This window comes from Shewanella sp. UCD-FRSSP16_17, assembly GCF_001675935.1.
Taxonomy (GTDB): domain Bacteria; phylum Pseudomonadota; class Gammaproteobacteria; order Enterobacterales; family Shewanellaceae; genus Shewanella; species Shewanella japonica.
Genome location: NZ_LZFV01000046.1, coordinates 346,029 through 403,699, shown reverse-complemented (window position 1 = coordinate 403,699; position 57,671 = coordinate 346,029). Strand labels below are relative to the sequence as shown.

Sequence of the window (57,671 nt, the reverse complement as noted above, 5' to 3'; positions counted from 1 at the left end):
CTTAAATCAGTTAGCAGTGAGGTGCTGATTGCTAACCAGCCACCTTCTTTTAATAAGCTAGATAATAAAGCCCACTCTTTAGCGGGTTGTTGAAAATGCTCAAGTACTCGATAGCAACAAATGAAATCATATTGGCGATTAAATATATGCTGATCAATTTTTATAAATGGGTCGTATTGATAAAGACTATGTCCTGCATGTTCTATTTTATCTAAACTATTACTGTCCAATACTCGGCCAAAATTAAGGCCTGTTAATGGCCCATGTTGCTGAGCGCTAATTTGGGTGAGTAAAGGTTGGATGAATTGAACAAGCTGTTTTTGCTTTGAGGCTTTATTGGCTCTGCCATAGCGTTGTTTTAACGCTGCAGGCATTAGATATGATTGTGGGTTTGCAAAGACTAGATGGCAGTCAGAGCAGGTATAAAATGCTCTTTTTTTGTCTTGAATAAAAAACTCAGCAGCATTGCTGCACAACGGGCATTTAATCATTGATATAAGAAGTGACCCAACAAAGATGATAGATGATAATTATCAATCAATAGCAGATTTTTTGAAAATAAGAAATAAAAAAGGTGGCAGTAAACTGCCACCTTGAAAGATAGTGCTTATCGCACCAAATTTTGATTCCAAGTATCCATACTTGCTATGTGACTATCCCGGTCAGTATCCATCTTATTTTTAGAGCTTTCCGTGCATTTTTAGTTGTTATCGGTCTTCAATGACACTTTTTTTATATCCTGTTGCCGTCCTGACCACAGCTTCCGTAGATGGTCTTCAATGACTCATCAATATCCTTAGTTGTCTTCAATGACATGAGTAAACAATCCGTGTTTAAAAGTACCTTCCAGTGATAAACAAGCCTCCGCAAGTGCATCCTAAGCAAATTAGCTTCCTATGCTGCTACTTTAATCCTTAAAGTAGTGTCCTTATGGGGTTCTATCTCTGTTGCGTAAGGGAGTGCTATTTAAGCGTATCGACCAATAAGGTCTGTTCCTTACAAATTCTGTATGACCTGGATTTCAAGCTGAAATCACGACTCTTATTATTATTAGTGAGTGGTCTTATTTATATTATTGTTATTTATTAATTTTATTCTTATATCTTAAATGTAAACGTATCCGAAATCTGTGAAGTAGAATTAATATTTTTGTTCTCACAGTTGGGTTCATCTCGGTACGGGGCTATTTAACCCTAAAAGCGTGATCTCTGTCAAGCGTGAATATTGATAAGTTTACGTAAACGTAAACATTGAGTAATAAAAAAGGGTGAATAATCACCCTTTTAGCTTCATCAATTTATGAATAAAAAATTACTTAAGGCTTGAAATGTATTGAGATAAAACTTCAATGTCACTGTCAGATAACTTTTTAGACACATCCTGCATCATGCCATTTAAATCATTGTTACGACTTGTATCACGGAATTTGGTTAACTGAATCTTGATGTAATCAGCATGCTGACCACCAATCGCAGGGAAGCCTGCTAGCTCACCGCCTTTTCCGTCTGGTCCATGACAAGCCATACATGAAGTAATGCCACGAGCCATGTCTCCACCTTTATATAAAGCCTCACCTTCGGCTGGCACATTGGCCACATCAGCTACCGTTTGAGTTTGGCTTGCGTAATAAGCAGAAACATCTTTAATATCTTGTTCAGATAAAGGCAATGACATGCCAGTCATGGTAGGATCATTACGACCTTCTTTGCCGCCGCTTTTCGCTGCCGCTTGGAAATCATGTAATTGTTTTTCTAGATAAGATGCGTGCTGTCCGGCCAATTTAGGCCATATAGGAGCAATGCTGTTACCGTCAACACCGTGACAGGCAGAACACATAACTGATTTAGTTTTACCCGCTTCCACATCACCTTCAGCGATTGCAGGCGTTGATATAGCGGCAAATACAGACAGCGCAAGAGCTAACTTTTTCATGGCGTTCCAACTTCTTGTTTAATTTATTGTCCTGAGCTTACTAGGAAGACCCGCAAGCGTGGTAAAATCTACAAACTGTGATCAGGCTAATATTTTACACGAAAATGTGGAAAAGTAAGCAAATCTTACATAATTAAGGTATTACCTAAAAATTATTGGAGTAAATCGTGTCAGAAACGCGTATAGATTTTCGAAAAACCAAGTTTTTAATTAGTGCGCCAGACATTGCACATCTCGATCAGTACTTGCCTGGTGATACTGGAGTAGAAATTGCGTTTGCTGGCCGCTCAAATGCGGGTAAGTCTAGTGCTTTAAATGCACTTACTGAGCAAAAAAACTTAGCGAGAACCAGTAAAACCCCTGGGCGAACTCAACTTATTAACGTTTTTGAGTTAGATGAAAACCGTCGCTTAGTCGATTTACCTGGCTATGGTTTTGCTAAGGTACCTTTAGCGATGAAGAATAAATGGCAAAAAGCCTTAGGTGAATATTTGCAAGAGCGCGCCTGTCTAAGCGGTGTCGTTGTGTTGATGGATATTCGACATCCGTTAAAAGATTTAGATATGCAAATGATTGAGTGGGCGGTATTAAGTGAAATCCCCGTTTTAGCATTACTGACTAAATCCGATAAACTTGCTCAAAATGTCAAAATGAAAACGGTTAATGCCGTGCGCAAAGAGCTGGCTGAATTTGGTGACTGGGTAAAAGTTGAGCCTTTCTCATCATTAAAAGGCACTGGAAAACCTAAAGTCTTAGGTATTTTAAACGAGTGGTGCAATCCCAGCTGGTTGACTGAAGCTGAGCAGCAGGCAGAGCAAGATAAAGAATAACTGATAGCGTAAACCGCTTTAATGCAGCCGTTGAGTTAATTCACTCAGCGGCTTTTTTGTGCGTAAGGTTTGAATATAACGGTATATTGGCACTAGGCGGTGAATATTAAGCAAAAAAAAACCGACGACATAATGTCACCGGTTAAAAAAATTAGCTCTTTTGGGGAGAAGCTAAATTCAACAAGACTCAAGTGCCACCTACTCATCGATGACGCTCAATAACGATATAGTAATCGTTTTTCACACAGATTTAAAGTATTTACTCTAAAATAAATTTTTGGCAAAAAAAAGCTCCAGCACAAAAATGCTGGAGCGCCATAATTCGGCTTGTCACTATTTCTAGCGAATAAAAAAGGTCTGAAAGATGGAACATCTTAACCTCTGTACCCTACGCAGATGATAATACGTCATTAGCCTTAAAATGAAAAACTGTTTTTTATAAAAATGAACAATAATGTGAAGTTTGACACAAATATCGTTGAAAAAATCGCCTTGTCGATGAAATTAGCTTCAAAAAAAACAATCCCGCAGTGATAAAACTACGGGATTGTCGGGTTTTGTATTGAAGCTGTTGTGATTTTTATATGTTAGGACAACTTATATAAACCTAAATAACATATTCGATATGGCTAATGCGCTTCATCCCAGTTGTCACCGATACCAGCTTCAGCTAATAAGGTCACATCAAGGCTTGCTGCTTGAGCCATCAATTCACATACTTTTGCCTGTAGTGCATCTGCTTTTGATTCATCAATTTCGAATACCAACTCATCGTGTACTTGCATGATCATGGTTATTTCGCCGTTTGTCTCTGACTTAATCCATTGGTCGATGGTGATCATCGCCTTTTTAATGATGTCAGCTGCTGTACCTTGCATTGGGGCGTTAATTGCTGCCCGCTCAGCGGCTTGGCGTCGCATAGCATTACGGTCTTTAATATCTGGCAGATACAATCTTCTTCCATATAGGGTTTCAACATAGCCGACTTCGGCAGCAAGCGCGCGCGTGTCTTCCATGTATTTAAGCACTCCAGGATATCGAGCAAAGTAGGTATCGATATAGGTTTGAGCTTCTTTACGTGGAATATCCAATTGTTTAGCCAGTCCAAAGGCTGACATACCGTAGATTAGCCCGAAATTAACCGCTTTAGCGCGGCGGCGCTGCTCAGTGGTGACTTCTTCAAAGTGAACGCCAAAGACTTCAGCTGCGGTAGCTTTGTGAATATCTTTATTCTCAGCGAATGCGGTCAATAAACCTTTATCCTGAGATAAGTGAGCCATAATACGCAGTTCAATTTGAGAGTAATCAGCAGCCAGAACTTTACGACCTTCTGGTGCGATAAACGCTTGCCTAATCCGACGGCCTTCCTCTGTTCGGATAGGGATATTCTGTAGGTTGGGTTCGCTTGATGATAAACGACCTGTAGCGGCATTAGCTTGGTGGTAACTAGTATGTACTCGGCCCGTTTCAGCATTGACCATTAAAGGAAGCTTATCGGTATATGTGCTTTTCAGTTTGGATAAACTGCGGTGTTGTAAAATTAACTTAGGTAACGGGTAGTCTAATGCTAATTCAATCAATACATCTTCAGCTGTAGATGGTGCGCCTTTTGGCGTTTTTTTGATGATCGGGTATCCGAGCTTCTCAAAAAATAACGCTTGTAGTTGCTTTGGAGAGCTTAAATTAAACTTCTCGCCAGCAATGTCATAGGCCTTGGTTTCAAGCTCATCAATTTTCTGGGCTAACTCATCACTTTGCTGGCTCAGCAGCATGCTATCAATCAATACACCTTGGCGTTCAATGTCTGATAACACTTGAATAAGCGGCAGCTCTAGATCGTTAAATACCGAAGTTAGCTTGGCTTCTTTTTCTACTCTTGGCCATAAATGTTGGTGCAAACGTAAGGTAATATCAGCATCTTCTGCTGCATAAGGGCTGGCTACATCTAATTCGACTTGGTTAAAAGTCAGCTGCTTTGCACCTTTACCTGCAATTTCTTCAAAGCTAATATTTTTATGGCCTAAGTATTTAAGCGCTAATCCATCCATATCATGGCGTGAAGCAACAGAGTTAAATACGTAAGACTCAAGCATAGTATCAAACTGGACCCCTTTTAGGGTGATCCCAGCATTGGCAAAAATACTGATGTCGTACTTAAGGTTTTGCCCGACTTTTTTGATGCTGTCACTTTCAAGAATAGGTCTTAGTTGCTCTAAAGCATATTTCATAGGAAGTTGCTCAGGCGCATTTAAATAATCGTGTGCTAGTGGAAGGTAAGCGGCTTTGCCCGCTTCAATGGCAAACGAAATGCCAACTAGCTTAGCTTCCATATAATTTAAGCTGGTGGTTTCGGTATCAACTGCAATGAGTTCAGCTTTAGACAGTTTACTAATCCAATTAGCTAAATCAGTTTCGGTTAATATTGTCTCATATTCAACATCAATGGCAGGAGTGGCCTCTTGGACTTCGTTAGTCGTGGTGGCTGTAGCTGTAGAAAAGGCAGATTTGTTATCTAACACCTCAGCTAACCAGCGTTTAAACTCCATTTCCCCGAACAGTTTAATTAACTCATCGCGGTCTTGAGGTTTAATTTCTAACGGCGTCCAATCATCTTCCCATTCAACATCGGTTTTGATGGTGGCGAGATCGTAAGATAACTGCAGCATTTCTTTATTGTCTTCAATCTTCTTAGGCATGGTTTTTGAGCCGCGGAAGGTGACATCAAGTACGCTTTCAGGGTTAGCGATGAGTTTATCAACCCCGCCTACACCAGTAAGCATTGCTAAAGCTGTTTTTTCACCAACACCTGGTAAGCCTGGTATGTTATCGGCTTTATCACCCATCATGGCCAATAAGTCGATAATGAGCTCGGGTCCAACACCAAATTTTTCGGTTACTTCAGCTGGGCCCATAATGGTATCTGTCATGGTATTAATGAGTGTGACATTGTCATCAACTAATTGCGCCATATCTTTATCACCCGTGCTGATAAGGGTGGCGCGGCCTTCTTTGCTGGCTTTTAGTGCAATAGTACCGATGACATCATCAGCTTCGACACCTGGAATACAAATTAGGGGTAATCCCAGCGCATGAATAATGGCGTGAAGTGGGGCGATTTGTGAGCGTAAATCATCCGGCATAGGAGGACGCTGCGCTTTGTACTCACTATACATATCATTACGGAAGGTTTTTCCTTTAGCGTCGAAAACCACTGCAATATGGCTAGGGTTATAGCGACTCATTAAGCTGCGAAGCATATTGACTACACCATAAACAGCACCTGTTGCTTCGCCTTTTGAATTAGTCAAATGTGGTGGTGCATAAAACGCACGATAAAGATAAGAAGAACCATCCACAAGGACGAGTGGGTTATTGGGGATTGTTGGCATAGTCTGTTTTCATTTTCAGTATTCTGAGATGGCCTTAGAATGCCACATACAAGGATTTTCGGCCACGGAAAATTAACTCTCAGGCTGTGGATAACTCTGTGAGTGAATTAATTTATCTTATAAAGGTGTTTTAATTACGACTGGGAATAAAACGTTTAAATTATTGAAAATAAATGTTTTTTAATATTTTTGTGAGTTTAATTGTAGTTTTTAAAAATATTCCTAATTTGTGGACTTTTTTAATATCTTTCTTGATTTAGTCAATTATTTGGTACAGTTTTTAAACCATGAAATAATTTCGAGAAACTAAGTTAGCATGTTTTTTAATCAGATCAATAGATTTGTTTGAAAAAAGTTAAATTAAGCCACTTTATAGGGATCTAAAATGAAAAATATTGCTGTGTTACTGAGCGGTTGTGGTGTTTATGATGGCGCAGAAATACACGAGTCAGTGTTAACCTTGCTGGCGTTATCAAAAGCAGGGGCTAATTATCAATGCTTTGCACCTGATGTTGAACAAATGCATGTGGTGAATCATCTTAATGGCGAAATAAATGGTGCAGAAACTCGTAACGTTTTGCAAGAGTCTGCCAGAATTTGTCGCGGTGAAGTGCTAAACGTTCAGTCATTAGATATCACTGAATATGATGGTTTGATTGTGCCTGGCGGTTTTGGTGCGGCAAAAAACTTATGCGATTTCGCCGTCGCAGGAAGTGGCAGTACAGTTGAGCCTAGTGTCGAAGCGTTTATTCAAGAATTTGCTTTAGTGAAGAAACCTATCGGGTTTATGTGTATTGCGCCGGTTATGATCCCTAGCATTTTTAAAACCAACCCTATTGGCACGATCGGTAATGATAGTGGAACCGCCCAGGCCTTCACAGAAATGGGGGGTGACCACCGTGATGCTACCGTTGAAGATATTATCGTTGATACACACAATAACATCGTATCCACACCTGCTTACATGCTTGCGAATAGCATTGCAGAGGCAAATGTAGGTATTGAAAAGCTAGTGGCTAAAGTACTTGAAATGACGTGATTAAAAAATGTACGTGTCATACATTACTCTTAACGCTGAACTGGAATGAAGTGACATATTCGATTCTCGATAGCTTAACCTGTGAAGCTATCGAGACAGGAGTTACTGATCGACCCGAGTATTGCTTTGCCTTTGGCTATCAAAAAAGCCTTGCGCTAACCCGACTAACAAGCCTCCGATATGTGCGCCGTTGGCTATTGGCATTCCCAATAGATCGGTAAAGCCTAAAACTAACCAAATCAGCATAAAAGTCATATAACTATTGGGTAAGCCAATACCTGCATCTGGTTTTCGTTGACCCATAATCCAAGTATATCCAACAACGGCGTAAACGACGCCAGATAAACCACCAAAGTTAGGGCCTGTCATCATATATTGCACTAGGCTTGGCAAGGTGCCTGCAACGACCAGTAATATCAACAGTGGTCGTGTGCCAAGTTTTGTTTCTATTTTACCGCCTAAATACCACCACCAAAGTAAATTGAAGATAAGATGCATGGCTGAAAAGTGCATTAAGCTAGGGGTAAAGGCACGCCAAACTTGGCTAAAGTCGCTACCAGGAACTGCCCCAAAGAAGGACAAAGCGCTAAAAACGTGATTAGCAAAGCCGAGGTTCATCGCAGCAAAGACAACCATGCAGACAAAAAAAGTGATTAGGGTTAAAGGGCCTGCTCCGGTAATAAATTGTTGCACTAGGCCTAAAGAGGACGAGCCATAATCGAGCTTAGTTTGGGTTGAACCATTATCCCAAGAGGCTTCTAAATATTTCTTTTGATATGGGTTTTGTCTAAAAAGCTCAAATTCATGCTTGGCTTGTTCAGCTTTTGTTTCATCATACACGACCAGAGATACCCCGTTTGCAGTCACAACGGGTACACACTCAATATCTAACCCTTTCAAGTAGTCGATAAAGGCTTGAGCTGCGCGTGCGTGGGGTAACTGGCCGATTTCAATCATGCGTGCGCTGCGCTCCAAGCTGTAAAGCCACCGTCTAAGCTATATACGTCATCAAATCCTTGTTCAATTAAGTAACCTGCTGCACCTTGACTACTAATGCCGTGATAACAGACAACGACTAATGGCATATCCATGTCCGCTTCTGCTATTACATGAGCAATGTTTTCATTAGTGAGATGAATTGATCCTTCAATATGACCTGCTGCATAACTCGCAGCATCACGGATATCGACGATTTGGACATCACTTGAGTCTGCTGTCATATGGATTAATTCATTGATTGAAAGGTGCTTAAATGTGCTCATGCTATACCGCTGCTATGTGAAATGGGATAAAAGTAATAACTGAAGTATCTAATAAGGGGCTGTATTGATACAACCCCTTTATTATTGCGGTAATTTACGATGGGAATTAATCCCAGTTTAAAATGACCTTACCTGATTGACCTGAACGCATAGCATCGAAGCCTTGTTGGAAGTCATCAATTGAGAAGTGATGAGTAATGATAGGTGATAAATCTAAACCAGACTGGATTAGACTTGCCATTTTGTACCATGTCTCAAACATCTCACGACCGTAAATACCTTTAAGGATAAGCCCTTTAAAGATCACTTTACTCCAATCAATGGCCATGTCGCCACCAGGAATACCTAACATGGCAATTTTGCCACCGTGGTTCATGGTATCGAGCATAGAATGGAACGCAGAAGGAACGCCTGACATTTCTAACCCGACATCAAACCCTTCGGTCATGCCTAAGTCATTCATGACATCTTTTAAGTCTTCTTTAGCCACATTAACCGCACGAGTTGCGCCCATTTTTCTGGCTAAATCGAGACGATACTCATTGACGTCTGTAATGACCACATGACGAGCGCCAACGTGCTTACAAACCGCAGCAGCCATAATACCAATAGGGCCAGCACCAGTAATCAGTACATCTTCACCGACCACATCAAATGATAATGCGGTGTGGACAGCATTACCGAATGGGTCGAACACCGATGCTAAATCATCAGAAATATCATCCGGAATTTTGAATGCATTAAATGCAGGTATAACAAGATATTCAGCAAATGCGCCATCACGGTTTACACCCACACCTGAAGTGTTGCGGCATAAATGGGTACGGCCACCACGGCAGTTACGGCAATGACCACAGGTAATATGACCTTCACCTGAAACTCTGTCTCCGACAGTAAACCCACGGACTTCTTGGCCCATATCGACGACTTCACCGACATACTCATGGCCCACTACCATAGGCACAGGAATAGTATTTTGTGACCACTCGTCCCAGTTGTAGATATGCACATCTGTGCCACAAATAGCGGTCTTACGAATTTTAATTAATAGATCGTTATGGCCCATTTCAGGTTTAGGCGCATCAACCATCCAAATACCTTCTTCAGGCTTTAACTTGCTAAGTGCTTTCATTGTTTAGACCTTAAATAATGCCCATTTCTTTACCAATGCGGGTAAAGGCTTCAATCGCTTTATCGATTTGAGCACGAGAGTGTGCTGCTGACATTTGTGTGCGGATACGTGCTTGGCCTTTTGGTACAACAGGGAATGAGAATCCGACCACGTAAATATTTTCAGCTAAAAGGCGATTTGAAAAGTCGCTTGCCAATTTAGCATCACCAATCATGACTGGAATGATGGCATGATCTGCACCTGCTAAGGTAAAACCTGCTTTGGTCATTTCTTCACGGAAATAACGGCTGTTTTCCCATACTGCTTCACGAAGCGCATGGCCAGACTTCAGCATTTCAAGCACATGAATTGATGCGCTGACAATTGAAGGTGCTAAAGAGTTAGAAAATAAGTAAGGACGTGAGCGTTGACGTAACCAATCAATGACTTCTTTTTTGCCCGAAGTGAACCCACCAGATGCACCGCCTAACGCTTTACCTAGTGTGCCTGTGATAATGTCTACACGATCCATTACTTGGCAAAATTCGTGAGTTCCACGACCGTTATCACCGACAAAACCAACTGCATGAGAGTCATCAACCATAACCAGTGCGCCGTATTTATCAGCTAAATCGCAAACACCTTGAAGGTTGGCAATAACACCATCCATTGAAAACACACCGTCTGTCGCAATAAGAATATCGCGAGCACCCGCTTCTTTCGCTGCTTTTAATTGTGTTTCTAAATCGGTCATGTCGTTGTTGGCATAACGGAAACGCTTGGCTTTACATAAACGAACACCATCAATGATTGATGCATGGTTTAATGCATCAGATACGATAGCATCTTCAGGGCCTAGTAAGGTTTCAAATAGACCTGCGTTGGCATCGAAACAAGAAGAATACAAAATAGTATCTTCCATGCCTAAAAATTCACTGAGGCTATTTTCTAGTTGTTTATGGATATTTTGTGTTCCACAAATAAAACGAACAGATGCCATACCAAAACCATGAGTATTTAACCCGTTTTGAGCAGCATTAATTAATTCAGGGTGATTTGCTAGGCCTAAATAGTTGTTGGCACAGAAGTTAATGACTTCTTCACTATTTACATTAATCGCCGTTTGCTGGGCTGAAGTGATAACACGTTCACTTTTGTATAAGCCTTCAGCTTTAACGTCGACAAGTTGTTGATTTATGCGGTCGTAAAATGAGGTAGAGGCCACCTGATTTCTCCTAAATATAGTTTTAATATGGAAATCTTTGGCGGCATTCTAACCTTAATTTTACTGGCTCTACAGTGTTTTTTTTAACCTGCGTAGCGATATAAAAATGATTAGGGCTAGGGCTGTTTTCACATTAGATATACTAATCATTAACACCGTTTTGTTAAGTGCTGAATAATGAAGGGCTTATCATGTTAAAAGTCAGTGAGCCGCCAATTTACAGCTATATTTTAGTCGTAAAAAGGCGGTTTGTATGCGTATGTTTGCTGGGTTTTATGCTGCTGCGTCACGTTCTTGAGACGCTATATCAAGATAATGTTGTTCAAGGCGGGTGAATGTTGGCTCTGAACTTTGGGTTGAATAGGCTTTGAAGATCATCAGCACTCGTAACAAGCCCTCATATAGCGTGGCTTTAGTGATAGTAGATGTACTTGATTGTGTAAGTTGATAACTAATCCAAAAACTAACCATCATCTTTATCGTATCGGCTAAAGCAGTAACCTTGGCGTCTTCTATTTCAAGAAAACCATCACTAATTAACTTGCGTAATACATCGCTTGAACGACGTAATACCTGTTCTTGTGCGGTCAAATAGCGTGTTTTAAGTGCTTCATCACGGCTTAATATGTCTGCAAGATTGGCGTACATGAAACGGAACTGCCATAAGGTATAAAACATGGCGTCAAAATAGCCCATCAATAGCTCAATATCGACTGTTGTGTCTTCATATGGCTTAAAGCCAGACTCTAAGTGACTTTCGTACAGAGCAAAAATAGAGTTGATGATGTCCTCTTTATTGCGGAAGTGATAATAAAGATTTCCAGGGCTTATTCCGAGATGAGCGGCAATATGGTTGGTGGTAATATTACGTTCACCGTGTTCATTAAAGAGTTCAAGACTGGCAAAAACAATTTTATCGCGGGTTTTCATATCGGTTCCAATTATCAATTGCTAACTATAGGAGTCTTGGTGACCCAATAAGACGCTTAATGCATATCCTTATGAATCTTATATTAAAACACACTTACATCTGGTCAGTTCAGCCTTAATCACATTGAGAACTACGTCTTGATGCCCAATGGCAGTTTTGAAGGCGACATAAACAACAGCATTTAGGTTATACAACATAGCTCACTATACGAAGAATATGTTGCTGTAACACTTATTCATGTGGTTTTGGTTTATGTTAACATTGTGTTTATCTGACAAGCAAAATTGATTAAGACTCTTTTCATGACTCGTGGCCTATATTCTGTCCTCTTATACCTATTATCACCTTTAGTGGTGCTATATTTTGCTTTTCGTGGCATCAAAAGTCCTGCATATAGATTGCGTTGGGGAGAGCGGTTTGGGTTAACCTCGTTATCGAGTTCTGATGTGCTAATCCATAGCGTGTCTATGGGAGAAACCTTAGCGGCAATACCATTGATAAAGACATTAATGGCGCAACATCCGCAGCTGACTTTCACCATTACGACGACTAGCCCGACAGGCTCTGATGAGGTTATTAAAGCATTTAAAGCCGAACTCGGAAATCGAGTTCAGCATTGTTATCTTCCGCTGGATTTTAGTCTTTGCGTTAAACGTTTTTTAGCTCAAGTTAACCCTAAAATATGCATCATGATGGAAACTGAGCTATGGCCAAATTTAATTCACTTTGCTAAAGCGCGCCAATGTAAGTTGATATTAGCCAATGCACGCTTATCTGAAAAATCTGCGGCAAAATACCAAAAGCAAATCAAGCTGAGTCTACCTATGCTGACTAAGCTAGATGCTATTGCAGTGCAAACCCAAGCAGAAGCACTTAGGTTTGAAGCATTGGGTGTGAACTTAGATATTTTAAGGGTTTGTGGCAGCCTGAAATTTGATTTAAGTATTGATGAAAGCAAACAACTTCAAGCGCAATCTTTGCGTCAACAGTGGGGACGTGTTTCATCCCCTGTGTGGGTCGCTGGCAGTGTTCATCCTGGTGAATTTGAAATCATGCTTCAAGTGCATCAGCAGCTTTTAAAGCATCATCCTGATGCGCTGTTAATTATGGCGCCAAGGCATCCAGAGCAATTTAATGTAGCGGCAGTAGCCACGACTCAGCAAGGGCTAACCTTGGCAAGACGCAGCATGAATGAAACGGTTAATTCAGGTGTGAATGTTTTACTGGGCGACACTATGGGTGAGTTGTTAATGCTGTATGGCGCCGCCGACTTTGCGTTTATCGGTGGCACCTTGATAGAAAATGGCGGTCACAACCCGCTTGAACCTGCAGCAATGGGGTTACCTGTGAGCGTAGGGCCACACCATTGGGATTTTGCTGAGATTACCGCTTTATTACAACAAGCTGGTGGACTAGAGGTAGTGAAAGACAAAAATGAGCTAGTTGAGCATCTATTGGGCTTATTTGTCGATAAAGTGCAATATGACAATGCTGCTAAGGCTTGTTTAACCGTAGTTAGTCAAAACCGTGGGGCATTGGCTAAACAACTGCAGGTTATTGAGTCCTATTTACCGCCAGCGAATAAATAAAACTCGATACAGTTAATAATTTTTAGAGATAAGAGTTTGTAGGATTAAGATTTTTGACTCATAAACTGGTTGTAGCCTGATAAAAGTTGCTGCCAGTTTTCTTGCTCAAATTGTAATGCGGCTAGTTTGGCTTTCTCTTTATTAAATGAGCGTAATAAGCGACTTAAGTTGGCTTTCTGCCAAGCTGAATTCGGCGCTTTAAGTTCACCTCTATCAAAATCAATCAGATAAAACTGCTCTTTAGCGAATAAGATATTTTTGGCATTCAAATCGGCATGGTAAACACCGCGGACATGAAATTGAGCAATAGTTTTCCCCAGTTGTTGCCATTGCTCCGCAGTTAACTCTGATTTTGTCAGCAAGGCGACTAAATCATTCGCACCGTTCACTAATTCAATTAATAAATCTGCACGATACCAAATACCAAAGCGCTCAATATTGGCGGCAATAGGCCTAGGTACTGGGAAACCCTCTTGATAAAGGGTATTTAAAATCGCAAGTTCACCCATGGCGCGGGTGCGGTTAAATCCAGTAAATACATAAGCATCCTTACTGAATTTCTCAATTAAGCCACCACGCCAGTAATGCCTTAAAACCCACAGTTGGGTTTTATGCTCAACAAACCAAGTGGTATAGCGGCCTTTAGATTGGCCAATAACGGCGTTATTTTCATGCCAATACTCAGGAGTGAAGTTTGCTGGCGTAAGGTCTTTAGCGAGATCATCGCACCAAGCGATAACACCTTTGTTTGTTGATTTTATTTGCATAAATGAATTACAAAGCTTCGATTTGTCTGTGGCTATATCGCTTATTCTACATTAAGATCGAACTCTTGTACTTATCTGGTTAATGGCCCATGAAAGCTGACTTTGCATCAATGACATCCTTATGTTTACTTCGACTATCTGCAATTGGCGATGTTTGTCATGCCGTTGCCATGGTGCAAGCGATTCAGAAGCAATATCCACAGTTAAAGATCACCTGGGTGATTGGTAAAGTCGAATATCAACTACTCAAGCACCTTCCTGGGGTTGAGTTTGTTATTTTTGATAAATCCCAAGGATGGCGCAGTTATACAACTTTACGAAAAGCCTTATCCGGACAAGAGTTTGATGTTTTACTGCACATGCAAGTGGCATTAAGAGCCACAATTGCATCGTTAATGATTTCAGCAAAAGTCCGCATTGGATTTGATAAAGCGCGGGCTAAAGAAGGTCAATGGTTAGTGACTAATCACGCGGTAGAAGCGTTAGCAACCCCACATGTACTAGAAGGCTTTATGGGATTTGCAAAAGCCATAGGTGTTGAGGACCTCACACCTAATTGGCATATTCCTGTTCCTGCTGCTGATACTCAATTTGCTAATGAATTGATTGGTAAGGATGAAAAAGTCTTAGTGATTTGCCCTGCTGCCAGTAAAGCTGAACGCAACTGGTTACCAGAAAGGTATGCTGCAGTTGCTGATTATGCAGTGTCACAAGGGTATCGAGTTCTTATCTGTGGTGGACCGAGTCAACTTGAAGTTGAGCTAGCGAGTTCAATCACTGGTTTTGCTACTCAGTCGATTGAAAATATGGTGGCTAAAACCTCTTTAACACAGCTATTAGCTGTATTGAAAAATGCCTCTGTAGTGATTGCTCCTGATACCGGCCCTGCTCATATGGCCGTTACTCAAGGCACCCCAGTGATAGGGTTATACGCACACTCTAACCCTGGGCGAACTGGGCCATATATGTGCTTAATGCAAGTGGTGAGTGTGTATAATGAGGTGATTCGTCAGCAATTCCCTAACATGACTATCCCTTGGGGGAAACGGGCCAAAGGGGATGACTTGATGAGCTTGATAAGTGTGGAAAAAGTGATTCAGCAGTTTGATGCGCTGTTAGAAAAAAGCCCGCGTTAATGCGGGCTTTTAATTAATATTTATGTTGTGGGTGGAAGAGCCCAAAAACTGCGCTTAAAAGTGGAATGGGTAACTTCGTTTTACGCTGTTGCTTTAGCATGTACCAATGCCAAGCTTGTTGTTTGTATTCTAATACTTCACTTTGGCTTAATTGATCTTTATAAATGTCGCAATAATCTATGATGTATTTCATATCACGCATAGGTACTTTCTCTCTGTAACCTCTACCTGCGTAATGGATAAAGCTTGCTGCTTTATAATCATCATTTCCTAAGAGTGGCATCCGATTGAAGCTTTTATCAACACTCACATTTTTAATATTATCTCTTCTAATTAGATAGTTAATAAAAGTCTGGTCGTAAAATTTGACTTCGTTACAGATTTTTTGCATTTCTTCTGCACTATTATCATTAAATAATCCAGTTTCCTTAGAAACGAGTATCATGCCAGAGTTGAAATAAACCATCTTTTCTTGTTCTTTTGGCCAATGAACGTCCCCTAGAACTTTATTGATTTGCTCGGCTTGAGCTGAGCGGTCTTTATAAGCACCTTCATTAAACATGTATATAGTGTCTAGTAAGGGGTAATTTTCAAATATATCCTCTGCCCAAGGTGTGATTAACATATCTGCATCTAAGTATAATACGCGATCATATTCTTTCAGTATTTCAGCTATATACAGTTTTTCAGACCAGGCAGGGCTAGCATCAAACTTTTTATTATTTACATGAAGTTTATAGTGCAATGAGTCTGAAATGATTACATCTGCCCCTACCCTCTCACCATATTTATGGAAGGTTTCAATTGCAGCTTTGTACATTGGGTTATCCCCAATAGCGAGAGTGAATATCGCTTTTTTCATAATAAACCTTTTAATAAATTATCTGGCAATAGTTACTTTTTCATTGATAAATATTGCTCATAGACTGTTTCAACACTTATATCCGAAACGTGCATTTTGCCTTCTTGTGCATATAAAACTTTAGATGATGCGCTTGTTGGTGGAGCCCAATAACTTTTTTTAGGTCTCATTAATGATATTAATGGAGTCTGGCTTGCGGTAGCAAAGTGCATGATTGCTGTTTCGACAGTTATGACAAAATCGGATGCTGCAATGATAGAAGGTAATTCAAAGAAGTGTTTGTGTATCGTGAATACAGCAGTTTCTGGTGGTTGAGGCATATCATTGAATGCCACCTGAAGAATGCTTTGAATCTTATCAAAGTTTTCTTTGGTAACATTGATAATGAATTTTGTTGATGAGTCTAGAGTATGCAGTTTATTGATTAAATCAATCACTTGCTCAATTTTCCAATCACGCTTTGAGCTTGTTGATAGGTGATTGATTAATATTGTTTTTCCGCTTTTATTTTTGGGGAAGTTATCTTTTAACCACTGTTGTGAAAGCTGAGTAATCTCAAGTGGAATAGTCAGACTAGGCATTTTTTTATCAGATGGTAATATCAACCCAAATATTGCATTTGCAACCATATAAAAACGATCGGTTATATGGTGGTTATTGCCAAGTAATTTTGTATCTAATATATAGATTGCGTTAGTACGTCTAAATAAAAATTTATTCAAAAAACCTTTATAAGGGACTTTAGTCATACTTGAAACAATATAACCTTTAGGCGATATTGTTCTGGCAATATCTGAAAATTGCTTCGCTTTGTTGCCTGGAGAATGACATATCACAATGTCATATTGTTTTGTTTGTGCCTCTTTTAATTGAGCGTCTCTGCTTTTTATGGAGTCCGTGCAACCATAACAGCACCCAAAACACCCTTCAGCTTGTATCCATTGTTGTAAGGTTTTACTGCGAGATAAACGCCAAGCATCATTATTGCATCGGTTATCATCTAGCCAAATATCGATTTCAATATGTGGGTGTTGTTGTTTAAGCGCAATTAGAAATGTCTTAAAGTAAAGAAAATCGCCTAGTGCAAAAGGCGATATGATAAGTAGTCGATTGCAGTTTATTAACTGTTGTGGCGAAATGATAGACATAAGGCAGTTTGCTGTTTATAGATAATAAATAAAGGATAACCTGAATAGATCTTGATTAATATTGGTTATTCGAATATTCAATTGTTAATCGAAATATCATCATTTTTCAGAACTATTTATTATGTTTGATTATAGAATAAATTAACGATTATCTTCTAAATAATTCACAATTCGTACAGATGCCAAACCATCTGTGGGGCCCACATGTTCATCCGTATATATTTGCCTATTGGCAGCGTATTGTTCAGGATTAGATAATTGTTGTGGAACAGCAGAAATCAACTCAGAATATTTGTTTACATGTAACCCTATATCGCTATAAAGCACATTATCTTTACCGAAGCGCTTTACAAAACGAAAGTGAAAAATGCCGCGATATGACCATTTGAGTTTAAAAAAATTGCATACGATAACCGGTTTTGCCAATGCGGAAAACTCGAATAAGGTACTGGATGCTTCACTGAGTAAAATATCTGCATTCTGCATAAAAGGGAGCAGTGAAATATCTTCAGCAGAGGCAACATATACATTACTAAATGCTGACCATTTCTTTAATTTTAGCTGTTGATTTTTGAATTTATCTCTCATCTGGGTTAACGAATGAGGTTTAATAAGAATATTGTAATCTGCAAAATCTTTCGGCCAATTATCAGGAAAACATTCTAAGGAGCTCGGATTAAATGTCGGAGCGTACAGAATCGTTTTCTTATTACTATCTAGACCTATTTTGTCTAAATCTAACCCAGGCTCTTGATGATTAATGATTGGGTCTAATTTTGAAAATCCGACCTGAACAAAGTTATCGTCAGGGTAAAATTCTTTGATTTTGGCTAACCGCAACGACCCTTCAATAAATCTTACTGTCATCGGAGTGATAGATTTATGGTAATAAGAAGGTTTAGGTCCTATACCATGGCCAAGTTGAGCCGTTTTTGAGTACTGATGGATACTGTCGAGATAAGTACATTTATTACCGAAGAAAATCCAGTCAGGTTTTTGAGCGAGGTAGAGTGTTTCTGCTTCACTATCATCATTAACCCAAAGACACTCTAAATCTAATTTATTAAAAATTTGCTGAACGACATCCTTCTCATTGCGCTCATGATAACAAACGAGTTTAACAGAATGACCTTGTTTTTTTAATTCTTGAATAATAGGAACGTACTGGGGAAGATAATACACATTGAGAGTATCGAAAAAAATTAGCATGATATTCCTATTAATTATGCTTCAAAGATGTTTACAGTGTTTAATTATATGTTAGTTAATCTTAAGCAATCAAATTCCAACTACCGATTTGTTACATTGGTACTTTCAAACAGACTAACTCGTAGACGGCTTTACAATATTGAACTAAAATGTTTCCCACAATTCTACTGTGTACTGAATTCATGCCTCAAGTAACGCTTAAAAAATTTGCCTACCCTGAAAGTCTTATTAAATCTTATCAGCACTGGGATTTATTACTCAGACCTGAACAACCAACATTAGGTTCAATGGTGTTGATATGTAAAGAGAGTGTGCATCAATATTCTTCGATTTCAAAAGAAGCTGCTGACGAACAGTCACTAATCATCTCTGATATCGAAAGAGTGCTAAAAAAGCGTTTTGATTATACAAAAATTAACTATTTGATGCTGATGATGGTCGATCCTGACGTACATTTTCATGTGATACCGCGTTATGAGTCACCTGTTGAATTCTGTGACAAAGTGTTTACTGATAAACAATGGCCGAACCAGCCGAGTCTTGCCAATGAATTGCAACTTGATGACATTTATCAGCAAGAGTTATTAAAAACCCTCAAAAGTGACTTCATTTCTCTTGAGTCAAAAGAGACAACGAAGAAATATCGACGAATGTATACATCTGGGTGTTTCGATATTTTTCATCAAGGTCATTTGAATATTCTAAAGAAAACCAAAGAGCTGTGCGATTATCTTATCGTGGGAGTGTCTACCGATGAGGTGATAATTAATTCCAAAGGTCGTCCTCCTATTATTCCATTTGAAGAACGGATTTCGATTCTGGAAGCCAACCGCTACGTTGACGAAGTGATCCCTCAGGTTGATAAGAATAAGCAGGCAGTAGTTGATCAATATAATATTGATGCAATTTCAGTTGGTTCAGATTGGAAAGGGAAATACCCACCAGTTACGTGTGAAATGGTTTATTTTGATTACACGCCTAATGTTAGTTCAACCGTGTTAAAGCAAAAATTAAATATCACGCCAAAGTAGAGTATTACAGACAAAATGAAGAACCATCAATGAGTCGCTTTTTGACTGTGTAGAATATTATATAGATAAGCCCAAGGATGGTAGAAGAGACATTATGCAGTTTAAAGTGTTTGTAATAAATCTTGATAAAAGCACCGAAAGAATGGCTTTTATGCGTCAACAGCTAGAACTACTCAATATAGACTATGAAAGAGTACCGGCTGTATATGGCAAAGACCTAGATGATGCTGAAATCCACGCTGTCTTCAATGAAAAAGCGAATCTTGTAAAGTACGATAAAGTGCTTAACGTGGGTGAAATTGGCTGTTATCTGAGCCATATAAACTGCTGGAACATGATGGTGTCGCAAGGGTTAGATTTTGCGCTTATTCTAGAGGATGACTCAGTGCTTAACCCTGAGTTACTCTCACTAATACAGAGCATCAGCCAATTACCTTCTTCATGGGATTACATTAAGTTATGTCATGGACGAAAGCAGAAAAAAGTCATTGATAGTATTGAGTTAACAGAGCTATTTTCATTGTCGACTTGTTTAAAGTTACCGTCTTCGACTCGCGGGCAATTTGTATCGTTATCAGGGGCCCAAAAGTTATTAGCTAGCGCCACTCCGATTACGAGGCCAATTGATATCGATATACAGTATTGGTATGAAAAATCATTAGCTTGCTATGTCGTTAAACCTTTTCCGGTATTAGAGGCTGATTTTGAAAGTGAAATCTGCACTTTAGAAAATAGAAATAATGCTAAAAAACATCCAGTGAGACGTATTTGGCAAAAGGTGTGTTTTGAAGCGAACGTGCGGATAAATAGAAATAAGCTACCTGATATTAATCAGTTAAAGCGTTAAATATTAATGTTTTTACATTAAAAGCGACAATAGCAATATTGTCGCTTTTTTTGATTCTTGTGGCTGTGATTTTTAGTTGATAAACAAGATTTAATGACAAGCTTTAGAAGGTAAGCTGTTTATGACATCAACCCAAGCCCGAGACCATTGCGCTTGCGAGCAGACGTGTTTAATTGACTCATATCCATTGATTGCCAACTGTTGAGTTTGGTGTATATCATTAATTGCTTGGTAAATAACCCGTTCAAACTCATTGGCATTAGGCATAACCAAATGGCCGTTATAGCCGTCGATAATTAAGTTTGAAAGGCCACCTACATTGCTACTTATCACCAAACATCCCGCTGCCATGGCTTCAATCATGGACAATGATGTGCCTTCTGAGCCTAAGGTTGGAATAACCGCTATATGATGTTGCTGGTGGATGTGAAAACTTTCTTGAGCTTGATACTGAGTGATTGTAACTCGAGGATGTTTTGCAAAGGCTTTTTCGAGTAAAGGCTGAAGTGGCCCCTCTCCAGCGAATGTGACCTCGAGGTGTTCAAATTGATTTAACAGTTTTTTAATCACTGGCGCAATCATCGCAATACCTCGGTAGTCAACGAACCGTCTTGCTATGATGAGTTTGAGAGTTTGCGGCGATTGAGTCCATTTCTGTAGCAACTGGTCTGTGGCTAATCGTTGTTGATAAAAATTATAGATGACTTTGATTTGTTGAGCTTGGGGGCTGCACCAAGTGCGATACCAGTTTACAAAGTTATGATCGACGCAAATGAGTGTATCGCTTTTTCTAGCAAATTTTAGATACTTATAATGATTTAGCAGTGATGACAAAAATTGTTTTGAAAATGACGTATTGGATTGTGGCTTATCCCATGAAACGCCATGTTGAATACCGACTGTGGCGAGTCCAGGTATTTTGACTGCATAAGAATCAGTGGCGAAGATAACCACATCGCCTTCTTTAGCATGCTGTTTAACCCATTGCGCTAACGCAAATTTTTTACTATTTCCCCGATATATGCCTGTTGTGACTCCATTGATAATCACGTCTTCTCTTTCAAGACAAAAAGACGTTTTCGCAGGTTGAACAATTTGAGTTCGCCATTGCTGAGTCTTAAATGTCTCAATGAGGCTCATAATATAGTTTTCAATACCGCCAATGGTGTGTATCTCACCTTGTGGGGTAAACATTGAGCGATAGATGATAAAAATATTTTTCATGGACTAGCCTGCATTAAATGAGTTGGTAATGGCGCAATATTTGCGTTTGAATTAGTTGACAGGCTTGTCCGTCGCCATAAGGGTTACTAGGTTTTGTATTTTGTTCTTGTTGCTCAAGTAAGGTCGTGACAGCGTTAATGATACGATCAGTATCGGTTCCTACAAGGTTGACGGTTCCGGCTTCAAGCGCCTCAATACGTTCGGTTTTATCTCTAAGCACTAATACGGGTTTGTGAAGTGCTGGTGCTTCCTCTTGGACGCCTCCTGAGTCGGTTAAAATAATATCTGCACGATCCATGAGATAAACAAAAGAAGGGTAATCTTGTGGCGCAATGAGATGAACGTTATCAATATTACCAAGGTATTGATTCACAGGGGCTTGCACCTGTGGATTTAAATGTACTGGATAGATGATAGCGACATTAGGATATGTAGTGGCTATCTTTTGTAATGCCAAACAAATGTTCTCAAAACCTGTGCCAAAATTTTCCCGTCTGTGGACTGTAACCAGTATCACTTTTTGATAGCTTACGCTGTTAAGTAGCTCAGTTAATGCCGTTGGCTGAAATCCATTTTCATGATTTGAAGCAACTGTTTGCAGTAACGCATCAATCACGGTATTGCCTGTGATATGGATATTATCAGGTTGATGCCCCTCAGCGAGTAAGTTATTTGCAGCCGTTTGAGTGGGCGCGAAATGGTGTTTAGCGAGTGTGGCTGTCAGTTTTCGATTGGCCTCTTCTGGCCAAGGTGATTGTAAATCGCCGGTTCTGAGGCCTGCTTCAACATGACCCACATCGACTTTTTTATAGAAGGCGGCAAGTGCAGCCGCAAATGAAGTAGTTGTATCTCCATGAACTAACACCAGTTGAGGTTGAAAGTCGTTAATAACCTGGCTTGTTCCCTCAATAATGGCGGAAGTTAACCATTCAAGAGATTGTTGCGACTTCATCAAGTTCAGGTCGTAATCAGGGGTAATATTAAATAAGCCTAATACTTGGTCTAGCATTTCTCGGTGTTGACCTGTAACGCAAACTCGCACCTCTAAACTAGGGTGCTGAGCAAGTAGTTTTGCCAGTGGGCTCATTTTAATTGCTTCTGGGCGGGTGCCGAAAACCAGTAAAACTTTAAAAGGGAGTAAGTTCAATTGAATAGCTATACAGGTCGAAATAGGATTAATGCTGATTTTACCTGTTATTTTTTATGATAACCATGCACTGAAAGTATTTGATTTACGTTATCGAGCCATTTTATCGATATTAATTTTGCTGTCATTGTCGGCCTTGTAGTATTATTTGGCGGCTTAATTGACCGATAATGAACCTTGTTTAGTTCTGAATGATATACTCTTCAACGGACTGAATTCACTGATATAGCGAATACTTACATGCATAGACGTGCAATATATCCAGGAACGTTTGACCCTGTTACCAATGGCCATGCTGATCTGATAGAACGTGCTGCGAGACTTTTCCGTCACGTTATCATTGGTATTGCCTCAAACCCGTCCAAAAAGCCTATGTTCACGCTTGAAGAAAGAGTGGAGCAAGTGAACCTTGTGACGGCACATTTAGACAACGTAGAAGTTGTCGGCTTTACTGGATTGTTGGTTGATTTTGCTAAAGAACAACAAGCCAGTGTACTTGTGCGTGGTTTAAGAGCTGTGTCGGACTTTGAATATGAATTTCAATTGGCCAACATGAATCGTCGATTAAGCCCTGATTTAGAAAGTGTGTTTTTAACACCTGCCGAAGAAAACTCTTTTATCTCTTCAACTTTAGTTAAAGAGGTTGCTTTGCACGGCGGCGATGTGAGTCAATTTGTGCACCAAGATGTGGCGATTTCCTTGTTGGATAAAATTGCCTCGACCAAGTCTTAGCAACGTAACGTGAAATGGACTTTTCAAATACGTTAATCTTTTTAATTACCTATTAAGCACAGCATGAAACTATCTCAGTCGTTATCTCAAAAGTGTACGTTATCAAAACGATTTATTAGAAAACATCTCACCACACTGAGCCTAGCAGGGTGTTGTTTAAGTTCTTCTGTTGTGGCTGCCCCATGGGTCGATACTTCTGATATTTATCTTCGTGCCGACATTCAAGCGCTTGCCGATGCAGGTGTGATTACCGTCCCCATTAATACTTTTCCGCTCATGTGGTCAGGTATCGGTAATGATTTGAGAAAAGCTGAGCCATCAATTATGTCTCCGGCGCTAGTTGATGCTTTTGCGAGGGTTAACTTTTACTACCAAAATGCAATTGAAAATAGAGGTAATACGACAATTGCCGCAACGGCAGCAACTGATGAAGCTCGCTTTCAGCATTTTGGCTCAGATTATCGTGAAAAAGGTGAACTCACCGCTTCCCATGAATATCTTGGCGAGCGATTCGCTTATAAGGTTACAGCGTCAGCAAATTACGACCCACAAGATGATAAGACATTTCGATTAGATGATTCATATATGGCCGTGGTGTTAGGCAACTGGATTATTACGGCTGGCACCATAGAGCAATGGTGGGGGCCGGGGTTTGATTCTGGTTTACATAAATCAAATAATGCCCGTCCAATGCCTTCGTTAATGGTATCTCGTAACAGTGCAGAAGCTTTTGAGACACCTTGGTTATCATGGTTAGGTACGTGGACACTAACTGGTGGCATCAGCATGATGGAAGAAGAAAGGTATGCTCCTCATGCGTTGTTATGGAACTTACGAGCTTCTATTAAACCGTTAAGACAGCTTGAAATTGGCCTCTCTTGGACCACACAATTTTGCGGTGAAGGTCAGGAGTGTGATTTAGATAGTGCATGGAAGTCTATTACAGGGCAGCGTGATTGTCGCGGCTTTGAAGATGGTGACTGTTCTAACTATGGCAACCAAATGGCAGGCTTCGATGTACGCTATTCAGAAACCTTCTGGGATGTCCCTGTGGGGATCTTTTTAGAGCGTACCTGTGAAGACTCTAAAGGCGACCCATGGGAAATTGTCGATTGTGGAAAAATGTACGGCGTAGATACTCGCTTTAGTTTCGACTCTCAACAGTACAAATTGTTTTTTGAGTACACAGACACCATGGTTTTTTGTGGTGAAGACTCGACCAAGTTTAATTGTTTTTATGAGCATAGTACCTATAAAAGTGGCTCACGTTATCATGGCCGAGCCTTTGGCAGTACTTATGACAGCGATGCGCAGGTATATGCTTTAGGGTTAGTAGGGCAATTTAAAAACAGCCATGCATTTACCTCAATATTTAGGTATGCACAGTTAAATAAAGATGGAGAAAGCCCAAGCCATGGCTGGGCGCCGCAGCCGCCTAAAGAAGATTTGTTGATGTTAGAGCTGTCTTACAGAATGCCACTGATGAGCGGTATGATGACCTTTGGCGGCACCGTGTCACAATCTGAATTTGAAGTGGAAGATTCTGAAACCGACGGTACTTTATTTACGCGCTACGAGTACAAGTTCTAAGATGATTTGCTAAAAAAGCCTCAACATTGTTTGAGGCTTTTTAATAGCGTTATTCCATTAAATTACTTTCTGAAAAATTCCACAGGCTAATGTCTAGTGAGCTTAATAGCTTTGGCACACACCACAAAAAACCGTAGTCCGCTGCCCCAGTTTTATTTCACTGAGTAAGTTACCGCATACGCTGCAAGTTTCACCGCCGCGTCCATAAACATGGAGCTTTTGTGCAAAATAGCCTGGTTTACCGTCAGCATTTGTAAAGTCCTTTAAGGTCGTTCCACCTTGTTTAATGGCTTGAGCAAGGATTTGTTTTACTTCAGCGACCAATATTGTCAGCCTGTCTATATCAATGTTGCCTGCAGCCGCTTGTGGATGAATACCTGCTGCAAAAAGAGCTTCGTTAGCGTAAATGTTTCCTACGCCCACCACGATATGGTTGTCCATTAAACACAGTTTGATGGCTTTCTTTTTATTGGTTAATGCCTGTTGTAACTGTTGTGGGTTAAAGCCGTCACTAAGAGGCTCTGGACCCAATTTTGACAATAGCGGATGTCCATCTTCTGGCAGCTCATACCAAAGCCAAGCCCCAAATCGCCGAGGGTCGTTGTATCTCAGAACTCGGCCATTTTCTAATACGAGGTCGATATGATCATGTTTCTCGACGGGAGTATTCGCTGGCAGGATGCGTAAGCTGCCAGACATACCAAGGTGGACAATGGTAATCCCCGCATCGGTGTCGATTAATAAGTATTTGGCTCGGCGGCGAACCTGCTTAATCGTTTGCCCTATGATGTTTTTACAAATATCAGGTACAGGCCAACGCAAAGAGGCGTTTCTAATGACTAAATCGCGTACGGTTTGATCAACAAGATGCGGTGATACACCTTGCTTAGTGACTTCTACTTCTGGTAACTCAGGCATATGAATCCATTTATTGTCTATTAGCTAAGTTTGACGCTGGTGGCGTTTACTTGGTCTTTATCGTTACTCACTAGATGATGATAATTATTGGGTTGAGATAATCGGTGCTAACTCACTGCGTAAGCTTGGTGGTATTTGATACCAATTGCTTGATGCCGATTGTAAAAGCCCTTCAGCAGGATAGTACTGCCAATGCTGCGCTTGTTGTTGATGATTAATGGCAATGGTCAATGTTACGGGGGCGGTAAGCAATTGGATCTCATTCGCAGGCATTTGAACTGCTGAAACCATTAGTTTTGACCAAGCAGTAGCAAGGGGTTGGCAATTGAGTACGCTATCGTCACAACGCCATTGAGAGGCTGATTTATTAAGCCAAATACCATTAAATTGCAATTGGGTTAATTGGTTGCTTTCATCAAATAATGCATGAGCATCATCTGGCACTTTATTGGTTTTGGAGTCGATAAAGGTTAACACTGCAACCATAAAGACACAGGCAATGATGAGAATGTTGTTCCATTTTTTACGAGATAAAGCCATAAACTAATGCATTACTGCTTGTGAGTCCGATCGTGTCCCTAAGTGTATAGCAAAATACTGGTGAGCAAAAAGTGAATAGTTATCGTTAGTTGAAAATGGCGTTGACTGAGTCATCCAAAAAAAGGTGATGCATTATTTAGCATCACCTTTCGTTAACTGAAGTTGATGTTCACTAGCCGCCTGTTGAATTCATAAAACGTAAGATTTGCACGTCATCATCGGTGCCAAAGTAATGTTCTTTTGGCTTGTGTTGAATTCCTTCTAATATGGCCTCTTTGAGTTTGCCGATATCCCCGGGAAATTCACGCACAATCGATTTTAAATCTACCGAATTCTCGTTGCCCAAACATAACAATAAACGACCTTCTACCGTCACGCGAACACGATTACATTCGTGGCAGAAATTATTACTGTGAGGTGAAATGAAACCGATATGAATATTGCTGTCGGCCATTTTGTAATAGCGAGCAGGCCCGCCAGTACGTTTACTTGATGGAATTAATGGATAAGCTTCTTCAATTAGTCCTCTGACTTCTTCACTTGAGCAGTGACGACTACGTTTGCGCTCATCCATTACACCTAATGGCATTTCTTCAATGAAAGCAATATCTAACTCACGGTCACGGCAAAAATTGATTAAATCAATCACTTCGTGATCGTTTTTGCCACGCAAAATCACCGCATTGATTTTGATGTGTTTAAAGCCTGCGGCTTTTGCTGCATCAATTCCCGCAATCACTCGTTCTACTTTGCCATTGCGAGTCATTTCGGTAAAGAGATCAGGGTTTAAGGTATCTAAACTGATGTTTAGACGCTTAAGGCCTGCATCATGCATTGGCTGAGCAAGCTTACTTAAGCGCGAACCATTAGTGGTCATCGACAAGTCATCTAAGCCCGGTAGTTGACCGAGTAACTCAATTAACTTGTCACAGTCGGTTCTAACTAAAGGCTCACCGCCAGTTAAGCGAATTTTCTTTACACCTAATTCGGTAAAAGCTTGTGCAATCCATGCCAGTTCTTCAAGGCTTAATACCTGTTCTCTTGGTAAAAAGCTGGGATCTTCACTCATGCAATATACACAGCGAAAATCACAACGGTCAGTGACCGATAAACGTAAGTATTCTACTTTTCGGTTAAACTTGTCGACTATTAAACTCATGAATTAGCACATCTTTTGGTTAGTTATAACAGTTCAGCAAAAGGCTGAATGTAGACTTGTTGGCCTGGCATAACTGAATCTTCGGCTTCGCCGATAACAATCAGACAGTTTGCTTTGACCATTGAGTTCAACATCCCTGAACCTTGCGCCCCAGTAGAGGCAACATGTAAACGTCCATCATTGCTTAAATGATACTGACCACGAACAAATTCAGTTCGTCCTGTTCTACTGCGCAACATAGTATCGGTAATAGCTGGTAAATACTGTGGTGTAAAATTGATTTCGCCAGCGAGTTTTCGAATAGCAGGTTGAACAAACTGTAAAAATGACACCATTACAGCCACAGGGTTACCCGGTAAACCAAAGAACAAACTCTCATTCACTTTTCCGAATGCGAGAGGGCGACCTGGACGCATGTTAATACGCCAGAAGTTAATTTCGCCAATTTTAGCGAGGACAGTCTTAATATAATCTGCATTTCCTACAGATACGCCGCCTGAACTGATAACAATATCCGCATCAACTGAAGCCTTTGACAATGCGGTTGTTAATGCTTCTTCGCTATCTTCGATAATGCCTAAATCAATGACATGGCAACCTAACTTTTGCGCCATTGATTTGATGGTGTAGCGGTTTGAATCATAAATGCAGTTGGCTTTTAGTGGCTCACCTGGTTGGCTGACTTCATCGCCTGTAGAAAATACGGCAATAGTAGGCTGTTTGACCACTTCGGCAGTGGCTAAACCCAATGAGGCTAATAACCCCTGTTCAGCGGCATGTATGCGGTGACCTTTTGCTAATGCTAAGGCATCTTTAGCAATATCTTCACCTGCTAAGCGTACATGTTGCCCCGCAATAACTGGCCCTTGTAGCTGTACTTGTCCATCTTGCTCGACGACTAATTCTCGAGCTTCAACGGTATCAGCGCCTTGGGGTACGGTTGCACCCGTCATAATGCGCACAGCTTCACCTGCTGCTAAGGTGCCTGGGTACTCGTGGCCTGCCAGCACTTCACCCATTAATGTAAGTGGTGCAGCTGGGTGTTCAGGGCTGTTATCTTGACTATAAGCAAAGGCATAACCGTCCATTGCTGAGTTTGTTTGTTGTGGTACGTTTACGGGAGAAATCGCATCGCTTGCCAGTACACGGTTAGCGGCATCATCAATCGCAACTTGCTCACTGTCAGTGAGTGGCTTCACCATCGCCATTAATTGTTCTAAGCCTTGAGCAACAGATAAGAACTTTTGCTCGTCTGATACTGGTGTTGCTTCAGCGGGAATCGGCAGTTCGATGTCTGGTGCTTGCCAGTTTGTTTGGTATTCAATTACAAAGTCAGCAATTTGGCCGACATTATTTAAATCTAAACGAGTTAGCTCTGCTGGCGTTTCAGTTTCGTCACAACAGGCAATAGCCACAATGTTGTCATCATGAGTATGAATGAGGGGCTTGCCGTGCGCTGCGCGGTGTAATTCAATTTTTGGTAGCTCGAGCTTTTTAAAGCCTTCAACTAAAACGATATCGACTTTATCCGCTTCAATTTGCGCTAATAAGTGCGGTAATTGCGGATCACCCTCAACGGCATCTTCGGTCATTAAAGCCCAACGAACATGTGAAGCGACCAACATTTGTTTAGCGCCTGCTTTGCGCATTTCGTAGCTGTCTTTACCTGGAATATCGACATCAAAATTATGGTGGGCGTGTTTTATTACCGCTAGACGCACCCCGCGGCGGTTAAGCTCAGGAATAAGTTGTTTTAATAAGGTGGTTTTACCGGTGCCGCTATAGGCACAGAATCCGAGAACGGGAATATTAAGCGGATTGGAAAACGGTATACTCATATAGACCTCATTGTTGACTTATCATGGCGTTTAGCCACAAATTATTTGGCATTCTCGATGACAAGTTTTTGTTCAAGTGTATTCACATTCACAAATGCATTTGGTTGGTCAGCAAAGCTTGTGACCACATATTTGTGTTGTTCATACCAAAGGAAAATTTTACGATCGCCTGCATCTAAAAATGCCTGCATAGAATCTTTTAAGTGTGGTTTGAGCAGTAAAACCACTGGCTGATGATGTTCACCGTCACTGGCGACCACAATATCGGCATCGGCTTCTTTAAGCGATGCATACATACGTTCACACAAATCAGTCGGGAGCATCGGACTATCACAAGGCACCACTAGCAATAAGTCAGCATCGGTATTGTTCATGGCTGTGACCATTCCGGCTAATGGGCCTAAATAACCGCTTTCTTGATCGCTTAATACATCAAAGCCTAACTCAGCATATTGCGCTTGGCTGCGATTAGCATTAATCATTATACGATCAACTTGTGGCTGAACCCGAGCGATAGTATGAGCAATCATTGGCTTACCGCTAAGTTCAACTAAGCCTTTATCAATACCGCCCATTCTTCTGGCCATACCGCCAGCTAAAATCACCGCATCAATTTGCACTGACATAGTGAAACTCCTGAGATTGTTCAAAGCGAGGTATATGGTTACTTTCAACAACTTTGTGCTCTGATATATGCCAGTGTTTTTGGCATAAAGCTGTTAAACCGCAAGTTTGATGGCTACTAATTAGCAATCCTGTACCATCTTGTTTGAGCTGATTTATCATCGCAAGTACTAATTTTTGCGATTGCTTATCCATATTAGAAATTGGTTCGTCGAGCATGAGCAATTTGGGCTGAGTGATCCAGGCTCTAGCAACAGCCAAACGTTGCCGCTCACCGCCAGATAAATCTGTTGCATCGCTTTTTAATAATGCGCCCAGTTGTGCCATGTTAATTGCTTGCTCAACTCGCTCTTGTTGTTGCTGAGGTGATAACTGACTTTTTGGTAAAGCATAACGAATATTATACTCTACAGAGCCATCAAATAAATAAGCATGCTGATGTAAGTATACCGCCTTGCCAAGCAATGAATTTTTGCGCCACCATTTTGTTGGCTCAAAACCTTCAGCTGTAACTGTGCCAGCTGAAGGTTTAATAATGCCAGCAATCAATTTCATCAATGTTGATTTGCCAGAGCCATTGTCGCCTTGAAGGTAAATAACATCCCCTTGGCAAAATGTGAGTTGCTCAAATTCAAATAACAGTCTGTCTTTAAAGTTTTTACGTATATTTTTTGCAACTAATTTGACTGTCATTATTGGCTCCTAGGCATGGCTTTACCACGCAATGAACCGATAGCGAAATTAATCACAATCGCCAAGATTAATAAAACCAGTCCTAGTGCAATAGCTTGGGCAAAATCACCCTTACTGGTTTCAAGCGCAATGGCAGTGGGAATATTACGAGTATGATGCAGAATATTGCCACCGACCATCATCGAACAACCAACCTCAGTTAAAATACGGCTAAATGCGGCAATCACTGCCAATAATAATGGCACGCGGAGTTCGCGGCAAACCGTCCAAATAGCTCTAGACCAAGATGCACCTAAGGTACGTGAGGTTTCGTAAGCACGTTTATCAATACTGCTAAAGGCTGCTTGAGATAATGCAATCAGTACTGGCGCACAAATCATCATTTGACCGAGGATCATACCTTGTTGAGTAAACAACCAGCGTAAATCGCCCAAAGGACCGTTTCGAGTTAGCAGTAAGTAAGCAAGTAAGCCTATGACAACAGTAGGAATTGATTGCAAGGTTTGAACTATGTTAGTGACAAACCAGCGACCAGGAAATTGGTATGATGCAAGCAGAAAGCCAAGCATGATTGACGGGATTAATGTGATGATTAATGCCGCAAAAGAAACTGAAAAAGATACACTTATGATAGACCATACGTCTGGGTCTAAAGAAAGCAGCAAGCTAAAAGCTTGCTGCGTTAGGGCTAACCAGCCATCATTCATTACTTATATGTTGCCTTAAACAATTGTTCTCCCTGAACTTTAAAATCATTAATCATCTGTTGTGCTTGAGGGCTAATAAACCAGTCGCTCAAAGCTTTTGCTCCTTGATGATTTAAATCAGGATATTTTTCTGCACTAATTAGCATGATTTGATAAGGGTTGGCTAATGCAGCGCCACCTTCAAAAGTGATTGCTAAATCTAATTTAGATTTATAAGCAACAAACGTACCACGATCAGTTAATGTGTAAGCTTGTTTCTCATCAGCCATTAATAATGTTTTGCCCATGCCTTGGCCAATTGAAGTATAGCCTGAAAAATCTGGGGTAACAGCAGCTTCTTTCCAAATTGCGAGCTCTTTCATATTGGTGCCTGAATTGTCACCACGAGAGATAAAGGTGCTCTTGCTTTCTGCTACTTTTTTGAACGCTTCAACAACATCTTTGCTGCCGTTCATTTTGGCTGGATCGTTTTTAGGTCCAAGCACTACGAAGTCATTTTCCATAATGCCACGAGGGGTTGTGCCATAACCTTCATTGATAAATTTTGCTTCCGCAGCTGGAGCGTGAGTCATGACTACGTCTACATCTCCTTGACGTGCAAGCTTTAATGCTTTGCCCGTTCCGGTCGCAATCACTTGTACTTTGTAACCAGATTCAGCTTCAAATGTCGGTAAAATTGCGCGTAATAAACCTGAGTTATCTGTGCTGGTTGTGGTTGCTAACTTAATCGTTTCTGTCGCTTCAACTGAATCACTGACCATTGCACTACTGATTAGTGCCATACCTAAAAAAGCAGTTAAACCTGACTTTAAATTAAACATTTTATCTCCTTGATAAAAAAGTAACCTGCTATACAACGTGATTGTGTTGCTGATGGTTTTTAATGAACTCGGGCAACGTTGCCCGTAACAAAACTCACAGAGCAAGAGGTATGCCAAAAGTAACAAAAAAAATATGGATCACGACTAAAATAAAACTGTGATCACCCTCACATCGCAAGTTTCGGTTTTATAGACAAATTGTCTCAAAACGAGGATTCTGCAGGGCAAACTGACCCATTTATGGGTTTTTAGTGATACGATAATGATTAATATAGTCAAAATGTCCAAAGTAGAAGCCATATGAATAATAATGAATCAAACTCAAAACCACTTCCGACAGCGGTATCTGTTTTGATTGTTGACGATGAGCCAGGCATGCGCAGTTTTTTAAAAAAAGCGCTTTCCAAGAAGTTCGCATTAGTTGAAACCGCTTCTACCATTGCAGAGGCTGAAAAGCTTCGTAGTCGTGGCCATTTTGATTTATTAATTGTTGATATTCGCTTACCAGATCGTTCAGGTATTGAGTGGCATGAAGCACTCAATGAAAAAGAGCGCCGTTCAGATATTATTTTTATGACCGGTTATGCTGATATGGACGTAGCGATAAAAGCACTGCGTGCTGGCGCATCCGACTTCATCATGAAGCCGTTTCACTTAGAACAAATGATGACATCAGTTGACCGCTGTATTGAGCGCCGTTTATTAAAGCGTGAAAACTTCATGTTACGTCGTGAGTTATCAAGTGGTCACTCAACCACCATGATTGGTAATAGCGACGCCATGATGGAGGTGAAACAAGTTATTGAACGAGTTGCGCCAACCAATGCCGTGGTATTGATTGAAGGTGAATCTGGTACAGGTAAAGAGCTCGTTGCAAGGCAATTACATCAACTTAGCGGACGTACAGGCCCGTTTGTACCCGTTAACTGTGGTGCTATTGCGCCAGAATTGTTAGGTAGTGAGCTGTTTGGTCACACCGCTGGCGCCTTTACTGGAGCTAAAGGTAATCGAGAAGGATTATTTAATTTTGCCACCGGCGGAACGATTTTCTTAGATGAAATTGGTGAAATGCCAATGAAAATGCAAACCGCACTACTACGTGTGCTTGAGCAAAAAGCGATTCGCCCTGTGGGCAGCGAAAAAGAAGTGGCGATTGATGTCAGAGTTGTGGCTGCAACCAACCGAAAATTATCCGAAGAAGTGGCAGAAGGAAATTTCCGTAGCGACTTATATTACCGCCTTAATGTGCTTAATATTCTTATTCCTCCATTACGCACTCGCCCTGAAGATGTCATTGAATTAACGCATCATTTTACTTGGCAACTTGCACGTGAGTTAGGCGTAAAAGAAGTTGTATGGAGCCATGAAGATTTGTTAGTGCTGCAACAACATGAATGGCCAGGTAATATTCGAGAATTACGTAATATGATTGAGCGATGCATTTTATTGGGCAAGCCGCCTGCAGAATATTGGAAAAAATCTCAAGAGACAGAAGTAGTGACTCAAGCGGGTTATCCACTAAGCTGGCCATTAAAAGAAGTTGAAAAACAGCATGTCATGAGTGTGGTTGATGCCCATAATGGCAATAAATCTGCTGCTGCACGTGATCTAGGGGTTTCTCGTAAAACGTTAGATCGAAAATACAAAGAATGGTTCGAAATCGAATCGGATAAGGAAGACTAAATCGTGTCTGTTTTTCGTCAGTTCTTCGGTGTTAGTTGGCAGCAAATGCAAGCCAAGGTGCGTTATCGTATTTTGATTCTAACCTTGCTTCCTATTTTGCTGACGTTAATTAGCCTCGTGTTTATTACGATTTATTGGAATATTAGTTATACAGGTAAGCAGTTGTTTATGAAGGTTAAGGCGGACTTGACCGTTGCCATAAACACCTTAGAACAAGTGCAAAAGCAGCAAGAAATACAGTTGCACAATGTCAGTCAATCTTGGGATTTTCAGCAAGCATTTAAACGAATTCAGCAGGGTGACAAAGAGCCTATAGCGATAATTGACGGCTATTTAGCACAACAAAAAAAGATTCTTGATCTAGATGTATTGCGACTCATTAGAATTGAAGAAGCCAATGCTGATCCGGACTTGAGGCAGCTATTACCCAAAATCAGTAATAATCAGGCTTATTCTGGGCTAATGGTGTTATCTGCTAAAAGGTTAGATCGGCTTGACCCCAATTTAGCCGATCTTGCTAGAGTGCCTTTGTCTGCGACTTTGCGAGCACAAGAACCGCAAAAGTCAGAAGAGACTCGTGGCATGCTCAGCCGGACATTATTACCGATAGTTGATCAAGATGGGCAAGTGAGCTGGTACCTTGATGGGGCCACGTTATTTAACCGTGATACGGCTATTGTCGATCATATTCGAGATTTAGTGTACGACCAAGGTACACTGCCAGAGCGCTCGATTGGTACTGTGACGATTTTCTTAGATAATGCCCGTGTCAGTACCAATGTGCCGATGGATTTGTTTTCAACTAAGCAAGCCGCGCAATCACGTGCTTTAGGGACACTGGTATCTGATGAAGTACGACAGAAAGTCTTGGTTGAAGGCACGCCGTGGGTAGACCGAGCATTTGTACTAAACGACTGGTTTATTTCTGGTTATTCGCCGTTAGAAGATGTACGTGGTAATCGAATTGGCATGATTTACACAGGCTTCTCTGAAGCGCCTTTTATTCATACTTATATTCTCAATATTATCGAACTCGGCACGATATTAATGTTAGTGCTTTTAGTCTCTGGTTTTTTAGTATACCGAGGTGCTAACAGTTTATTAGAGCCTATTGAGCGCATCCATCATGTTGTAAAAGCAGTACAGTCCGGTCGAGATCTTCGCATTGGTGAACTTGGCTTAGACAGAGATAATGAACTGTCTAATTTGGCAGAGCAGTTTGATCATATGCTGGATTTATTGCAGAGACGTAATCTTCAAATTCAAGCCGCAGCAGAACAATTAGAAGTGAAAGTAGAAGAACGTACTCGCAGCTTACAAGACAAGACAGAAGAGCTACAACGTAACGTTGCTTTACTCAATGAGACTCGTCAACAACTTGTCACCAATGAGAAATTAACAGCTCTTGGTGAGTTAACCGCTGGTATTGCTCATGAGATTAATAACCCAACAGCGGTGATCCTTGGCAATATGGAGCTAATGAAATATGAACTTGGATCCAATGCGAATGTGGTTGAAGAAGAGATAGAGCTAGTCATTCAGCAAGTCGGACGGATCAGCACTATTATTCGAAGCTTGTTGCAATACAGTCGTCCAGGTGAATTTAATGCTCCGCTTGAAATGCATCAAGTTCAATCCATGATTGAAGAAGTATTAGTATTGGTTCGCCACTCGATTGAAAAACAAGAAGTTGAGTTGATTCAAGAGATTAATACCACTGCAGATGTTCAAGTCAATCGCCCTCAAGTTATTCAAGTCTTGATTAATCTAGTGGTCAACGCAGCCCATGCAATTGAAAGTAAAGGCCGCATTTGGATAAGAGCCAATGATTGGGTTGAGCAAGGACAAGTCGTGGGTGTAAAAGTTGAAGTGGAAGATGAAGGTGTCGGGATTGCGCCAGAAAGATTAAGTCGTATTTTTGATCCGTTTTATACCACACGCAAAGATGGTACTGGTTTAGGTTTGTCACTGAGCTACGGCATTATTAAGCGCATAGGCGGCACAATTGAAGTGAAGTCGACCTTAGGTAAAGGAACCGTATTTACCATTGGTATGTATCACAAAGCTAAAGAAGAACAAGGTGATAACCCTTATGAAGGGCTACATTTTGGAGATACTAAGCGATTAGATGACTAATTAAGGCTAAATGACGTCGACTGAATTTATCGTCAATAATAATAGCTAAAGTTGAGCGTTAACTTAGACGATAAAAAATAGACAAAAAAAAGCCGGATGATGAGTCCGGCCACAAAGAGTGTGTGAGCAATGTCGTGCTTGCATACTCAGAGGGGATTAATAGGAGATGAAGCTATTAATTTGATTACTGAGTTTTGGAACGCACATAAATAATAATCATTCTCATTATCGTTTGCAAATATTAATTGGGCTTTTTCACTTACTTTACATTCCCTTTACATCCAGTTTTTTTACAATGGCAAATTCAGCCCGTTACAGTGGCATTCACTTCCTTGATTTACACATAAGCATAAGAAGTTCGCGCCTAAAATATTGAAAGGTACTTGTGTGGGGACAATGAGTGATTTTAAGCTTTAGAGCTGTCAGTATCTGAAAAACAGGCAAAGAAAAGCCAGGTGATGAGCCTGGCTATAAAGAGTGTTGGAGCAATGTCGTGCTTGCATACTCAGAAAAATTAATAGGAGATGAAGCTATTAATTTGATAACTGAGTTTTGGAACGCGAATAAATAATAATCATTCTCATTATCGTTGGCAAGTTTTTATTATATATTGTTATCGGCTTTACATAGTGTTTACATTGGGGGCTGGTTTAATCATTGTGTGAATTGCAGGCAAGAAAAAGCCAGGTGATGAGCCTGGCTAAAAGAGTGTTGGAGCAATGTTGTGCTTGCAGACTCAGTTAGATTAATAGGAGATGAAGCTATTAATGTTGATAACTGAGTTTTGGAACGCAAGTTAATAATAATCATTATCATTTGCGTTTGCAAGGTAATTGCTCAATTTTTTTCCAAATATATGTCTACATTAGGCGCTAACCTTAATCGTTAACCGGTTAGCACTAACAATAGGGAACATAACTCTTTGTTCAAATGTTTGTTTTATAGCACTTTTTGAAGGTGAAGTTTGTTTTTGTCGATGCTAGGGTGGCTTTCAACTTGCGTAATTTGGTACTGATTAGCTACCAACATATTTAGCATGGCTTGAAACTGATTACGGGTTTTCACTTTTAGGCGAGTATAGCCTTGTGCTTTTGCCCATTTTTCTTGATATTCAAGCATAGACTTTGCTAAACCAAGTTGACGAAAATCTGCATCAACACCCCCTAGCCAGCTATAAAAGCAATCTTCTTCAGACTGATAACCTAATTTAAAGCCCGCTAATTCGCCTTCAACATAAGCAAATAGAATTAAACTAGGCTTATCACCTATGCGTTCAACAAGCGACTCGGCACTTTGAGTGCGATCGAGCTCACTAATACGAGACGTTAATAAAGCCAGTTTTTCTGACACTTCAGCTGAAAGCTCTGTATGAGCTTCGATTTGGATATTTAACATTTTATCTTCCGCAGGGCTGAGAACCTTAATACAGCAAGTTACTTCAAGGTGAGTAGACTTGTTATTAAAGAGACCTTCACGTGCTTTCAATTTATCTTTTGCGATGTATTAGCAAATGATTGAAAACTATGAAAGTCTTTCTGAATCTTGGTTAGCAGCGAATAAACACTGGATTATTATATCTCATCGTACCAGTTGGCGGGCAGGATTGAATGAAAAATGCTGCATTGATCAATTAATCGACAGCTAAGTGATGTTTACGACTTAGTTTCGTTAGTCAAAATCAAATTTTCAGCCGGTGTCTCGATAAGTTTATCACTCAGCACTTTTAACAAAACACCATAAGCAGGCAAAAATAGCCCTAAGCTAACGATTAGCTTGAAGCCATAATCGACCATCGCAATTTCAGGCCAATGTTGAGCCATAAATGCGTCGGTTGAAGCGTAAAAGGCGACGCTGAAAAAGACGATAGTATCAACGAGGTTACCAAAAAGGGTCGAGGATGCTGGTGCTATCCACCACGCTTTTGCTTTACGTAATTGAGCAAATACTGTGATGTCCATGAGTTGTCCTACGAGATAGGCCACAAAGCTTGCAAAAGCAATTCGGAACACAAATTGATTCCACTCAACTAATGATGCAGCGCCCTGAAATGCGCCTTGATGAAAGATAACTCCCATCACATAGGAAATCAGCAACGCAGGTAGCATCGCTTTAAAAATAATACTCCGCGCGGCTTTCTGGCCAAATATACGTACCGTTAGGTCGGTTGCTAGGTATACAAAAGGAAAGCTAAATGCGCCCCAAGTTGTATGGTAACCAAATATTTGAAATGGAAGCTGCACCAAGTAGTTGCTTGCGCAAATAATGATGATATGAAAACTGACTAGAAACATCAGTGCACGGCGACATTGCGCCTGAGATAGTTTTAACATCTTGTAGCCTTTTTATTGGGTTAGACGGGGTGAGGGAACCCGTATTGAATTAAGGATGGCAGTATTATTGTTAGAAAGCTGATTAGTGATATGCCATAAACTGGCTTAATCATAGCCTATCGGCTGTTGCCAAGGAGGACGCATTATAGTGATCGAAAAATAAGATGCAACTCTCAAGTTCATAAAATGGAGTTAGCCTAAATGAATTGGCAACAACAAAGGTAAATGTCAGCGATGATATGGGAGGTTAGAGCTCCACTAATATGGATAAAATAGTCGCGAGTTTATTTTCTAGTTCTTGCCACTCAGCTAAGGGATCTGAGCCAGCAACAATGCCTGCTCCTGCAAACAAATTAATGCGCCCAGGTTCAATTAAAGCACTGCGTATCGCCACGGAAAATTCACTTTCGTATTTGTTGAGATAACCGCAAGCACCAGCGTACCATCCACGGTTATACCCTTCACGTTGACGAATAAAGCTTAGTGCTGACTGTTTTGGCAGTCCGCCGACAGCTGGTGTTGGGTGTAAGCCTTGCAGCAGCTGAAAATCATTGACGCCCGCTTTTAATTCAGCACGAATAGAGCGGTGTAAATGCTGAATATGAGTCAGTTTAAAAATTTTAGCTGATTCGTCTGCGCCAATGTAGTTACTGAGTGGCGTAAGCACATCAACAATTTGCTGCCTGACTAATTGGTTCTCATAACTGTTTTTGGTGTCTTCGAGTAATTGCTTAGCCAGAAAATCATCTTCTTCCTGATTGAGCCCACGCACAGTTGTGCCAGCTAGTGCTTCAGTAAATAATTCTTTTTGCCTGCGTAAGTACAAGCGTTCAGGAGAACAAGAAATAAACGTTCTATCTGGGCTAAACTGAAACCCAAACTGAAAACTATTCGGGTTACGCCCTTGCCAACAGGCCAACACCATCCAAGGGTCGACCGCATCGTTAATCTCAAGCTGAGTTTGTCGAGATAACACGACTTTGGGTGTCGTTTGATTAAACTTGGGATGAGTGACTTGCTCTACAAGTTCTTTCCAGCGTTGATAGTTTGGCAAATCACTGCGGCCCATTAGGGGCAGTTTATTGGGTGGCGATAATGGCTTTGCTGGTTGAAGTTGTTTAATCGCATCAATCGCGGCATCGCACTCATCAACTTGCGAGTTGTTTTCAAAATCTAAGTTAATGAGTAATTTTACAATCGTACCGTGACGACGTAACTCAATACGCGGTAAGACAAAACGCGTTCTGCCAAAGTCTGGCCAGCACTCTACGGTACGATCAAATGCAACGCCACCATAATAGCGGATATCTTGATTGCTGCTTTTACCTCGTTGAGATTGGTATAAGCTTGAGAGTAACTCATCATCAATCTCTTGCTCTTGTTTGAAATCTTTACAGGCGCCAATGGCGGCAATTTCTTCCTGCTTTTCTCGCCCGTGCCAATAAATACGTGGATATTGGGTTTGTGCGCCCAACCATGACAGTAACGGGATCGACTTCGCTTCGACAGATATTTGCACAATAGGTTCTTTGGCAACGGCCAACTTCATAGCGTTTAGCTTTTCGATTAACTGACTAAATTGCTCAGAAAAAATTTGGCTAGGCAACAAAGACTCCAAAGGTTGATATCTCAAACAGGTGAAATGATAAAGAGAGGTATTCGTTTTAGTAAATTATGCCTTAAGTTAATGAAGGGTTCAAAAACTGTCAATGCCAAGCCGCTCATGCTGTGATCTGAAATGCTAATATAATCATAGTATCGGCGGTTTTTAAAAAGAGCAGCCTGCTAAGCGACTGTATTTGAAGGGGGTTACAAAATATAACATTTAATTTGGAGTATTTAGTCGAGACAAGATAAAATGTCATTAACATTGTTACATTGTCACTAAATTCCATCATAAGTATTATCATTCTTGTCGGTGTTTTGGTTGTCGTTTGGAGAGTTAATCGTTAATGTCCTCCGTTGAAGAATCTAAAGACGTTATCCGTATTCCCGTTAGCCGTTTAGGGCTCGGGATGTTTGTCGTTGCTATTGATCGCAAAGAGAGCAAAGTGGCTATCAGTAATGCCGGCCAGATAAAACATAAAGATTCGATTGCGAAATTAGTAAAAGCCGGCATTAAAAGTGTGTGGGTAGACGTTGAGCGCTCATCGGATAGCTGTGGCTTGAAGAAAAAGGCTCCTCCGTTAAAGGCGCGTAAACCGGTTATCACCAGAGCTACCAAACAAGCACAAGCTAAAAATATCCTGACCGAAGCAAAGACCCTTGTTCGCAAAGTGCTTTCAGAAACCTATGAAGGCAAAGCGGTTGAAGTTGCCCCCTTTGAAGACATTGCCGATAACATGATTGAATCGGTGATGGATGATGCCGATGCTCTTAAATGTGTGTCAGCGCTTAGAACTAAAGATGCTTACTTACTGGAGCATTCCGTGAATGTCGCATTTTTACTGGTGACTTTCGGTAAACACTTGAACTTAGATAAGTCATTGTTGAAAGAAATGGCTATCGGCGGCATTTTGCATGATATAGGCAAAATTCAAGTTGATAATAAAATCTTGCATAAACCTGGGAAATTGACCGAAGCAGAGTTCGAAGAAATCAAAAAGCATCAAACCTATGCAATTGATATCATGAATGAAACCGTTGGCCTTTCGCAGGTGAGCAAAGATGTGTGCTTGATGCATCATGAAAAGCTAGATGGCAAGGGTTACCCTAAGGGCCTTAAAGGTGATGAAATTCCTCAACATGGCCGCATGAGTTGTATTGTGGATATTTTTGATGCGTTAACGGCTACTCGTTGTTACAAAGAGGCGATGAGCCCAGCGGCAGCGTTTAAAATTTTAATGAGTTTGACGCCTTTTCATCTGGACCAAACATTAGTTTACGAGTTCATTCGTTGCGTAGGGATTTACCCTGTAGGTTCTTTAGTTCAGTTATCTGATGAGCGGGTTGGCATTGTCTGGGAGTCAAAAGGTCGGGATGCGTTAAACCCTGTCGTTAAGTGTTTTTATTCATTAAAACATCGACGCTATACCGAAGTGACCTTTGTGGATTTGAAAAAGTCAGATTTACATATTGAACGAGGTATTTCACCACGTTCACTTGATGTTGATCCAAGTCCTTTCTACTAATTACCTTTCCTAAACAGGATACGACTTTGTAAAGTGCGGTGTCGCCACTGGACTTAATGTTGCGATCCGTTATTTTATGGCGTTTAACGTACTATTTTCCCCTCATTTAATGTGATTGGCTTTGATTTTACATGGAGTACCTATGAAACCCTTATTTAGCTCATTGGTCATTATATTGTCATTGGTGTTACTGCTCCCTGGAGTCACTCAACCCATTTTGACGATACAAGGCAGTATTGAAAAAGCTGAATTGGTAGAAACTGGCGTGACGATGTTTACCGAGAGTTTATCTGAAGGAGCACGTGGTAATGCCCGCAGCATGCTCGACATGGCGGTGAGTATGTTTGGTTTTGATAACCTCGAAGGCGAAGTGGAAGTGTTTTACAAAACCCGCAGTATTGTTGATACCGTAAAAGAACTTTACCTATCTAATAACGTGCTGGTGGCTGGGCTGGTTGGCTTATTTAGTGTGGTCATTCCCGCCACTAAATTATTACTGCTGTTGACGATGTGTATTCCTGCTACGGCAAGGTATCAGTCAGCGGTGAACCGGTTTATCGGTGCAATCGGTAAATGGTCGATGGCTGATGTGTTTGTTGTGGCATTAATTATTGTCTACATGGCTGGAAATGCCTCCGCTGGAATGGGAGAGATGTTAAAAACCACAGCTTCATTCGAAATTGGTTTTTATTATTTTACAGCTTATTGCGTGTTTTCTATTGTAAGTCATAGGCTTGTGTCAGCTTGGATAGCCACAGACAAAAAGACTTAATGCGTTATCTAGCCTGGTAACAGTGGGCAAAAGTGATTATGTGAATAACATAGTCATATTTGATATTGGCAGCGAAATACTGGGATTTAGATAATGGTCTACTTAATTGGAGACTATGATGATGTCCTTGATACAAAGTAAGACATTTAAAGCTGTTGCGATAATATGCCTTTGCATTATTGCGGTAGTGGCATCTGTGCAAACCTCTGGGCTTACTCGTGCGGTAATTGAACTATTAGCTTTTGGTGGGTTAATCGCCCTGGCTTTGGCAAAACCTTATATACAGCAAGAGATAAACGAAGAAGAGTGATTAATATTTGTTGTCAGCAATAGTCGGCTTAGTGCTGAAGAGACCAATTTAACTAGCCTAACTTAATTTACTTTTCAATGAACAACTAAAAAGCGATTAACTCTGCCAGAGAATCACTCCCAACGATATTCCACCAATTGCAATCCACAATAGCACGCCCAATAGCAGTGGCTTAGGCCCATTCGCTCGCATTTTACTGACGGTGATACCTGCACCAATTAAAAATAAGCACACGATAAGTAATTGCTTCGAAACGCTAAAGAGCACCTGATAAACAGCTTGCCCCTGAGGAAATAAATAGGCCGTAATTATGGCGAGACAATAAAAGCCAATAAAATATGGAATAGATATTTTTGACTTGTCGCCACCGAAGATAATCGCACTGAGCAGTGCAATAGGAATAATCCACAGTGCACGAGCCAGTTTAATTGTGGTGGCCGTTTTTAACGCTTCGTCACCGTAAGCTGACGCTGCGCCCACAACGGACGAGGTATCGTGAATCGCAATCGCACTCCACACACCAAAGTCATATTGGCTTAATGATAATGCATGACCAATTGTCGGAAATAAGAATAACGCGGCTGAGTTTAATAAGAAAATGCAGGCAAGCGATACCGCAATTTGATCGTTCTTAGCATTAATTGCTGGTGCAACGGCGGCAATAGCGCTACCGCCACAAATTGCGGTGCCGCAACTGATTAAATGACCCGTTTTATCATCAAGTTTCAATAGTATCGTTAATCCAAAACCTAATACTAGGGTTAAAAATATCGAACCGACAATTAGCCCTAAATTGTTGCTACTTGCTGCAATTGCTTCAGGTAAGTTGATTCCGAAACCTAAACCAACAATTGAGTATGCCAATAGTTTTTTAGTGAGCTTATTTAAGTCGATATGAGTCGGTACCATACCTAAACTCGCCAATGTAAAGCCCATCAGCAAGGCGATAGGAGAAGAAATTATGGGTGTTAAACAAATCAAACCCATGGCGATAAATAGCCATAGTTTAAATGTGGAAGAGATTTGCATGCTGATGGTGATCGCCTAAATACAGATGCCTTATTGTAGCAAGATGCAGGCTGATGAACGATATTTGATAGTGAAAATTGGTCAACAACTGTATCTATCGAGCTATCTTTTGAATTAGAGCCCATTTATGTAACGAAATATCGTGATCTAATGTAATATGCTAGATATCACGAAAGTTGAGGCCATCAGCGATGAATTCAAAAGCCAGTGTCACCACCAGTCACTTTTTACCTGAAAATACCCTTCTCCTGAATGCCATCACGGAAGGGGTATACGGCTTTGACCTTAACGGTAATGCGGTATTTATCAACCCAGCTGCAGAACAGATGACTGGCTGGAAAAGTGCAGAGTTGATTGGCAAAAATATTCATGATTGTCATCATCATAGCCATGCCGATGGTMGCCCATATCCACAACATGACTGTCCAATCTATYGAACATTGCATGATGGTATTGCGCGGCAGGTTTCAGAGGATGTGTTTTGGCGCAAAGATGGCAGTTGTTTTCCAGTGTATTACAGCTCAACTCCCGTTTATGACCAAGATAAATTGATTGGTGTGGTAGCGATATTTCGTGATGTCAGTGTACAAAAACACACTGAAACATCGCTGAGAGAAGCGCTTGCGCAAGTACAGGCATTATCAGAGAAGCTCGCCTCAGAAAATCAATATTTACTAACCGAGTTGCAGGGCAAGCAAGGTGCAATGGGCTTATCAGGGCATAGTGACGCTATTAACCATTTAACTCAGCAAATTAATTTGGTTGCTAATACTGATAGTACGGTGCTTATTTGTGGTGAAAATGGCACAGGTAAAGAACTTGTCGCAAGAAGCTTACATCAATTAAGTCGCCGTAATGAGCAACCCATGGTGAGTGTCAATTGCGCTGCATTTTCAGCATCGATACTGGAAAGTGAATTATTCGGTCATGAAAAGGGAGCCTTTACGGGAGCGACAAGTCGCCGGAAAGGCCGCTTTGAGTTGGCGCATAATGGCACCTTATTTCTTGATGAAATTGCAGAGTTAAGTTTAGAAGCACAATCCAAGTTACTGAGAGTGATTCAAGAGCAGTCTTTTGAGCGGGTTGGCAGTAGCGAAACCATTAAAGTGAACATTAGACTCATTGCTGCCACCCATCATGACTTGCAGGCAAGGGTTGAGCAGGGCTTGTTTAGAATGGATTTGTATTATCGTCTAAATGTGTTTCCAATTGTGGTGCCGCCACTTCGTGAACGCCCTGAGGATATCCCGTCCTTAGTTAGTGACTTAGTCACATCGTTAAGTCAAAAGCTCGGAAAAAAAGTGACTCGAGTCAGTGCTAAAGGGTTAAAAAAGCTGCAGCAATATACTTGGCCTGGCAATGTGCGTGAATTACAAAATCTCATCGAAAGAGAGATTATTTTATCGCAAAATCAAGTACTAGAATTTAATAGCCTATTGCTTAGCGGTTCGCAACATGCCGATGAAACCAAGCTTAAACAACCGCTAACGATGGCTGAAGCAGAAGCAGAACATATACAGCAGACCCTAGAACATACTCAGTGGCGTATTTCAGGGCCACAAGGTGCTGCAGCAGTGTTGAATATGCCGCCAAGTACGCTGCGCTCAAGAATGAAAAAGCTTGGCATACAGCGTTAAGTTACTGTCGATACGATAAAGTCACGATATTTCACGGAAACGTGATATATCGTGACTTTTTTGTTTGATGAAAATTGATAAGTGTCTATTAATCAGTGTTTTAGGTTTTATTTTGGGTTGGCTCAGGTTTTGCTCTATTAGCTTTGCGAATGAAAGCAAGTTACTAGAGCAGTAGGATCTTAGATATGTCAGAGCCAATAGCGAGTCAGCAAACACCCTCACTATCACAAGTACCATCACAAGTACCATCACAAGCCACGTCTGCGGTGCAGCAGCAACGTATTCCTGTTATCAATATTAGCGATTCGGGGAAGATTCATGTGCGAGAGCAGCAAGGAATATTTCAGCGTCTTAGGTTGCACACTAATACGGTGTTGATTACGTTATTTTTCCTTATTCCATTTATCAATTTCCAGGGCCGTCAGGCCATTCTATTCGATGTAACAGAGCAGCAATTTTTCTTTTTTAATGTCACCTTATGGCCGCAAGACTTTACCGTGCTTGCTTGGTTTTTTATGGCCTCAGCATTTGCATTGTTTTTTATTACTGTTTATTTCGGCAGAGTCTGGTGTGGTTTTATGTGCCCTCAAACCGCTTGGACAGCTGCGTTTATGTGGGTAGAGGCAAAAGTTGAAGGTAACCATCATCACCGTGCCGCCCTTGATAAAGCGCCAATGTCAGTGAATAAAGTGACTAAAAGAGTCACGAAGCACAGTGTTTGGGCGTTAATGGCATTGGTGACTGGCTGTGGTTTTATGGCTTACTTTATGCCTGCAAGGGCGCTTTATGTGGATATTTTTAGTTTTAGTAGCGGCTTTTGGACAGGAGTTTGGGTTTGGTTTTTTGCACTATGTACTTACCTTAATGCTGGATGGATGCGAGAAATGATGTGTTTGCATTGTTGCCCTTATTCGCGTTTCCAAGCAGTGATGTTCGATGCGAATACTAAAACCGTTAGCTATGATGCTGCTCGTGGTGAAAACCGTGGTCCGAGAAAACGTAATAAAAAAAGCACCAAGACTCAGGCAACGACAGAGTCTGGCAATGGCTTAGGCGACTGTGTTGATTGTCATCTTTGTGTAGATGTGTGTCCAACAGGGATTGATATTCGAAATGGTCTGCAATATGAATGTATTAACTGCGGTGCCTGTGTCGATGCCTGCAATCAAACGATGAGTAAATTTGGCTATTTGCCCAATTTGATCAGCTTTACCAGTGAAAACGCCCTAAAAACGGGCCGCACTCCGTCAATGTGGTCATTAAAAGCCTTAGGTTATGCGGGTGCATTAGTGGTGATGCTAGTCATGATTGTTTTAGATTTACAAAGCCGATCGGATATTCAACTTAACGTTATTCGAGATCGCCAAAGCTTATATCGTGTTGTCAGCACTGAGCCAACAAACCCCGTCATCGAAAATAGCTATTTACTGAAAATACGTAATAAAACCCAGCAAGCCGCTTTTTATCAGATCAGTGTTAGCTCCGATAAGTTATCTGCTCATGATTTCAAAATAACCAATAATACCTTGGTATTGATTAAAGCGGCTGAGCAACTTGAATACCCTATTACAGTCACCAGCTCGATAAAGCATCCAGATAAACAGGGGTTATCTCAAACACGTGAAGCGCTGACATTTTTTATCACCGAAGTGAACTCGGGTGGTGAAATTGTTCAAGGAAAACCGCTTAATCAAGTAGCTCAAGCTTCACGCTTTTTTAGGCCTTAGTCATACAACCTTAAGGATAAATACAACTTGATTGAGCTCTTTGATGACGTTCCAATATAGGGCGGAGTGAATAAAAAATGAACTATTATAGTGCTTTAGCTAATTAGCTTATGGTACACCTTTATGTTAACAAGTTGTTTAATTTGACTTTTTTATAGTGGCATAGAACTCGCAAAACATGATCAGAATTAAATCTAGGAGTGTGAAGCTATGTCGTATATTGAACCAAAAGAGTTCGCAGCCAAAATGGTCGATGCTGGTGAACAAAAAATTTTCATGTCAACGAAAGATACATTTGTTCGTGCTTTTATGGCGGGGGCTATTTTAGGTCTAGCGGCATTTTTTGCCATTACAGTGATAGTTAAAACTGGCAGCTTATTAACGGGGTCACTTTTGTTCCCTGTAGGTTTTATCATGCTGTATTTAATGAAGTTTGATTTGTTAACCGGGGTATTTACCTTAGTGCCATTGGCGGTTTTGGATAAACGAAATGGCTGTACCGTCGACCAAATGCTGCGGAATTGGGGCCTAGTGTTTGTGGGTAACTTCGCTGGTGCCCTCACGGTTGCTTTCTTTGCATCGTTTATTTTAACTTATGGTTATAACACTGATGGTGGCGTACTCGCTGCGAAAGTGAGTAGCATCGGTGAGTCACGTACTCTGGGTTATCAAGAACATGGCTTTGCAGGTTGGATGACCATTTTTATTCGCGGCATGTTGTGTAACTGGATGGTATCGATGGGAGTCGTTGGTGCAATGATTTCTACTTCTGCAAGCGGCAAAATGATGGCAATGTGGATGCCCGTTATGCTGTTCTTCTTCATGGGTTTTGAGCATTCAATTGTCAATATGTTCTTGTTCCCATTCTCAATGATCATGGGCGGTGAATTTACGGTTATGGATTACCTCGTTTGGAATGAAATCCCTACCGCATTGGGTAATTTAGTGGGTGGATTTGCGCTTGTTGGGTTACCGCTGTATTTAACTCACGTGAAAGAAAGTCCAGTGCGTAAGCGCAAACAAGCAGAAGCTCGTCGTGAAAAGCTTGCTTAATATTGGACACTTAAGTGAGTCCTTACCGTCACAAGATTACCTTAATGGCACTGTAATTGTTGTGGCGGCAAGGAAGCTTTAATGCAAAATTCGCTAAAACTCACCATTGCACAACAAAGCGTTTGTGGACTAAAACAGATCAATCAAGATTGCTGTGGCAGTATGCAACCAGATAATGCCCTGATACATAGTAAAGGCGCAGTGGTTGCGATTGCTGATGGTATTAGCTCTAGTGACGTCAGTGGTGTTGCTAGTGAAAGTGCGATAAGTAATTTTATCAGTGATTACTATGCAACTTCTGAAGCCTGGTCAGTTAAAAAGTCTGCGCTTAAAGTGCTGCAGGCACTTAATCATTGGCTATATGCCCAAAGCCAAAATGGCCCGCATCGTCATGACTTGAATAAAGGTTATGTCTGCACTTTTAGTGGGATAGTGTTTAAATCAAATACAGCACATATTTTTCATTGTGGTGATTCTCGTATCTACCAATTGAGCGGGAATAGTTTAGAACAATTAACGGAAGATCATCGACGTTTTGTCGACGATGAAGTCAGTTACCTTAATCAAGCTTTAGGTATTAACCCGTTACTCAATAGTGATTATCACTCCTGCTCGATTAATTTGGGCGATATTTTTGTATTGACCACCGATGGTGTGCACGAGTTTTTACCCACGAGAACCATTGCCAATGCCATTAATGATGCACTAGAGCAAAACAGAGATTTAACCAATGTGGCGCAAGAGCTGGTTCAGCAAGCGCTTGATGCTGGTAGCGATGATAATTTGAGTATTCAAATTGTGCGGGTAGATTCTCTACCTGATCCAGATGTCAATGAGTTCAAACAGTTATTGAATCGACTCCCTTTGCCGCCACCATTACATAGCGGCCAAGAATTCGAAGATGTGGTGATTCAACGTGAACTATATGTGAGTAGTCGCAGCCGAGTTTACCTTGCTCAAGATAAAACCTCTGGTCAGCGTGTAGCAATTAAGGTTCCTTCTGATGAAATGCGCCAAAATGAAGACCACTTAGAAACCTTGTTAATGGAAGAATGGGTAGCGCAAAGGGTATCTAACACGCATTTATTAAAACCCGTTAAGTCGCGTGTTCCTAAGGGTTACCTTTACACGGCAACAGAGTATGTTGAAGGCTGCACGCTAGCCCAATGGATCCACGATCATGAACAGCCCGATTTAGATTCAGTGAGAACGATAGTGGTTCAAATCGCTCGGGGGTTACAAGCTATGCACAGACAAGAGATGGTGCACCAAGATTTACGCCCTGAAAACATCATGATCACTACAGAAAGTGTGGTCAAAATTATCGACTTCGGTGCGACAGCTGTTGCAGGAATCATTGAAACTCAAAGGATTGATGACCACATTTTGGGAACGGCCCAATACAGTGCTCCTGAATATTTTGTGGGCGAGCTTGGCGATGGTCGCAGTGATATTTTTTCTTTGGCGGTAATAACTTATCAAATGCTGACAGGTCAGCTGCCCTACGGGGTGGATGTTGCCAAGGCAACGACGTTAAAAGCGCAGCAAAGCTTACGCTATGTTCCTGCCCGAAGTAGAAATGCCGCAGTGCCTCAGTGGGTAGATTATGCCCTTGAAAAAGCCCTTGAAGTGTCCCCGTCGAAACGCACTGCTGAAGTATCGGAGTTTATTTATAACCTTAAACATCCTCACCCTAAATCAATACGTGAGCACACGCCTTATATTGATAAAGACCCCATTTTATTTTGGCAGCGTTTATCTTTCTTATTAGCTCTAGGGTTAGTGATAGCCTTATTTTATTAAGCACGACCTTAATGCTTGTCTGTATTAACGCAGCAGCAAGAGTACTGCGTTAATACAAACCCGATATTGAGCTTTTATCAAGCTACCAAGGATTAATTACCATGCTTTATAAGGTAAAAACTTACCGTTCATGGTAATCACGACCCTATCGCCCTTAGGATCAGTTTGTTTTGCAACATCCATTGAAAAATCAATGGCGCTCATTATGCCATCACCAAATTGTTCCTGAATGACTTCTTTTAATGTGTCGCCATATACACCAACCACCTCATAGAGGCGATAGACCAGTGGATCTTGTGGCACATCACGTTGCCATTGTTTGGTTGGGTAAGCCGTGAGCGCTGCTTGTGAACCTGCAGGAAGCTCAAGTAGCTGGCACAATTTATTGGCGACGTTCTCTGGCATGCTGTTCATGCCTAAACATGCTGAGGTGACCCAAACACAGCCCATTTCTAACTCATCTGCAATATTTTGCCAACTTAGTTGGCGGGCATGTTTCGCTAAAATAATCGCTTCAACCACTTGTTCTTTATTCATTATAAATTCCTATAGGCATGATAAACGTCTATAAGAACGCGCAAGAGTTAGACCACTATTAAATAATATATTAATCAATAGGTTAATTTTTTATAGGATAGGAGTACGGCTATTTTAGTGCATTATTAGCTAATTGTTGGTGCGACAGGAGAAGACGTTTTTATTCACTGACAAAAAGGCCGGCAATAATGCCGACCTTGAGAGTGCAATGTAATCTAGCGGCTTATTGCGCTGATTAACGTTGATGCATTGCGTATTCAGTGCCATCTTTTGCAGTAAATACTTTGCAGTTACCTTCAGTAGGTAGGCAGCGAGAATGTAGCATACTAACCCATTGTTTATATGGCGTTGGTAAGTTTTTAATTGGCAGCGCCACTTGAATATCTTCAATATGCGCAGGATCTTTCGAGCCTAACTCGCCATTTCTGTCAAAGCTGACTTCAACATGGGTATCGTTATTTTTAAGGACAATCGATGTTGGTTCGCTTTTATGACCTGTTAAAGCAACAAATTGACATGGGTTCTGTAAACCACATTGGCTACCATCTTTCATAAAGGCTAGAAGATGAGTGTAGTAAATAACATAGCTACTCACATCGGCGTGTGAGCCTTCAGTAAGTGGGAAGTTGTCATCTAAAAATACCTTTGCATTGTTAATTTTGTCTGCGTTGGTACTGGTTGCCACAAATTGTTCCTCAATGAAGCTGTTAAGGTTGTGAGCGGCTGTGTTGGTGTGCATTGTTGTCATAGTCATAACCTTATCCTCTTCGCTTGGGTCATTACACGGGGCTAATTAAATATTCATATCATTAGGCCGTGCTTACATCTTTTGTTATCGATTGCCTTAGTCGCAATGGGAATCAAAATGATGAACACTGTTTCCCGATTGCTTAATTTGTAGTCTAGTGTATTTTTCACTACAATTTCACAATAAAAATTTTACAGTGTGAATTTTACAAAATGCGTAATGAACAAAGCTTGATGAGAAAGTCACATTTCCTGGGTACAAAGATTCGAAATCTGCGTAAACGTAATCATCTGACAATGGAAGACTTGTCTGCCAGATGTATACGTGTAGATTCGAGCTCTGCGCCTTCGGTGTCGTATCTATCAATGATAGAACGAGGTAAAAGAGTGCCCAGTGCTGGCATGCTGGCGGTGATTGCCACCGTGTTCCAAAAAGATGTCGATTGGTTTTTAGATGACATGCCAGAGGAGCAATCAATCACCCCAGAAAAGGGACGCCGTGGCGGTATTAGCGGTATGCCACTCGAACCAAGCTTTTTATTTTCTAATGACATTTTACAAATCGCGATACCTGAAATGCTGTCACAAACAGGCACATCAGGTCGGCAGTTTGCTCAGTTATTAATTCGCGCACACCAAGAACACCATCAAAATCATTTCCCTGATTTAGAACGCGCCGCTGAAGAAATTGGCAGAAAACAGATGCCGCTAAGCGCTGATGAGATGCTTAGCATTGCTAAGAGTATGGGACTTAAAATCAAATGGATTGATGAAGTTCCGACTGAAGTGTTAGATGAAACTGGCGCTCGTTCTTCTCGGTTAACCACTTCTTTTTTTGAACCACCGGCGACAATTTTTATCAATAAAGCGCTCAAATCCAATGCGCCAAGGCTTAAATATGACTTGGCTGTGCACATTGGTCATTGCGTGCTCCACAATAAAGACGGCTTGAAAAGTGTCATGACATCGGGGCGTCGAGTTGAGGCGGATGATGATGCAACTGTGCAGTCAAACACACTTAATGCCCAAGATATCTTGCATGCATGGCGTGATTTTGAATCAAGCTTTTTTGCAGGGGCATTACTCTGCCCTAAAGTGCCATTCAGACAGCTATTAGATCGTCACGGCTACGAGATTGATATCCATAAACAGTTACAGGTGTCGGCGTCGGTTGCCATGCGCAGAATGACAGTTGTCTCTCCTTACCCTCATTGGCATTACTTTGATGCTTATGCACCAGGTAAGCTTAAAGCGGTCTATCGCGGTAATGGCATTCCACTGCCTTGGGGCAATATGCGAATAGTTGAAGACCCTTGCCACCATTGGGCTGTATTTAGGAAAATTAACGAGCCGACATCGGGAACATCTGCTCAAATTTCAATATTAAATGTAGGTAATGAGCCGCGAATTTACTGTTGTGAATCAATAAAAGTTGATGATTCAGCGGGTAATCCACATGTGTTATGTGCAGGGATAGATTTAAACCCCGCCATTGAAGCGCAAGGTAAAGATGCTGCAAAAATTACCGAAGATTTAAAGCAAACGTGTGTTGAAAACGGCGGCTTAGTCGCCATTCCAAAACACATCAAAGCAGATCTGGTTAGCGTGGCTAAAATCTTGAATATTAATTGGATTGAACGTGGTATAGAAAACGATGCCAGAGTGATTTGCTCCCGTGGCGCAGTATGCCCACGACAACCTAGCTGCTATGCCAGTGGTCAAGCACAGTGCGAATAAGTTGGTCATCACAAAGACTGATAATCTAATTCACTTCTAAGGAAGTTTTTGTTAAGGTGATGTTGCTTTTGACAGATATAATCTAATTATATTAATTGCTTATAAACTTGGCATAGGATGACTGCCAGGTTGAGTGATTAATCTAGCTGTAAAGGAATACAGTCATGCTCGATTTTTTACTCATAAACGCCAATACCCCATTTGCGATTGCGATGACGATGGTGTTGATGCTTGCACTGTTAGAAGGTGTTGGCTTAGTGATAGGCTTTAGCATTTCAAATCTGATCGACCACCTTTCTCCTGTTGAACTTGATGTCGATGCCGACCTTAATGTGGCTAATACTGGGCTGACTCCATTAGTTGGTTGGCTGTGCCTGAATAAGTTACCGTTATTAATCTGGCTAGTGTTATTGCTTACTTGTTTTGCACTCATTGGCTACAGTTTAAATTTTATTAGTTATCAATACGCTAGTAATCTACTTTCCCCAATGATTAGTGCTCCAATTGTATTTGTACTGAGTCTGCTCAGCACATCCATCATTGGTAGACCTTTGGCAAAAATCCTCCCCAAAAATGAATCCCATGCCGTTTCTAATACTAGTTTTAGTGGTTTATTGGCCAAAATTACCGTGGGCACTGCCAGAGTAAACAGCCCTGCAGAGGCGGTGCTGGTGGATCAACATGCGCAGAAACATTACGTGATGGTCGCGCCAGAGTTTGCAGAAGAAAGTTTTAACCAGCATGACCAAGTCGTGTTGCTGAATAAAAAAAATAATATTTGGATAGCAGCAAAACTCGAAAGTATTTAGCCGTTTATTCATGGAACCAAGATTTTTATAGTAGTAATACAAGGAAAGAAAATGGAAGGGATTGAATTATCTGCAGGGTCAAATACCACCTTTATTTTAATAATGTCTGGCGTGGCAATGTTGGCGTTTATCACCATAGGGTTAATATTTGCCAAACTCTATATTAGAGCCACTAAGGAAATTGCATTTGTCCGAACTGGTTTAGGTGGGGAGAAAGTCGTTAAAGATGGTGGCACAGTGTGTTTACCTGTGTTGCACGAAACTATTCCGGTCAATATGAACACATTACGCATCGAAGTTGAGAAAACACAAAAAGATGCGCTGATCACCAAAGATAGAATGCGTGTCGATGTTAAAGCGGATTTTTACCTTCGTGTGGCACCAAGCCAAGAAGGCATCTCGATGGCTGCGCAAACTTTGGGTACACGTACCATGCGCGTTGAAGAACTTAAAGTGTTAATGGAATCAAAATTTGTTGATGTACTTCGTGCTGTGGCTGCTGAAATGACCATGACTGAAATGCATGAGCAGCGTGCTGACTTTGTCCAAAAGGTTCAGCAAAATGTGGCCAATGATTTAGAGAAAAACGGGCTCGAACTTGAGTCTGTTTCATTAACTGGCTTTGACCAAACAGACCTACAATTTTTTAATGAAAATAACGCATTTGATGCTGAAGGTCGTGCACGTCTTGCAAAAATCATTGAAGAAAAGCGTAAAGAAACCAATGATATTGAACAAGAAAACCGCGTTAAAATTGAGCGTCGGAATTTAGAGGCAGAGCGTCAATCTTTAGAGATTCAAAAAGAAGAGGAAGAAGCTCGTTTAAGCCAAGAGCAAATTTTGGCATTTAAACGTGCAGAGCAAAAAGCGGAAATTGCTAAAACGCGTGAAAATAAACAGCGAGAAGAGCGCGAAGCTGAGATTGCGAAAGAGCAAGCGATTGAAGCGGCAGAAATTGAGAAATCAAAAGACATTGAAACCCGTGAAATTGCTAAAAGGAAAGCCCTTGAGCAAGCTCGTATTCAACAGCAGCGTGATATTGAAGTCGCTGAACAAGATAAGCAGATTGCAGTAGCAGAAAAATCAGAAGAAGAGTCAGCTGCACGTGCTAAAGCCGCAGATGTTGAAAAGGGTAAAGTTGAAAAAGAAGAGGCTGTAATCACAGCCAAGCAAGTGGCAATGGCAAATCGTCAAAAAGAAATTGAAGTCATTGATGCGAAAAAAGAAGCAGAACGTGAAGCCGTTGGGATTACTGTGCAAGCCGCTGCAGATAAGCAAGCGGCTGAAGATAAGGCAACAGCCATATTAACTGAAGCTCGCGCTGATGCTGATGCTAAAAAGCTAAAAGCCGAAGCGGATGAAAAAGTCTTTGCAGTTGAAGCGGCAGGTAAACAAGCTTTGTATGAAGCAGAAAATACTCTGAAAGATGAGCAAATTCAGCTGCAAAAATCCTTGGCTGTACTGCAAGCGTTACCAGAAGTGGTTGCTAATGCAGTCAAACCACTAGAAAACATTGAAGGCATTAAGATCTTACAAGGTTACCACGGCGCTGGCGCTGCAACCGCAAATGGTAACCAAGTCATGCAGGGACAATCTGGTGGCGTAGCCGAACAAATCACAGCGGCAGCATTAAACTATCGTGCGAATGCGCCAGTAGTCGATGCCATGTTACAGGAGCTGGGGTTAGTGAATGGCGACACTGGCACGTTAACCGATTTATTAAATGGCGAGAATAGTTTGACCGATCAAACCCGTGCAGCGATTAAACAAGCTAATATTCAAACGACTATGCCATTGAATGGCGCCGAATCTGAGGTGGTAAATAACACTGTAGCTTCAAGTCCAGCTTCATAGCGCCACACATAACATAGGAGTGAAGTGATACTGTAAAGTTGATCATTGTTAGCTTGCAGCATTGAATTCATTGTTTGTATCGACAAGGCGGTAACAGTCAGTTACCGCCTTTTTCATTAACAGCTTATCGCTGTATTGTCCCGATTAGCGTTACTACCCTTAGTCATCGCTCGTTATTGCAGAACGAAACACAGTATCTAACAAGTTAAAAAACCAGTGTTGTAACTGTGTCTGTTCGTTCATACGTGATTTAGCATATAAATCTTCTGGGCACTGCTCACTAAATGCTTGTTGTAAATAAGCCAGTTGCACAGCGTCCCATTCGGGATGAAATTGAATGCCATATTGCTGTTGATGCCGAAACACCTGCTGAGGGCACAATGATGAGTAGGCTTTTATCTCAACCGATTTATGGGTTAGCGGAGCTAAGTGACTATCAAAGTTAAACCCAAAATAATGCCATTGAGGTACGGCTAAATTAATCAAATTTTTGTTCGCTAGACTTGCTGAGCTTACGTTGGCATTAACTCTGAGATCATACCAACCTAATTCAGCCTGTTTAAGTGGGTAAATCTTAGCTCCTAATACCGATGCTAATAGTTGCGAGCCTAAACAAATACCGATTAGCGGTTTGTTGATTTCAATCGCCGAGTGAATCAAAGAGCGCTCTTTTTGCATCCATCTTGGGTTATCTTCTACATCCATAGGGCCGCCCAAAATGATGATGCCATCAAATTGGTTTAGATCGGGCAAGCAACCATCGGGCGCCATGAATCGGGTGATCTTATGTCCCGACAGTTTGCACCAGTCAGAAATGCGCCCTGGTCCTTCAGCCTGATGGTGCTGAATGATTGCCAGCGACAGTGAAACCATTACTGTAACTCGCCAGTTTCTAGATAAATTTCAATGATGTGCTCGAGGGGAATTGATAGCTGATCCGCTAAATCCTTTGGACTAGGATGCAGTTTACCTTTGAGTGGCACGGTTATTTGAGTCGTTCTAATGAAATCATGTTGAATCACTCGCAGCAAGTGGTCGGCTTCAGGACGATTTTCAATGACCTTAACTAAGAACTGATTTGGGCTATCTTCAGTTGGTGTAATGACTCGGTATTGTGCATTTGGCGCCTTATCTTGCCCTGCCTTCATGCTTAATTCAGTGAACATAATGATGCGATCAATGATGAGTGATTGTTGAGAAAACTGGTTAATGCCTCCTCGCTCAAAGTGACCTTTTACAACATCAACTTGCAGTTGTTCGATTGGGTCGGTTGCCAGAGGGCTGAGACGCATTAAGTCAAAAGGCTTGGGTACAATAGTCCAAAGCTGCTCTGGTGCTGTCGCCATTGCTTCAAGCTGCTGCTTTATTGCATGATCAGTTTCAGGATCGGCAAAGTGAAATTGCATGACCATTTGTACATTGTGGGGATGGTGATACATAGGCAAATGTGAGGCAAATAAGCCATCTTTTCCGCCAAATAGAGTCATACCATGTAAGCCCATATGGCTTTCATTCGCTGAGGTTGTGGGGGATATGCAAAAAATGAGGCTGGTAACAATAACGCAAAAGTAATGAGAGATTCTCATATGGGCTCCTATCTGGAAGTTAGTCAGAAGGGGCCGTCCCCGGATGGAAGCCTGTTTGCCAAATTCATCAATTCGATGTGATTGATTGTGGTGCTCAACAGGTTGAGGTCGTCCTCAGACACAATTTTACTACAAATTTTTAACTATGAACATTGCCACTATCCCCTCAATATTTGGACGTCACTTTTTGCATTCAGTGATTAACAGGGGAAATTCCGTCATGACTCAGCCAGTGTGATTAACTATTTAGTCGACCTAGCCTAGTGAGAGATGTTGTTTTGTCGGTTAAATATGCCAAATAGCCGCTAATCTATTGAATCAATGTGGGTATCGCTGCAAAATTAATTGAAACATGAATATCTATGTTTAGGAAGTATGATCCCAAGGAGTTAGGGAATATCGCATTACCTCAATGTTATTTCATCTACTTCTCGTGCCATATCGCTTCAAGGTTTTAAGGATAAAGCTGTCTCTTTGAGATGGATTAAA

At 41.0% G+C, this 57,671-nt stretch carries 50 protein-coding genes (1 of these 50 only partly in view); 20 read left to right on the top strand and 30 right to left on the bottom strand.

The features are described 5' to 3' along the window. Positions 1 to 491, bottom strand: the 5' portion of a protein-coding gene (locus A9267_RS18895) for a methyltransferase domain-containing protein (protein ID WP_065110307.1). It extends 172 nt beyond the left edge of the window; the window shows 491 of its 663 coding nt (coding positions 1–491); it begins with the start codon at positions 489 to 491; the stop codon falls past the left edge of the window. A gap of 820 nt (positions 492 to 1,311) precedes the next feature. Next, a complete protein-coding gene (locus A9267_RS18890) occupies positions 1,312 to 1,932 on the bottom strand; it encodes a c-type cytochrome (protein WP_055025819.1) in 621 nt (206 codons plus the stop codon). Positions 1,933 to 2,099: 167 nt separating this feature from the next. On the opposite strand from A9267_RS18890, the gene yihA reads away from it, so the two are divergent. Next, positions 2,100 to 2,762 (top strand): ribosome biogenesis GTP-binding protein YihA/YsxC, encoded by a 663-nt coding sequence (gene yihA / locus A9267_RS18885; RefSeq protein ID WP_055025820.1) that lies wholly within the window; start codon positions 2,100 to 2,102, stop codon positions 2,760 to 2,762. 629 nt (positions 2,763 to 3,391) lie between these two features. Here the strand turns inward: yihA and polA are convergent. Further along, on the bottom strand, positions 3,392 to 6,151 hold the full coding sequence (polA, locus tag A9267_RS18880; protein WP_065110306.1) for a DNA polymerase I: 2,760 nt from the start codon (positions 6,149 to 6,151) through the stop codon (positions 3,392 to 3,394). 385 nt (positions 6,152 to 6,536) lie between these two features. Between polA and elbB the strand changes: the two genes are divergently transcribed. Then, a complete protein-coding gene (elbB, locus tag A9267_RS18875) occupies positions 6,537 to 7,190 on the top strand; it encodes an isoprenoid biosynthesis glyoxalase ElbB (protein ID WP_065110305.1) in 654 nt (217 codons plus the stop codon). A gap of 102 nt (positions 7,191 to 7,292) precedes the next feature. Here elbB and glpG read toward each other — a convergent pair whose 3' ends face one another. From glpG to A9267_RS18850, 5 genes are all read right to left on the bottom strand, one after another. Continuing rightward, entirely contained in the window at positions 7,293 to 8,147 is an 855-nt protein-coding gene (gene glpG / locus A9267_RS18870; protein WP_065110304.1) for a rhomboid family intramembrane serine protease GlpG, read from the bottom strand. After that, positions 8,144 to 8,452: a thiosulfate sulfurtransferase GlpE gene (glpE, locus tag A9267_RS18865; protein ID WP_055025824.1), complete on the bottom strand. Its 309-nt coding sequence runs from the start codon at positions 8,450 to 8,452 to the stop codon at positions 8,144 to 8,146. The genes glpG and glpE overlap by 4 nt, the downstream gene beginning before the upstream one ends. A 106-nt stretch (positions 8,453 to 8,558) precedes the next feature. After that, positions 8,559 to 9,584: an L-threonine 3-dehydrogenase gene (gene tdh, locus A9267_RS18860; protein WP_065110303.1), complete on the bottom strand. Its 1,026-nt coding sequence runs from the start codon at positions 9,582 to 9,584 to the stop codon at positions 8,559 to 8,561. A 10-nt stretch (positions 9,585 to 9,594) separates the two neighbouring features. Beyond that, positions 9,595 to 10,788 (bottom strand): glycine C-acetyltransferase, encoded by a 1,194-nt coding sequence (locus A9267_RS18855; RefSeq protein ID WP_065110302.1) that lies wholly within the window; start codon positions 10,786 to 10,788, stop codon positions 9,595 to 9,597. A 273-nt stretch (positions 10,789 to 11,061) separates the two neighbouring features. Next, positions 11,062 to 11,718, bottom strand: coding sequence for a TetR/AcrR family transcriptional regulator (locus A9267_RS18850; protein WP_055025827.1), 657 nt, complete (start codon positions 11,716 to 11,718; stop codon positions 11,062 to 11,064). Between the two features lie 303 nt (positions 11,719 to 12,021). Between A9267_RS18850 and waaA the strand changes: the two genes are divergently transcribed. Then, the gene (gene waaA, locus A9267_RS18845) at positions 12,022 to 13,308 is read left to right on the top strand and encodes a lipid IV(A) 3-deoxy-D-manno-octulosonic acid transferase (protein WP_065110301.1); all 1,287 of its coding nucleotides are present in this window, start codon (positions 12,022 to 12,024) and stop codon (positions 13,306 to 13,308) included. A gap of 44 nt (positions 13,309 to 13,352) precedes the next feature. Here the strand turns inward: waaA and A9267_RS18840 are convergent, their stop codons facing one another. After that, complete coding sequence (locus tag A9267_RS18840) at positions 13,353 to 14,075, bottom strand: 3-deoxy-D-manno-octulosonic acid kinase (RefSeq protein WP_065110300.1); 723 nt, start codon at positions 14,073 to 14,075, stop codon at positions 13,353 to 13,355. 89 nt (positions 14,076 to 14,164) lie between these two features. Between A9267_RS18840 and A9267_RS18835 the strand changes: the two genes are divergently transcribed. Then, positions 14,165 to 15,211, top strand: a complete 1,047-nt coding sequence (locus A9267_RS18835) for a glycosyltransferase family 9 protein (protein WP_065110299.1) — start codon at positions 14,165 to 14,167, stop codon at positions 15,209 to 15,211. Positions 15,212 to 15,224: 13 nt separating this feature from the next. On the opposite strand, the gene A9267_RS18830 is transcribed toward A9267_RS18835, so the two are convergent. The 3 genes from A9267_RS18830 to A9267_RS18820 form a co-directional block, all read right to left on the bottom strand. Further along, a complete protein-coding gene (locus tag A9267_RS18830) occupies positions 15,225 to 16,073 on the bottom strand; it encodes a glycosyltransferase (protein WP_065110298.1) in 849 nt (282 codons plus the stop codon). Positions 16,074 to 16,105: 32 nt separating this feature from the next. Then, entirely contained in the window at positions 16,106 to 17,221 is a 1,116-nt protein-coding gene (locus tag A9267_RS18825) for a glycosyltransferase family 9 protein (protein WP_065110297.1), read from the bottom strand. Positions 17,222 to 17,362: 141 nt separating this feature from the next. Then, complete coding sequence (locus A9267_RS18820; protein WP_065110296.1) at positions 17,363 to 18,430, bottom strand: CDP-glycerol glycerophosphotransferase family protein; 1,068 nt, start codon at positions 18,428 to 18,430, stop codon at positions 17,363 to 17,365. A 149-nt stretch (positions 18,431 to 18,579) separates the two neighbouring features. Between A9267_RS18820 and A9267_RS22125 the strand changes: the two genes are divergently transcribed. Continuing rightward, positions 18,580 to 19,461 (top strand): adenylyltransferase/cytidyltransferase family protein, encoded by an 882-nt coding sequence (locus A9267_RS22125; protein ID WP_225442137.1) that lies wholly within the window; start codon positions 18,580 to 18,582, stop codon positions 19,459 to 19,461. Positions 19,462 to 19,555: 94 nt separating this feature from the next. Continuing rightward, positions 19,556 to 20,308 carry a glycosyltransferase family 25 protein gene (locus A9267_RS18810; protein ID WP_065110295.1) on the top strand — a complete coding sequence of 251 codons (753 nt, stop codon included), beginning with the start codon at positions 19,556 to 19,558 and terminating at the stop codon, positions 20,306 to 20,308. Between the two features lie 90 nt (positions 20,309 to 20,398). Here the strand turns inward: A9267_RS18810 and A9267_RS18805 are convergent, their stop codons facing one another. Both A9267_RS18805 and wecB read right to left on the bottom strand, forming a co-directional pair. Next, positions 20,399 to 21,532 (bottom strand): glycosyltransferase family 4 protein, encoded by a 1,134-nt coding sequence (locus A9267_RS18805; RefSeq protein WP_065110294.1) that lies wholly within the window; start codon positions 21,530 to 21,532, stop codon positions 20,399 to 20,401. 13 nt (positions 21,533 to 21,545) lie between these two features. After that, positions 21,546 to 22,679: a non-hydrolyzing UDP-N-acetylglucosamine 2-epimerase gene (gene wecB / locus A9267_RS18800; protein WP_269454736.1), complete on the bottom strand. Its 1,134-nt coding sequence runs from the start codon at positions 22,677 to 22,679 to the stop codon at positions 21,546 to 21,548. A 240-nt stretch (positions 22,680 to 22,919) separates the two neighbouring features. Here wecB and coaD point away from each other — a divergent pair, with 240 nt between their 5' ends. Both coaD and A9267_RS18790 read left to right on the top strand, forming a co-directional pair. Beyond that, positions 22,920 to 23,411 carry a pantetheine-phosphate adenylyltransferase gene (coaD, locus tag A9267_RS18795; RefSeq protein ID WP_055025835.1) on the top strand — a complete coding sequence of 164 codons (492 nt, stop codon included), beginning with the start codon at positions 22,920 to 22,922 and terminating at the stop codon, positions 23,409 to 23,411. Positions 23,412 to 23,474: 63 nt separating this feature from the next. Beyond that, positions 23,475 to 25,001 carry a capsule assembly Wzi family protein gene (locus A9267_RS18790; protein WP_082972454.1) on the top strand — a complete coding sequence of 509 codons (1,527 nt, stop codon included), beginning with the start codon at positions 23,475 to 23,477 and terminating at the stop codon, positions 24,999 to 25,001. 102 nt (positions 25,002 to 25,103) lie between these two features. Here the strand turns inward: A9267_RS18790 and mutM are convergent, their stop codons facing one another. The 8 genes from mutM to A9267_RS18750 all read right to left on the bottom strand — a co-directional run bounded on the left by mutM (position 25,104) and on the right by A9267_RS18750 (position 32,301). After that, a complete protein-coding gene (mutM, locus tag A9267_RS18785; RefSeq protein WP_065110293.1) occupies positions 25,104 to 25,919 on the bottom strand; it encodes a bifunctional DNA-formamidopyrimidine glycosylase/DNA-(apurinic or apyrimidinic site) lyase in 816 nt (271 codons plus the stop codon). A gap of 84 nt (positions 25,920 to 26,003) precedes the next feature. Next, a complete protein-coding gene (locus A9267_RS18780) occupies positions 26,004 to 26,459 on the bottom strand; it encodes a hypothetical protein (RefSeq protein ID WP_065110292.1) in 456 nt (151 codons plus the stop codon). Between the two features lie 172 nt (positions 26,460 to 26,631). Then, complete coding sequence (gene moaA, locus A9267_RS18775) at positions 26,632 to 27,618, bottom strand: GTP 3',8-cyclase MoaA (RefSeq protein WP_065110291.1); 987 nt, start codon at positions 27,616 to 27,618, stop codon at positions 26,632 to 26,634. Between the two features lie 23 nt (positions 27,619 to 27,641). Continuing rightward, positions 27,642 to 29,456, bottom strand: a complete 1,815-nt coding sequence (locus A9267_RS18770) for a bifunctional molybdopterin-guanine dinucleotide biosynthesis adaptor protein MobB/molybdopterin molybdotransferase MoeA (protein ID WP_065110290.1) — start codon at positions 29,454 to 29,456, stop codon at positions 27,642 to 27,644. Between the two features lie 41 nt (positions 29,457 to 29,497). Continuing rightward, complete coding sequence (gene mobA / locus A9267_RS18765) at positions 29,498 to 30,082, bottom strand: molybdenum cofactor guanylyltransferase MobA (protein ID WP_055025840.1); 585 nt, start codon at positions 30,080 to 30,082, stop codon at positions 29,498 to 29,500. Continuing rightward, positions 30,066 to 30,776, bottom strand: coding sequence for an energy-coupling factor ABC transporter ATP-binding protein (locus A9267_RS18760; protein ID WP_119968074.1), 711 nt, complete (start codon positions 30,774 to 30,776; stop codon positions 30,066 to 30,068). Before A9267_RS18760 ends, mobA begins: the two co-directional genes overlap by 17 nt. Next, complete coding sequence (locus A9267_RS18755) at positions 30,773 to 31,480, bottom strand: ABC transporter permease (RefSeq protein ID WP_055025842.1); 708 nt, start codon at positions 31,478 to 31,480, stop codon at positions 30,773 to 30,775. The genes A9267_RS18760 and A9267_RS18755 overlap by 4 nt, the downstream gene beginning before the upstream one ends. Next, entirely contained in the window at positions 31,480 to 32,301 is an 822-nt protein-coding gene (locus A9267_RS18750) for a substrate-binding domain-containing protein (RefSeq protein WP_055025843.1), read from the bottom strand. The genes A9267_RS18755 and A9267_RS18750 overlap by 1 nt, the downstream gene beginning before the upstream one ends. Before the next feature lie 300 nt (positions 32,302 to 32,601). On the opposite strand from A9267_RS18750, the gene A9267_RS18745 reads away from it, so the two are divergent. Together A9267_RS18745 and A9267_RS18740 are read left to right on the top strand one after the other, a co-directional pair. After that, on the top strand, positions 32,602 to 33,984 hold the full coding sequence (locus A9267_RS18745) for a sigma-54-dependent transcriptional regulator (RefSeq protein WP_055025844.1): 1,383 nt from the start codon (positions 32,602 to 32,604) through the stop codon (positions 33,982 to 33,984). A gap of 3 nt (positions 33,985 to 33,987) precedes the next feature. Continuing rightward, the gene (locus A9267_RS18740; protein ID WP_055025845.1) at positions 33,988 to 36,120 is read left to right on the top strand and encodes a sensor histidine kinase; all 2,133 of its coding nucleotides are present in this window, start codon (positions 33,988 to 33,990) and stop codon (positions 36,118 to 36,120) included. 939 nt (positions 36,121 to 37,059) lie between these two features. On the opposite strand, the gene A9267_RS18735 is transcribed toward A9267_RS18740, so the two are convergent. The 3 genes from A9267_RS18735 to A9267_RS18725 all read right to left on the bottom strand — a co-directional run bounded on the left by A9267_RS18735 (position 37,060) and on the right by A9267_RS18725 (position 40,056). After that, positions 37,060 to 37,515: a GNAT family N-acetyltransferase gene (locus A9267_RS18735; protein WP_065110334.1), complete on the bottom strand. Its 456-nt coding sequence runs from the start codon at positions 37,513 to 37,515 to the stop codon at positions 37,060 to 37,062. Between the two features lie 257 nt (positions 37,516 to 37,772). After that, positions 37,773 to 38,450 carry a 7-cyano-7-deazaguanine/7-aminomethyl-7-deazaguanine transporter gene (locus A9267_RS18730; protein ID WP_055025846.1) on the bottom strand — a complete coding sequence of 226 codons (678 nt, stop codon included), beginning with the start codon at positions 38,448 to 38,450 and terminating at the stop codon, positions 37,773 to 37,775. 247 nt (positions 38,451 to 38,697) lie between these two features. After that, complete coding sequence (locus tag A9267_RS18725; RefSeq protein WP_372038179.1) at positions 38,698 to 40,056, bottom strand: isochorismate synthase; 1,359 nt, start codon at positions 40,054 to 40,056, stop codon at positions 38,698 to 38,700. A gap of 346 nt (positions 40,057 to 40,402) precedes the next feature. On the opposite strand from A9267_RS18725, the gene A9267_RS18720 reads away from it, so the two are divergent. The 3 genes from A9267_RS18720 (at position 40,403) to A9267_RS18710 (ending at position 42,663) form a co-directional block, all read left to right on the top strand. Continuing rightward, on the top strand, positions 40,403 to 41,581 hold the full coding sequence (locus A9267_RS18720) for an HD-GYP domain-containing protein (protein WP_065110289.1): 1,179 nt from the start codon (positions 40,403 to 40,405) through the stop codon (positions 41,579 to 41,581). 142 nt (positions 41,582 to 41,723) lie between these two features. Further along, a complete protein-coding gene (locus A9267_RS18715; protein ID WP_065110288.1) occupies positions 41,724 to 42,353 on the top strand; it encodes a paraquat-inducible protein A in 630 nt (209 codons plus the stop codon). A gap of 118 nt (positions 42,354 to 42,471) precedes the next feature. After that, positions 42,472 to 42,663: a hypothetical protein gene (locus A9267_RS18710; RefSeq protein ID WP_055025849.1), complete on the top strand. Its 192-nt coding sequence runs from the start codon at positions 42,472 to 42,474 to the stop codon at positions 42,661 to 42,663. A gap of 96 nt (positions 42,664 to 42,759) precedes the next feature. Here the strand turns inward: A9267_RS18710 and A9267_RS18705 are convergent, their stop codons facing one another. Further along, entirely contained in the window at positions 42,760 to 43,692 is a 933-nt protein-coding gene (locus tag A9267_RS18705) for a YeiH family protein (RefSeq protein ID WP_055025850.1), read from the bottom strand. 191 nt (positions 43,693 to 43,883) lie between these two features. On the opposite strand from A9267_RS18705, the gene A9267_RS18700 reads away from it, so the two are divergent. The 4 genes from A9267_RS18700 (at position 43,884) to A9267_RS18685 (ending at position 49,912) form a co-directional block, all read left to right on the top strand. Further along, the gene (locus A9267_RS18700) at positions 43,884 to 45,329 is read left to right on the top strand and encodes a sigma-54 interaction domain-containing protein (RefSeq protein ID WP_065110287.1); all 1,446 of its coding nucleotides are present in this window, start codon (positions 43,884 to 43,886) and stop codon (positions 45,327 to 45,329) included. A 185-nt stretch (positions 45,330 to 45,514) separates the two neighbouring features. Beyond that, positions 45,515 to 47,056, top strand: a complete 1,542-nt coding sequence (gene ccoG, locus A9267_RS18695) for a cytochrome c oxidase accessory protein CcoG (RefSeq protein WP_065110286.1) — start codon at positions 45,515 to 45,517, stop codon at positions 47,054 to 47,056. Positions 47,057 to 47,266: 210 nt separating this feature from the next. Then, positions 47,267 to 48,109, top strand: a complete 843-nt coding sequence (locus A9267_RS18690) for a formate/nitrite transporter family protein (RefSeq protein WP_065110285.1) — start codon at positions 47,267 to 47,269, stop codon at positions 48,107 to 48,109. A gap of 81 nt (positions 48,110 to 48,190) precedes the next feature. Then, entirely contained in the window at positions 48,191 to 49,912 is a 1,722-nt protein-coding gene (locus tag A9267_RS18685; protein WP_065110284.1) for a bifunctional protein-serine/threonine kinase/phosphatase, read from the top strand. 96 nt (positions 49,913 to 50,008) lie between these two features. On the opposite strand, the gene cynS is transcribed toward A9267_RS18685, so the two are convergent. Together cynS and A9267_RS18675 are read right to left on the bottom strand one after the other, a co-directional pair. Next, a complete protein-coding gene (gene cynS / locus A9267_RS18680) occupies positions 50,009 to 50,449 on the bottom strand; it encodes a cyanase (RefSeq protein WP_065110283.1) in 441 nt (146 codons plus the stop codon). A gap of 235 nt (positions 50,450 to 50,684) precedes the next feature. Continuing rightward, positions 50,685 to 51,203 carry a hypothetical protein gene (locus A9267_RS18675; RefSeq protein ID WP_055025856.1) on the bottom strand — a complete coding sequence of 173 codons (519 nt, stop codon included), beginning with the start codon at positions 51,201 to 51,203 and terminating at the stop codon, positions 50,685 to 50,687. Positions 51,204 to 51,409: 206 nt separating this feature from the next. On the opposite strand from A9267_RS18675, the gene A9267_RS18670 reads away from it, so the two are divergent. From A9267_RS18670 to A9267_RS18660, 3 genes are all read left to right on the top strand, one after another. Continuing rightward, positions 51,410 to 52,933 (top strand): DUF3612 domain-containing protein, encoded by a 1,524-nt coding sequence (locus tag A9267_RS18670; protein WP_055025857.1) that lies wholly within the window; start codon positions 51,410 to 51,412, stop codon positions 52,931 to 52,933. Positions 52,934 to 53,097: 164 nt separating this feature from the next. After that, positions 53,098 to 53,742, top strand: a complete 645-nt coding sequence (locus A9267_RS18665) for a YqiJ family protein (protein WP_065110282.1) — start codon at positions 53,098 to 53,100, stop codon at positions 53,740 to 53,742. Positions 53,743 to 53,844: 102 nt separating this feature from the next. After that, positions 53,845 to 55,596 carry a flotillin family protein gene (locus A9267_RS18660; protein WP_443018810.1) on the top strand — a complete coding sequence of 584 codons (1,752 nt, stop codon included), beginning with the start codon at positions 53,845 to 53,847 and terminating at the stop codon, positions 55,594 to 55,596. 159 nt (positions 55,597 to 55,755) lie between these two features. Here the strand turns inward: A9267_RS18660 and A9267_RS18655 are convergent, their stop codons facing one another. Both A9267_RS18655 and A9267_RS18650 read right to left on the bottom strand, forming a co-directional pair. Beyond that, complete coding sequence (locus tag A9267_RS18655) at positions 55,756 to 56,469, bottom strand: type 1 glutamine amidotransferase (protein ID WP_065110280.1); 714 nt, start codon at positions 56,467 to 56,469, stop codon at positions 55,756 to 55,758. Continuing rightward, entirely contained in the window at positions 56,469 to 57,182 is a 714-nt protein-coding gene (locus A9267_RS18650; protein WP_156669199.1) for a hypothetical protein, read from the bottom strand. Before A9267_RS18650 ends, A9267_RS18655 begins: the two co-directional genes overlap by 1 nt. Positions 57,183 to 57,671: the final 489 nt, after the last annotated feature.

Excerpts from the sequence above, each read along its gene's own strand:
- A9267_RS18890 (WP_055025819.1), bottom strand. The coding sequence starts at position 1,932 with ATGAAAAAGTTAGCTCTTGCGCTGTCTGTATTTGCCGCTATATCAACG.
- polA (WP_065110306.1), bottom strand. The coding sequence starts at position 6,151 with ATGCCAACAATCCCCAATAACCCACTCGTCCTTGTGGATGGTTCTTCT.
- elbB (WP_065110305.1), top strand. The coding sequence starts at position 6,537 with ATGAAAAATATTGCTGTGTTACTGAGCGGTTGTGGTGTTTATGATGGC.
- glpG (WP_065110304.1), bottom strand. The coding sequence starts at position 8,147 with ATGATTGAAATCGGCCAGTTACCCCACGCACGCGCAGCTCAAGCCTTT.
- glpE (WP_055025824.1), bottom strand. The coding sequence starts at position 8,452 with ATGAGCACATTTAAGCACCTTTCAATCAATGAATTAATCCATATGACA.
- tdh (WP_065110303.1), bottom strand. The coding sequence starts at position 9,584 with ATGAAAGCACTTAGCAAGTTAAAGCCTGAAGAAGGTATTTGGATGGTT.
- A9267_RS18850 (WP_055025827.1), bottom strand. The coding sequence starts at position 11,718 with ATGAAAACCCGCGATAAAATTGTTTTTGCCAGTCTTGAACTCTTTAAT.
- waaA (WP_065110301.1), top strand. The coding sequence starts at position 12,022 with ATGACTCGTGGCCTATATTCTGTCCTCTTATACCTATTATCACCTTTA.
- A9267_RS18840 (WP_065110300.1), bottom strand. The coding sequence starts at position 14,075 with ATGCAAATAAAATCAACAAACAAAGGTGTTATCGCTTGGTGCGATGAT.
- A9267_RS18835 (WP_065110299.1), top strand. The coding sequence starts at position 14,165 with ATGAAAGCTGACTTTGCATCAATGACATCCTTATGTTTACTTCGACTA.
- A9267_RS18830 (WP_065110298.1), bottom strand. The coding sequence starts at position 16,073 with ATGAAAAAAGCGATATTCACTCTCGCTATTGGGGATAACCCAATGTAC.
- A9267_RS18825 (WP_065110297.1), bottom strand. The coding sequence starts at position 17,221 with ATGTCTATCATTTCGCCACAACAGTTAATAAACTGCAATCGACTACTT.
- A9267_RS18820 (WP_065110296.1), bottom strand. The coding sequence starts at position 18,430 with ATGCTAATTTTTTTCGATACTCTCAATGTGTATTATCTTCCCCAGTAC.
- A9267_RS22125 (WP_225442137.1), top strand. The coding sequence starts at position 18,580 with ATGTTTCCCACAATTCTACTGTGTACTGAATTCATGCCTCAAGTAACG.
- A9267_RS18810 (WP_065110295.1), top strand. The coding sequence starts at position 19,556 with ATGCAGTTTAAAGTGTTTGTAATAAATCTTGATAAAAGCACCGAAAGA.
- A9267_RS18805 (WP_065110294.1), bottom strand. The coding sequence starts at position 21,532 with ATGAAAAATATTTTTATCATCTATCGCTCAATGTTTACCCCACAAGGT.
- coaD (WP_055025835.1), top strand. The coding sequence starts at position 22,920 with ATGCATAGACGTGCAATATATCCAGGAACGTTTGACCCTGTTACCAAT.
- A9267_RS18790 (WP_082972454.1), top strand. The coding sequence starts at position 23,475 with ATGAAACTATCTCAGTCGTTATCTCAAAAGTGTACGTTATCAAAACGA.
- mutM (WP_065110293.1), bottom strand. The coding sequence starts at position 25,919 with ATGCCTGAGTTACCAGAAGTAGAAGTCACTAAGCAAGGTGTATCACCG.
- A9267_RS18780 (WP_065110292.1), bottom strand. The coding sequence starts at position 26,459 with ATGGCTTTATCTCGTAAAAAATGGAACAACATTCTCATCATTGCCTGT.
- moaA (WP_065110291.1), bottom strand. The coding sequence starts at position 27,618 with ATGAGTTTAATAGTCGACAAGTTTAACCGAAAAGTAGAATACTTACGT.
- A9267_RS18770 (WP_065110290.1), bottom strand. The coding sequence starts at position 29,456 with ATGAGTATACCGTTTTCCAATCCGCTTAATATTCCCGTTCTCGGATTC.
- mobA (WP_055025840.1), bottom strand. The coding sequence starts at position 30,082 with ATGTCAGTGCAAATTGATGCGGTGATTTTAGCTGGCGGTATGGCCAGA.
- A9267_RS18755 (WP_055025842.1), bottom strand. The coding sequence starts at position 31,480 with ATGAATGATGGCTGGTTAGCCCTAACGCAGCAAGCTTTTAGCTTGCTG.
- A9267_RS18750 (WP_055025843.1), bottom strand. The coding sequence starts at position 32,301 with ATGTTTAATTTAAAGTCAGGTTTAACTGCTTTTTTAGGTATGGCACTA.
- A9267_RS18745 (WP_055025844.1), top strand. The coding sequence starts at position 32,602 with ATGAATAATAATGAATCAAACTCAAAACCACTTCCGACAGCGGTATCT.
- A9267_RS18735 (WP_065110334.1), bottom strand. The coding sequence starts at position 37,515 with ATGTTAAATATCCAAATCGAAGCTCATACAGAGCTTTCAGCTGAAGTG.
- A9267_RS18730 (WP_055025846.1), bottom strand. The coding sequence starts at position 38,450 with ATGTTAAAACTATCTCAGGCGCAATGTCGCCGTGCACTGATGTTTCTA.
- A9267_RS18720 (WP_065110289.1), top strand. The coding sequence starts at position 40,403 with ATGTCCTCCGTTGAAGAATCTAAAGACGTTATCCGTATTCCCGTTAGC.
- A9267_RS18715 (WP_065110288.1), top strand. The coding sequence starts at position 41,724 with ATGAAACCCTTATTTAGCTCATTGGTCATTATATTGTCATTGGTGTTA.
- A9267_RS18710 (WP_055025849.1), top strand. The coding sequence starts at position 42,472 with ATGATGTCCTTGATACAAAGTAAGACATTTAAAGCTGTTGCGATAATA.
- A9267_RS18705 (WP_055025850.1), bottom strand. The coding sequence starts at position 43,692 with ATGCAAATCTCTTCCACATTTAAACTATGGCTATTTATCGCCATGGGT.
- ccoG (WP_065110286.1), top strand. The coding sequence starts at position 45,515 with ATGTCAGAGCCAATAGCGAGTCAGCAAACACCCTCACTATCACAAGTA.
- A9267_RS18690 (WP_065110285.1), top strand. The coding sequence starts at position 47,267 with ATGTCGTATATTGAACCAAAAGAGTTCGCAGCCAAAATGGTCGATGCT.
- A9267_RS18685 (WP_065110284.1), top strand. The coding sequence starts at position 48,191 with ATGCAAAATTCGCTAAAACTCACCATTGCACAACAAAGCGTTTGTGGA.
- cynS (WP_065110283.1), bottom strand. The coding sequence starts at position 50,449 with ATGAATAAAGAACAAGTGGTTGAAGCGATTATTTTAGCGAAACATGCC.
- A9267_RS18675 (WP_055025856.1), bottom strand. The coding sequence starts at position 51,203 with ATGACTATGACAACAATGCACACCAACACAGCCGCTCACAACCTTAAC.
- A9267_RS18670 (WP_055025857.1), top strand. The coding sequence starts at position 51,410 with ATGCGTAATGAACAAAGCTTGATGAGAAAGTCACATTTCCTGGGTACA.
- A9267_RS18665 (WP_065110282.1), top strand. The coding sequence starts at position 53,098 with ATGCTCGATTTTTTACTCATAAACGCCAATACCCCATTTGCGATTGCG.
- A9267_RS18660 (WP_443018810.1), top strand. The coding sequence starts at position 53,845 with ATGTCTGGCGTGGCAATGTTGGCGTTTATCACCATAGGGTTAATATTT.
- A9267_RS18655 (WP_065110280.1), bottom strand. The coding sequence starts at position 56,469 with ATGGTTTCACTGTCGCTGGCAATCATTCAGCACCATCAGGCTGAAGGA.
- A9267_RS18650 (WP_156669199.1), bottom strand. The coding sequence starts at position 57,182 with ATGAGAATCTCTCATTACTTTTGCGTTATTGTTACCAGCCTCATTTTT.